Source organism: Mesorhizobium sp. YL-MeA3-2017 (assembly GCF_030814575.1).
GTDB lineage: Bacteria > Pseudomonadota > Alphaproteobacteria > Rhizobiales > Rhizobiaceae > Mesorhizobium > Mesorhizobium terrae.
Window position 1 is genome coordinate 405,600 of sequence record NZ_JAUSVH010000001.1, and the last position, 54,678, is coordinate 460,277.

General features: G+C 63.0%; 61 protein-coding genes and 1 pseudogene (2 of these 62 running past the window's edge). 15 read left to right on the forward strand and 47 right to left on the reverse strand.

The genetic code is table 11. From position 1 onward, the window contains the following. From QFZ88_RS01775 to QFZ88_RS01865, 19 genes are all read right to left on the reverse strand, one after another. Positions 1-810, reverse strand: partial view of an MrcB family domain-containing protein gene (locus QFZ88_RS01775; RefSeq protein WP_024922175.1) — the 5' portion only. It extends 135 nt beyond the left edge of the window; only the first 810 of its 945 coding nucleotides appear in the window; its start codon is at positions 808-810; its stop codon lies off the left edge, out of view. A gap of 119 nt (positions 811-929) precedes the next feature. Next, positions 930-1,736 carry a DNA adenine methylase gene (locus QFZ88_RS01780; RefSeq protein ID WP_024922174.1) on the reverse strand — a complete coding sequence of 269 codons (807 nt, stop codon included), beginning with the start codon at positions 1,734-1,736 and terminating at the stop codon, positions 930-932. Positions 1,737-1,879: 143 nt separating this feature from the next. After that, positions 1,880-2,602, reverse strand: a complete 723-nt coding sequence (locus tag QFZ88_RS01785; protein ID WP_024922173.1) for a DUF2793 domain-containing protein — start codon at positions 2,600-2,602, stop codon at positions 1,880-1,882. Positions 2,603-2,613: 11 nt separating this feature from the next. Then, a complete protein-coding gene (locus QFZ88_RS01790; protein ID WP_024922172.1) occupies positions 2,614-6,501 on the reverse strand; it encodes a baseplate multidomain protein megatron in 3,888 nt (1,295 codons plus the stop codon). Continuing rightward, positions 6,501-6,956: an NlpC/P60 family protein gene (locus tag QFZ88_RS01795; protein ID WP_024922171.1), complete on the reverse strand. Its 456-nt coding sequence runs from the start codon at positions 6,954-6,956 to the stop codon at positions 6,501-6,503. Before QFZ88_RS01795 ends, QFZ88_RS01790 begins: the two co-directional genes overlap by 1 nt. Continuing rightward, the gene (locus QFZ88_RS01800) at positions 6,934-7,812 is read right to left on the reverse strand and encodes a DUF2163 domain-containing protein (protein WP_024922170.1); all 879 of its coding nucleotides are present in this window, start codon (positions 7,810-7,812) and stop codon (positions 6,934-6,936) included. The genes QFZ88_RS01795 and QFZ88_RS01800 overlap by 23 nt, the downstream gene beginning before the upstream one ends. Further along, the gene (locus QFZ88_RS01805; protein WP_036254742.1) at positions 7,809-8,441 is read right to left on the reverse strand and encodes a DUF2460 domain-containing protein; all 633 of its coding nucleotides are present in this window, start codon (positions 8,439-8,441) and stop codon (positions 7,809-7,811) included. Before QFZ88_RS01805 ends, QFZ88_RS01800 begins: the two co-directional genes overlap by 4 nt. Next, entirely contained in the window at positions 8,441-10,405 is a 1,965-nt protein-coding gene (locus tag QFZ88_RS01810) for a hypothetical protein (RefSeq protein ID WP_024922168.1), read from the reverse strand. The genes QFZ88_RS01805 and QFZ88_RS01810 overlap by 1 nt, the downstream gene beginning before the upstream one ends. After that, positions 10,402-10,704, reverse strand: coding sequence for a DUF1799 domain-containing protein (locus QFZ88_RS01815; protein ID WP_024922167.1), 303 nt, complete (start codon positions 10,702-10,704; stop codon positions 10,402-10,404). Before QFZ88_RS01815 ends, QFZ88_RS01810 begins: the two co-directional genes overlap by 4 nt. A gap of 107 nt (positions 10,705-10,811) precedes the next feature. Then, positions 10,812-11,138, reverse strand: a complete 327-nt coding sequence (locus tag QFZ88_RS01820) for a hypothetical protein (protein WP_024922166.1) — start codon at positions 11,136-11,138, stop codon at positions 10,812-10,814. 12 nt (positions 11,139-11,150) lie between these two features. Beyond that, a complete protein-coding gene (locus QFZ88_RS01825) occupies positions 11,151-12,083 on the reverse strand; it encodes a hypothetical protein (RefSeq protein WP_024922165.1) in 933 nt (310 codons plus the stop codon). Between the two features lies 1 nt (position 12,084). Further along, entirely contained in the window at positions 12,085-12,234 is a 150-nt protein-coding gene (locus QFZ88_RS01830) for a hypothetical protein (protein ID WP_161773070.1), read from the reverse strand. Further along, positions 12,231-12,671, reverse strand: a complete 441-nt coding sequence (locus QFZ88_RS01835) for a phage tail terminator protein (protein WP_024922164.1) — start codon at positions 12,669-12,671, stop codon at positions 12,231-12,233. The genes QFZ88_RS01830 and QFZ88_RS01835 overlap by 4 nt, the downstream gene beginning before the upstream one ends. Further along, positions 12,658-13,128, reverse strand: a complete 471-nt coding sequence (locus QFZ88_RS01840) for a phage virion morphogenesis protein (RefSeq protein WP_024922163.1) — start codon at positions 13,126-13,128, stop codon at positions 12,658-12,660. The genes QFZ88_RS01835 and QFZ88_RS01840 overlap by 14 nt, the downstream gene beginning before the upstream one ends. A gap of 47 nt (positions 13,129-13,175) precedes the next feature. Further along, the gene (locus QFZ88_RS01845; RefSeq protein ID WP_024927270.1) at positions 13,176-13,607 is read right to left on the reverse strand and encodes a gp436 family protein; all 432 of its coding nucleotides are present in this window, start codon (positions 13,605-13,607) and stop codon (positions 13,176-13,178) included. Next, positions 13,607-13,993 carry a hypothetical protein gene (locus QFZ88_RS01850; RefSeq protein WP_024925162.1) on the reverse strand — a complete coding sequence of 129 codons (387 nt, stop codon included), beginning with the start codon at positions 13,991-13,993 and terminating at the stop codon, positions 13,607-13,609. The genes QFZ88_RS01845 and QFZ88_RS01850 overlap by 1 nt, the downstream gene beginning before the upstream one ends. Positions 13,994-14,017: 24 nt before the next feature. Beyond that, positions 14,018-14,911, reverse strand: a complete 894-nt coding sequence (locus tag QFZ88_RS01855) for a Mu-like prophage major head subunit gpT family protein (RefSeq protein ID WP_024925161.1) — start codon at positions 14,909-14,911, stop codon at positions 14,018-14,020. 46 nt (positions 14,912-14,957) lie between these two features. After that, positions 14,958-15,392, reverse strand: coding sequence for a hypothetical protein (locus QFZ88_RS01860; RefSeq protein WP_024925160.1), 435 nt, complete (start codon positions 15,390-15,392; stop codon positions 14,958-14,960). Positions 15,393-15,425: 33 nt separating this feature from the next. After that, positions 15,426-16,499, reverse strand: coding sequence for a phage protease (locus QFZ88_RS01865; protein WP_024925159.1), 1,074 nt, complete (start codon positions 16,497-16,499; stop codon positions 15,426-15,428). 213 nt (positions 16,500-16,712) lie between these two features. Between QFZ88_RS01865 and QFZ88_RS01870 the strand changes: the two genes are divergently transcribed. Continuing rightward, complete coding sequence (locus QFZ88_RS01870; RefSeq protein WP_024925158.1) at positions 16,713-20,660, forward strand: PIN domain-containing protein; 3,948 nt, start codon at positions 16,713-16,715, stop codon at positions 20,658-20,660. A gap of 464 nt (positions 20,661-21,124) precedes the next feature. On the opposite strand, the gene QFZ88_RS01875 is transcribed toward QFZ88_RS01870, so the two are convergent. From QFZ88_RS01875 to QFZ88_RS01925, 11 genes are all read right to left on the reverse strand, one after another. After that, positions 21,125-21,421 (reverse strand): hypothetical protein, encoded by a 297-nt coding sequence (locus tag QFZ88_RS01875; RefSeq protein WP_139116469.1) that lies wholly within the window; start codon positions 21,419-21,421, stop codon positions 21,125-21,127. A 373-nt stretch (positions 21,422-21,794) separates the two neighbouring features. Next, entirely contained in the window at positions 21,795-22,454 is a 660-nt protein-coding gene (locus tag QFZ88_RS01880; RefSeq protein WP_036257077.1) for a phage minor head protein, read from the reverse strand. Positions 22,455-22,458: 4 nt separating this feature from the next. Continuing rightward, positions 22,459-24,024, reverse strand: a complete 1,566-nt coding sequence (locus tag QFZ88_RS01885; RefSeq protein WP_024925156.1) for a DUF935 domain-containing protein — start codon at positions 24,022-24,024, stop codon at positions 22,459-22,461. After that, positions 24,024-25,406 carry a terminase large subunit domain-containing protein gene (locus tag QFZ88_RS01890; RefSeq protein ID WP_036253504.1) on the reverse strand — a complete coding sequence of 461 codons (1,383 nt, stop codon included), beginning with the start codon at positions 25,404-25,406 and terminating at the stop codon, positions 24,024-24,026. The genes QFZ88_RS01885 and QFZ88_RS01890 overlap by 1 nt, the downstream gene beginning before the upstream one ends. Then, positions 25,406-25,969 (reverse strand): phage protein Gp27 family protein, encoded by a 564-nt coding sequence (locus QFZ88_RS01895; protein WP_024925155.1) that lies wholly within the window; start codon positions 25,967-25,969, stop codon positions 25,406-25,408. Before QFZ88_RS01895 ends, QFZ88_RS01890 begins: the two co-directional genes overlap by 1 nt. A 1-nt stretch (position 25,970) precedes the next feature. Next, positions 25,971-26,273: a hypothetical protein gene (locus tag QFZ88_RS01900; RefSeq protein ID WP_024925154.1), complete on the reverse strand. Its 303-nt coding sequence runs from the start codon at positions 26,271-26,273 to the stop codon at positions 25,971-25,973. Further along, positions 26,270-26,659 carry a DUF2730 family protein gene (locus QFZ88_RS01905; protein WP_024925153.1) on the reverse strand — a complete coding sequence of 130 codons (390 nt, stop codon included), beginning with the start codon at positions 26,657-26,659 and terminating at the stop codon, positions 26,270-26,272. The genes QFZ88_RS01900 and QFZ88_RS01905 overlap by 4 nt, the downstream gene beginning before the upstream one ends. Further along, positions 26,659-27,180 (reverse strand): hypothetical protein, encoded by a 522-nt coding sequence (locus QFZ88_RS01910; RefSeq protein ID WP_024925152.1) that lies wholly within the window; start codon positions 27,178-27,180, stop codon positions 26,659-26,661. Before QFZ88_RS01910 ends, QFZ88_RS01905 begins: the two co-directional genes overlap by 1 nt. Further along, a complete protein-coding gene (locus tag QFZ88_RS01915) occupies positions 27,180-28,025 on the reverse strand; it encodes a glycoside hydrolase family 108 protein (RefSeq protein ID WP_051504832.1) in 846 nt (281 codons plus the stop codon). The genes QFZ88_RS01910 and QFZ88_RS01915 overlap by 1 nt, the downstream gene beginning before the upstream one ends. Continuing rightward, on the reverse strand, positions 28,022-28,390 hold the full coding sequence (locus QFZ88_RS01920; RefSeq protein WP_024925150.1) for a hypothetical protein: 369 nt from the start codon (positions 28,388-28,390) through the stop codon (positions 28,022-28,024). Before QFZ88_RS01920 ends, QFZ88_RS01915 begins: the two co-directional genes overlap by 4 nt. Continuing rightward, on the reverse strand, positions 28,387-28,602 hold the full coding sequence (locus QFZ88_RS01925; protein WP_024925149.1) for a hypothetical protein: 216 nt from the start codon (positions 28,600-28,602) through the stop codon (positions 28,387-28,389). Before QFZ88_RS01925 ends, QFZ88_RS01920 begins: the two co-directional genes overlap by 4 nt. Before the next feature lie 29 nt (positions 28,603-28,631). Here QFZ88_RS01925 and QFZ88_RS01930 point away from each other — a divergent pair, with 29 nt between their 5' ends. Continuing rightward, positions 28,632-28,922: a hypothetical protein gene (locus QFZ88_RS01930; RefSeq protein ID WP_024925148.1), complete on the forward strand. Its 291-nt coding sequence runs from the start codon at positions 28,632-28,634 to the stop codon at positions 28,920-28,922. A 5-nt stretch (positions 28,923-28,927) separates the two neighbouring features. Here QFZ88_RS01930 and QFZ88_RS01935 read toward each other — a convergent pair whose 3' ends face one another. Beyond that, positions 28,928-29,548 carry a regulatory protein GemA gene (locus QFZ88_RS01935; RefSeq protein ID WP_024925147.1) on the reverse strand — a complete coding sequence of 207 codons (621 nt, stop codon included), beginning with the start codon at positions 29,546-29,548 and terminating at the stop codon, positions 28,928-28,930. Between the two features lie 89 nt (positions 29,549-29,637). Between QFZ88_RS01935 and QFZ88_RS01940 the strand changes: the two genes are divergently transcribed. Further along, positions 29,638-30,081, forward strand: coding sequence for a hypothetical protein (locus QFZ88_RS01940; protein WP_024925146.1), 444 nt, complete (start codon positions 29,638-29,640; stop codon positions 30,079-30,081). Between the two features lie 36 nt (positions 30,082-30,117). Next, entirely contained in the window at positions 30,118-30,750 is a 633-nt protein-coding gene (locus tag QFZ88_RS01945; protein WP_024925145.1) for a hypothetical protein, read from the forward strand. 2 nt (positions 30,751-30,752) lie between these two features. On the opposite strand, the gene QFZ88_RS01950 is transcribed toward QFZ88_RS01945, so the two are convergent. From QFZ88_RS01950 to QFZ88_RS01995, 10 genes are all read right to left on the reverse strand, one after another. Continuing rightward, on the reverse strand, positions 30,753-31,400 hold the full coding sequence (locus tag QFZ88_RS01950; protein ID WP_065997801.1) for a DUF3164 family protein: 648 nt from the start codon (positions 31,398-31,400) through the stop codon (positions 30,753-30,755). 20 nt (positions 31,401-31,420) lie between these two features. Continuing rightward, the gene (locus tag QFZ88_RS01955) at positions 31,421-31,762 is read right to left on the reverse strand and encodes a hypothetical protein (RefSeq protein ID WP_024925143.1); all 342 of its coding nucleotides are present in this window, start codon (positions 31,760-31,762) and stop codon (positions 31,421-31,423) included. Next, the gene (locus QFZ88_RS01960) at positions 31,762-32,175 is read right to left on the reverse strand and encodes a hypothetical protein (protein WP_024925142.1); all 414 of its coding nucleotides are present in this window, start codon (positions 32,173-32,175) and stop codon (positions 31,762-31,764) included. Before QFZ88_RS01960 ends, QFZ88_RS01955 begins: the two co-directional genes overlap by 1 nt. Next, positions 32,172-32,810 (reverse strand): hypothetical protein, encoded by a 639-nt coding sequence (locus tag QFZ88_RS01965; RefSeq protein WP_024925141.1) that lies wholly within the window; start codon positions 32,808-32,810, stop codon positions 32,172-32,174. The genes QFZ88_RS01960 and QFZ88_RS01965 overlap by 4 nt, the downstream gene beginning before the upstream one ends. After that, positions 32,810-33,574 carry an AAA family ATPase gene (locus tag QFZ88_RS01970; protein ID WP_024925140.1) on the reverse strand — a complete coding sequence of 255 codons (765 nt, stop codon included), beginning with the start codon at positions 33,572-33,574 and terminating at the stop codon, positions 32,810-32,812. The genes QFZ88_RS01965 and QFZ88_RS01970 overlap by 1 nt, the downstream gene beginning before the upstream one ends. A 78-nt stretch (positions 33,575-33,652) precedes the next feature. Further along, on the reverse strand, positions 33,653-35,782 hold the full coding sequence (locus QFZ88_RS01975; RefSeq protein ID WP_024925139.1) for a DDE-type integrase/transposase/recombinase: 2,130 nt from the start codon (positions 35,780-35,782) through the stop codon (positions 33,653-33,655). Then, entirely contained in the window at positions 35,779-36,228 is a 450-nt protein-coding gene (locus QFZ88_RS01980; protein WP_024925138.1) for a hypothetical protein, read from the reverse strand. The genes QFZ88_RS01975 and QFZ88_RS01980 overlap by 4 nt, the downstream gene beginning before the upstream one ends. Then, positions 36,225-37,073, reverse strand: a complete 849-nt coding sequence (locus QFZ88_RS01985; RefSeq protein ID WP_024925137.1) for a ParB/RepB/Spo0J family partition protein — start codon at positions 37,071-37,073, stop codon at positions 36,225-36,227. The genes QFZ88_RS01980 and QFZ88_RS01985 overlap by 4 nt, the downstream gene beginning before the upstream one ends. A gap of 118 nt (positions 37,074-37,191) precedes the next feature. Beyond that, positions 37,192-37,443 (reverse strand): hypothetical protein, encoded by a 252-nt coding sequence (locus tag QFZ88_RS01990; protein WP_024925136.1) that lies wholly within the window; start codon positions 37,441-37,443, stop codon positions 37,192-37,194. Next, entirely contained in the window at positions 37,440-37,751 is a 312-nt protein-coding gene (locus tag QFZ88_RS01995) for a helix-turn-helix domain-containing protein (protein WP_024925135.1), read from the reverse strand. The genes QFZ88_RS01990 and QFZ88_RS01995 overlap by 4 nt, the downstream gene beginning before the upstream one ends. 114 nt (positions 37,752-37,865) lie before the next feature. On the opposite strand from QFZ88_RS01995, the gene QFZ88_RS02000 reads away from it, so the two are divergent. From QFZ88_RS02000 to QFZ88_RS02025, 6 genes are all read left to right on the forward strand, one after another. Then, entirely contained in the window at positions 37,866-38,513 is a 648-nt protein-coding gene (locus tag QFZ88_RS02000; protein WP_024925134.1) for a hypothetical protein, read from the forward strand. A 389-nt stretch (positions 38,514-38,902) separates the two neighbouring features. Beyond that, complete coding sequence (locus QFZ88_RS02005) at positions 38,903-39,982, forward strand: aromatic ring-hydroxylating oxygenase subunit alpha (RefSeq protein ID WP_024925133.1); 1,080 nt, start codon at positions 38,903-38,905, stop codon at positions 39,980-39,982. 6 nt (positions 39,983-39,988) lie between these two features. Further along, positions 39,989-40,894: a hypothetical protein gene (locus QFZ88_RS02010; protein ID WP_024925132.1), complete on the forward strand. Its 906-nt coding sequence runs from the start codon at positions 39,989-39,991 to the stop codon at positions 40,892-40,894. Then, the gene (locus tag QFZ88_RS02015) at positions 40,884-42,386 is read left to right on the forward strand and encodes a hypothetical protein (protein WP_139116467.1); all 1,503 of its coding nucleotides are present in this window, start codon (positions 40,884-40,886) and stop codon (positions 42,384-42,386) included. The genes QFZ88_RS02010 and QFZ88_RS02015 overlap by 11 nt, the downstream gene beginning before the upstream one ends. After that, the gene (locus QFZ88_RS02020) at positions 42,373-43,344 is read left to right on the forward strand and encodes an ABC transporter substrate-binding protein (RefSeq protein WP_161773068.1); all 972 of its coding nucleotides are present in this window, start codon (positions 42,373-42,375) and stop codon (positions 43,342-43,344) included. The genes QFZ88_RS02015 and QFZ88_RS02020 overlap by 14 nt, the downstream gene beginning before the upstream one ends. Before the next feature lie 18 nt (positions 43,345-43,362). Then, the gene (locus tag QFZ88_RS02025) at positions 43,363-44,025 is read left to right on the forward strand and encodes a flavin reductase family protein (RefSeq protein WP_081766925.1); all 663 of its coding nucleotides are present in this window, start codon (positions 43,363-43,365) and stop codon (positions 44,023-44,025) included. 922 nt (positions 44,026-44,947) lie between these two features. Here QFZ88_RS02025 and QFZ88_RS02030 read toward each other — a convergent pair. The 5 genes and pseudogenes from QFZ88_RS02030 to blh all read right to left on the reverse strand — a co-directional run bounded on the left by QFZ88_RS02030 (position 44,948) and on the right by blh (position 48,344). Beyond that, complete coding sequence (locus QFZ88_RS02030) at positions 44,948-45,730, reverse strand: sulfite exporter TauE/SafE family protein (RefSeq protein WP_024925129.1); 783 nt, start codon at positions 45,728-45,730, stop codon at positions 44,948-44,950. Between the two features lie 66 nt (positions 45,731-45,796). After that, positions 45,797-46,228, reverse strand: coding sequence for a DUF6691 family protein (locus QFZ88_RS02035; protein WP_024925128.1), 432 nt, complete (start codon positions 46,226-46,228; stop codon positions 45,797-45,799). Positions 46,229-46,230: 2 nt separating this feature from the next. After that, positions 46,231-46,659 (reverse strand): YeeE/YedE family protein, encoded by a 429-nt coding sequence (locus tag QFZ88_RS02040; RefSeq protein ID WP_024925127.1) that lies wholly within the window; start codon positions 46,657-46,659, stop codon positions 46,231-46,233. Between the two features lie 5 nt (positions 46,660-46,664). Next, positions 46,665-47,003: an ArsR/SmtB family transcription factor gene (locus QFZ88_RS02045; protein WP_024925126.1), complete on the reverse strand. Its 339-nt coding sequence runs from the start codon at positions 47,001-47,003 to the stop codon at positions 46,665-46,667. Between the two features lie 6 nt (positions 47,004-47,009). Then, positions 47,010-48,344: pseudogene (gene blh, locus QFZ88_RS02050) on the reverse strand (bifunctional sulfur transferase/dioxygenase Blh). A 223-nt stretch (positions 48,345-48,567) separates the two neighbouring features. Between blh and QFZ88_RS02055 the strand changes: the two are divergent. The 5 genes from QFZ88_RS02055 (at position 48,568) to QFZ88_RS02075 (ending at position 53,058) form a co-directional block, all read left to right on the forward strand. After that, complete coding sequence (locus QFZ88_RS02055; protein WP_139116466.1) at positions 48,568-48,993, forward strand: hypothetical protein; 426 nt, start codon at positions 48,568-48,570, stop codon at positions 48,991-48,993. Beyond that, the gene (locus QFZ88_RS02060) at positions 48,966-49,736 is read left to right on the forward strand and encodes a class I SAM-dependent methyltransferase (protein ID WP_024927539.1); all 771 of its coding nucleotides are present in this window, start codon (positions 48,966-48,968) and stop codon (positions 49,734-49,736) included. Before QFZ88_RS02055 ends, QFZ88_RS02060 begins: the two co-directional genes overlap by 28 nt. Positions 49,737-50,016: 280 nt before the next feature. Next, a complete protein-coding gene (locus QFZ88_RS02065; RefSeq protein ID WP_024925122.1) occupies positions 50,017-50,406 on the forward strand; it encodes a winged helix-turn-helix transcriptional regulator in 390 nt (129 codons plus the stop codon). A gap of 330 nt (positions 50,407-50,736) precedes the next feature. Beyond that, positions 50,737-51,891: a porin gene (locus tag QFZ88_RS02070; protein WP_024927268.1), complete on the forward strand. Its 1,155-nt coding sequence runs from the start codon at positions 50,737-50,739 to the stop codon at positions 51,889-51,891. Positions 51,892-52,353: 462 nt separating this feature from the next. Further along, positions 52,354-53,058, forward strand: a complete 705-nt coding sequence (locus QFZ88_RS02075; protein WP_024925120.1) for an MOSC domain-containing protein — start codon at positions 52,354-52,356, stop codon at positions 53,056-53,058. Between the two features lie 50 nt (positions 53,059-53,108). On the opposite strand, the gene QFZ88_RS02080 is transcribed toward QFZ88_RS02075, so the two are convergent. Further along, positions 53,109-54,678, reverse strand: partial view of a L,D-transpeptidase family protein gene (locus tag QFZ88_RS02080; protein ID WP_024925119.1) — the 3' portion only. The gene runs 353 nt beyond the window's last position; 1,570 of the gene's 1,923 nt are visible here — the last part of the coding sequence; its start codon lies off the right edge, out of view; the stop codon is at positions 53,109-53,111.

Below are 54,678 nucleotides of genomic sequence, written 5' to 3' on the forward strand. Positions count from 1 at the left end.
TTTCAATTGAGAGAACGGCACCAGATGATGGGCCTCGATAAAGTCCACCCCTAGCTCTCCGTAGCGTTCTGAGAAACTCATGTCGCATGCTTCACAACGACAGCCTTTGAGCTTCTTCACTCTGGCAACCAATTTTCGGTTCCGCTCAATCCTCAGATGTGTCCTTGCTCGACCATCTCCTTCGAAGAAAATTTCGAGCTCTTCCTGCCCGTTTTGTTCGTCACCAGCGCCCGCTTCAATCAAAATCCGGTAGAGGTCTAAGACTCTTACGAGATCCCTGACCAACGCAGATTCAGCAGGAATTTTGTCAGCAGGATAATAGACCGAGCAAATATTGCCGGCTTCGTAAAATGCCGTGTCATTGCTGACGCTACTGGGAGCGAGGTTGATCGCGTTTGCATCAAACGGCTGGATATTGGACCCAAGCATCGCACGGAAATTCTCGGCCCTAGCACGTAGTGCTGTCTTGGCATCAGCGCGATAGCGCTTCTTCGCCTCGGTCATAGCCTGGTTGAGGCTTAGGTAGACGCCTTTCATGTCCTCAGCGAACAGATAGACTGGATAGAAACCACGTTGCGCACTGTTAGTAACTAGGCGGTCGAAGATGGCAGCCCAAGGCCCTCGCGCCCAGGCTCCCTGTCCCGCACTGCCCTTGATCAAGAGCAACAAATCCTCGCCTGGCAATGCAGCACGAATTGATTTTGGCAATTCAACGCGAATTTTTTGCGCGAGGGCATGGCCCTCAAATGTCTCGTTCTTCGCCAACGCGTATCCGTTAAGGACATCGAGTAAGTGTCCGCCTATAGGCATCGTTCCCCCCTACAAATCGACACTCATCGCTGGCAGGTAAACTGTGTGAAATCAACATAATGTTGGAGTTTGGATCTCTCCATCGTTGGTAACTCGACCACGCGACACAGTGTCCTGCGCTATCTCGAGATAATCAGCTCCCGTGCCCGTTTGGTGCGTCGGCCACCGCCGACCGAATAGGCGAGTTCCACCCCTTCAAAAGCAAAGCCAGCGAAGGCAGTGCGGATCTCGGACACGTCGTTGATGGAGAGCAGGAAGCGACCTTTCAGGCGCGCCAGCCGCTCAGCCATCAACCCAAATTGCTCACGGTCGAACAGATCGCGGCCGTAGTCGCCTTCTGAGCCGAAATAGGGTGGATCAAGGTAAAACAGCGTCTCCGCTCGGTCGTAACGCTCGATGAATTCCAGCCAATCCAAGCATTCGATGACCACGCCGGCGAGGCGCTCATGCACGTCGGCCAGAAGCGGCTCCAGACGCGACAGGTTGAAGGCACCTCCCGAACCCGGATCGACACCAAAATTTCGGCCGGAAACCTTGCCGCCAAAGGCGATCCGCTGAAGGTAGAGAAAACGGCCGGCCCGCTCTAGATCGGTCAGCGTCGCCGGATCGGACACCTTCAGCCGCTCGAATTCCTTGCGGCCGGTGATCTGGAAGCGGAGCGTGTCCAAGAACTGCGGATAGTGCCGCTGCAGGATGCGGAACAGGTTCGCCACCTCGCCGCTGCGGTCGTTGATCACCTCGGACCGTGGCCGGTGGCGTCGACGAAAGAAGACGCCACCCATGCCGACAAAAACCTCGGCATAGGTACGATGTGGAATAGCGGCAATCCGTGCAGCGATGTGTGCCGCAAGGCGGCGCTTGCCGCCGATATAGGGCGCCGGCGGCTGCACCGTTTCGACCGCCATAAACTCATCTTCAAGGCTCATTTCAGTGCTTTCGAGAATCGGCCACTCTTGTCCTGCCCGGCCGGGCAGCGGGTGTGGCGGTTATCTCGGATCATCGTCAGGCGGGACTGGTTTGGCGATCGGCCCGCTGCCAGCGCCTCGGCGCTGGCCACCCGTTCATTCGGTCATGTCTGCGGCACCCTCGGCAGGATGTAGTGGATAGCGACGCGCACGGCGCCGCCGGTGAAATTGCCGCCATTGGCCGAAAGCCGGACCGGCGTGTCGGCATAAAACGCGGTCGGGCCGATGACACCGGCATTGTTCGAACCGGCGGCGATGCCCAGCGAGCCGCCGAATTTCGAACGCTCGCCGGCCAGCCCGCAATCGTAGGAGGCCGCACCGGTGATGGCGGTGACGGTGCGGGTCGAGACGCAAAAGACGATGGCGCGGTTCGGGATCGAAATCGCGGTGTCAGCAAAGGCCCCGGCCAGCCCCGAGACCAACGTCTCGGCGACCGCCAGTACGTTGCGGGCGCCATTCGGGCTTTCCGAGACGATGGTGGTGCCGACCGCCGCCGTTTCGCGCCAGGCGGTGCCGGAATGGACCAGCAGCAGCCCCTCGTCGGCGACGAAGCAGAGCCAGCCCTGGCGGGGAACGATCTTGGTCCAAGCGCCATCGGCGAAGAGCGCGATGTTGAGATCCCAGCCCAGCCATGCGCCGGAAGCGCTGGCGGCCGGAATGTAGCGGTCGCCTTCGGCGGGTGCCGCCGGCGGCACGGCGAGATCGCGGTCGAGCACGGCAAGCTGCACCAAAGCGTCCAGCCGGTGCAGCGCCTCGTTGACCGGGATATGTTTCTGCGCCTGGTCGGGCGCGATGGTCTGCAGCTTCAGTTTGAGCGTCTCGGGCATCGGTGCCTCCGTCAAATGGTGACCAGGGTTTCAAGGAAGATGCCCGGCCCGTAGCTGGTGCTGCGCTGCGCGACGCGGGCATGGAAGGCGGTGCGCTGCGCGCCGAAATCGGCAACCTGAGAAGCGGCCGTGTAGGTCTGCTCGGGCACGGTGGTCTCGAAGGTACGCAGAACCGTGCCGCCGGCACCGTCCAGGATCTCCAGTCGGTAGGCCTCACGTTCCTCGCCGAGCGGCACCTCGTCCCAGCTGTCGCCACCGATGCGGCTGCGCCTGATCCAGCTGAGCCGCCAATCGCCGGTCTCGCTACGGCGGCCGATCAGCCGCGCCGGGGAAAGCGGTCGCCGCCCGCGCCCGCGCAGCGTCATCGTGAAAGACGACACGCCGGGATCGGCGACGCCACGCTCGGCCGAGCCGGCGCGCCAATTGAGCGGCAGGCCGAGCAGCGAGGCCGGCAAGGTCGCCTGGGCGACGCTCGGATCGAGCATCAGGCAGCGCGCGCCTGCGGCCACCGGCGCGCGCATCGCGTGCTCCGAGCCGCGCTGGCCGCGCAGGAGACCGGCAAGCCGGAACGTGCGCGCGCCGGTCGACGTGACATTGGCGAATTGCAGCACCTCCCATTCGCCATCGGCATTCTCGACCAGCATGGCGTTGGCGCCATTGAGCACGGCAAGCTCCGGCACCGATGCCAGCGTGCCACGCAGCAACTCGACGTCGAGCCGGTTGACCCGGTCCCAGCGGCCCACCGGCCCGCTATGGAGCGGCGAAGCGGTGCGGCCGATCGCGCCCGGCACCGGCAGCAGCGTGTCGAGTTCGAAACCCGCATCGGAGGGCGAACGCCACAAGGCGATGCCGCTGCGGAACGGCGACATAACGCCGGCGACGTAAGGCGCGTGCGCAATATCACCGTCGCGCAGCAGCGGCGCGTCGGCGACAATCACCTGCGCCGGCACGATCGGCTGCCGTGGCGGCTGCTGGCCGCCGGTCGGGTCGGTGCCGAAACTGCCGCCGGCGAGCGGATCGACCTCAAAGGCCTCGATGCGGCGCGCCTCGCCAATCGCCGCGCGCTCGATGCGCACCGCCTGCCCGGCCGGCTGGAAGGCGACGACGTCGCCCGGCTCCAGCGCCAGCCGCGATGGTGCCAGCGCAAAGGCATAACGTTCGCGGCCGACCCAGGCGGCATTGAGCTCCAACTCCGCGATCTCGCGGGCACGGGTCTCGCCCATCACCACGGGCGGCGAGAAATCGACGACGCGACGCGACGAGCCGGCCGAGCGCCGCGCCTCGGCGGCGCCGGCCTGGTCGTCGCGCGACTGGTCGCCATAACGCAGCTTGACCGCGTCCGGCAGGTCGGTCTCCTGCGCCCGCGTCCGGCGAAAACGCGCCGGCGCATCGCTCGCCACCACCAGTTCGTCGGCCGTGATGGTGGCGACAGGTGCGCGGCCATGGCGGGCGAGGAACTTGACGATGCCGCCGCTTTCGACCGCGTCGAACTGGTAGGCAGGCCGCAACGCATCGAGCAAAGCGCGCGCCGAGGTCAGGTTGCCGACCGTCACGCCGTCGACGACGCCCGGGATGGGTTCGATGGCATAGTGGCTGAAACCGGCATCGTTGAGGATGGCGCGAATGGTTTCGGCCGCCGGCGCCGTGCCCAGTCGGCCGGACAGCCAGTGTCCGGTCTGCCAGTTGCGCCAATCGCCCCACAGGCCCGAACTCACCGGGAAGGACGGCCAGGGTCGCGTGTCCCAGCACCAGATGTTGGAATGACCAAGATCGACCATGCGGCCGCCATAGGCCGGCGAGACCGGATTGTTGGCGGCCAGCGCATAGTGACCGATCATCGCCTCCAGCCAGCTGCGTTGCATCTGGTCGTCGCGGGCACGGCTGGAAAACCACGGAAAGCCGCCCTCCGAGGAGCGGCGATCAGGGAAAAGGTTCGGCTGGTTGGAGCCCTTGTCGACGGCCGGGCAGCCCAATTCGGTGAAACGCAACAGCTTCGAACGCGGCACCCAGCTGGTCGAGCCGCCGCTCCGAACCCCGCCCGGCCGGTTGTGATGGGCATTCCGCCACCAGCCCAGAATGTCCTTGTTGCGGAAAACGAAGGGCTCGCCATGGGCGCCGTCGGTGATCGGCGTGCGTGCCTGCGCGTTACGCGCGGCCTCCGAGGCGTAGAACCAGTCGAAATATTCGCCGCCGGCGACGTTGCCGCGAAGATAGGCCTGGTCATAGATGGTCGACGGTCCGGCCGGGTCGAAATCCAGATGCGCCGAGCCGTCGCGCCAGTCCGACAGCGGCAGGTAATTGTCGATGCCGATAAAGTCGATATTGGCATCGGCCCAGAGCGGATCGAGGTTGAAGAAGACGTCGCCCGAACCGTCGCCCGGCCGGTGGCTGTGATATTCCGACCAGTCGGCGGCGTAGCCGAGCTTCACGCCAGCGCCCAGCATGACGCGCGCCTCGGCCGCCAGCGCCTTCAGCGCGTCGACGAACGGATAGGTCGAGCCGGACGAGCGCACCTGCGATAGCCCGACCAGCTCCGAGCCGATCAGGAAGGACTCCACACCGCCGGCCAGCGCCGCCAGCCTGGCATTGTGCAGGATAAAGCGGCGGAAGCTCCACTCGGCCGGGCCGGAATAGGTGACGGTGGTGCCGGAGCCGCCGAAATGCACGGCGCGCGCCGTGCCGACGAAGGAAGCGACCTGATCGGCGGCCGCGGTCGTCTTGTCGGGTGAACCGGCGAAACCCGGCGCCGGCGAGCAAGACATGCGGCCGCGCCACGGATAGGCCGGCTGGCCGGGAGACGACGCCCCCGCCGAATAGGGGTTGGGCAAGGCATTACCGTGCGGCACATCCATCATGATGAAGGGCAGCAGGCAGACATCGAGCCCCCTCGCCTTCAGCGCCTGGATGCAGCGGATGACCGAGGCGTCGTCCGGCGTGCCGCCATAGGCTGGCGCGCCCTCGATGGTGGAGACCAAGGTCGCGGTCTGCCTGGTCAGGCCGGCGACACGCCACGTCACCGGCTCGGTGGTCTTGACCGCCTCGATGCGCGGCTCGACGCGACAGGCGCCGCAGCGCAGATCGGTGCCGAACCAGGACACGACCAGCATCACGCTCTTCAGCGCCGGGCACAACATTTGCAGCCGGTCGATCGAGGCGGCGATATCGGTCGCGGCCAGAAGCGTGTGGCGGTTCTGGCTCTCGCCGTCCTTGACCCAGACATGGCGCGTGTCCAGCCCATGTTCGTTGCCGGGGATCAGCGCCACGGCCTCCACCTGTGTTTCCAGCGCGCCGACAAGGCGAAACACTTCTGCGTTGATCTGCGGGATGCGGTTGCCATAGGCGGTCAGGTCGAGCCGTTCGAAGACGATGTAGCAAAGCCCGCGATAGGCCGGCGCCGCACCCTCCTTGACCTCGATCAGCGGATCGGCGAGCTGGCTTTCCGAACCCGGATGGAAACGGAATTCGACCTCGTCCTGGTCGATCTCCTTGCCGTCCGCCCAGATGCGGCCGATGCCGGCGACCGGCCCCTCGCACAGGCCGACCGCGAAATTGGCGTGGTAGACGTAGGTCGTGGTCTCGACCTTCGGCCCGCCGAAACCCTTGCCGCCGGATTTCTCCTTGCGGATCTCCTCCTCGAACCGCGTCGCCCAGAACAAATGGCCGGCGGTGCGGGCGCGGCCGTAAAGCCGGTTGATCGGGCTGCCTTCGGTCGAGGTCTGCACGTCGGAGCTGGTGAGACGCGGGCCTTCGCGTTTCTGCGTCGGTGTCAGCGCCGAGACCAGAGCCTGGTCGGCCATCGAGCCGATCAGCGCGCCGATGGCGCGGCCGGCGATCAGTCCGATCGGTCCGAAGGCCGCCCCTAGCGACGCACCGGCAAGGCCGAGCAGGATGGTTGCCATCACGCCCTCCCCGGCAGGCAAAAGACACCGGCGATGCGGGCGCGCCATTGCGGCGCCAGCCAGCCCTCGGCGACGACGCCGGCCGACTGGTAGGCATGCAGGAGCCGTTCCGGCTCGACCAGGAAACCGCAATGCTTGGCCGGCAGCGAAGGCCGCCAGCGAAAGACCAAGACGTCGCCAGGCCGCATCGCCGCGACCGGCACGGCGGTGAAGTGGCGATGCGCGGCATCGAGCAAGGTTTCCTCGCCGGTCGTCTCCGCCCAGTCGCCGCTATAGGCCGGCAGCGGTTCGGGGTCCTCGCCATGGAAGGCGCGCCAGACGCCGCGCACCAGGCCGATGCAATCGGCGCCGATACCCTTCAGCGACGCCTGGTGGCGATAGGGCGTGCCGATCCAGCCGCGTGCCTCGGCAACGATTGCCGCGCGGAAAACCTCATCGGAAGAAGGACGAACCATCGTTCACCTCCGATTTCTTGGCGATGCCGAGCGCGAAATCATTGCCCGGAATGTGCGGGAAGCCCCGGAAATTGGCGCCGTTGCCGAAACGCGAACGGCACATATCGAAGGTGCGGGCGCAGCCGGCGGTGACAACGAAGGCATCGCCGGCAACGACCGGCCGGGCGGCACGACGCCACAGAACGAGCCTGTCGCCCGCATGGCCGCGCAGTTCGACGCGGGCGCCCTTGTTGGCGCCGGCGGTCCAGGCAAGCACGCCATGGGTGAACAGGTCGCTGGCGAAACCGGCGAGACCGGAGACCACAAGCAGCCGGTCGTCGCTCGCGCCGAGCACGGTGCCGGCGCCGCGACGGGCCGGATTGGTCAGGTCGACGCCGCAGCGGGCGTCGCCTAGCACCGCGTCGCACTGGCGCTGGTAGGTGCTGCCCTCGTCCTGGTTGAGGCGATGGACGAGGCCGCGGATCTCGGCCTCGTAGGCAAGGTCGCCACGCGTCACTTCGCCGAGCGAGCCCGCCCGCTCGAGCAAGCGGTTATCGACCTGCGTCCAGTCGACGATCCAGACCTCGACATCGGCGTCGTCCCAGAGACCGAGCGCGATGTCGGCATCGGCGATGGCATCGGCCGAGACCGCGCCGGAAACCTCGTCGGTATCGACGGCAAGGCCGAGCGAGCTTTCGGTCTCGGCGGCGGTGAAACCGGTTTCGGCCTGATAGGTGACACCGCCGAAGACAAGGTCGCGGTCATGGTCGGTGAAGCCCAGCACCAGCCCGTCGCGACGCTGGAAACGCCAGCAATGGCAAAGCGTGGTGACGCCGGACGCGACAAGCGCGGCGAGGCCTGCCGGCAGCGCCATCATGGCCGGATCTCCTTCAGGAGAATGGACGGAATGTCGCCGAGCGTCGCCGTGCGATGGCTTATCTGGTCGAGGCGGCAGTCGAAGCGCACCGGCACGTGGAATTCGCCGCCCCAGCTGAGCGCGGCACCGGCGGCCGGGGCAACGGCGAAGGTGACGATGCCGGTCGCGGCATCGAGCGTCCAACCGGTGGCCGCCGCACCGCCAATGCCGATCTGCACCGTGCCAGCCACCGGCTTGCCGATCGGCCGGAAGAATTCGTGCGGACCCCGCGCATAACGTTTGACCAGCTGGAAGGTCCTGCGCACGCCGTCGCCGGTGCCGAGATCCTGGTCGGTTCGGCTCACCGGCTGGTGCGGCCCGCGCGAACGGTAGTCGGACCAGTCCTTCAGCCGAAAGCCCTTCAGCCGGCCCATGGCGACGTAATAGAGCTCCAGCACCTGGTAGAGCTCATCCGGCGTGCGCACGCCGTAGCGGGCATCGTAGAAACGCAAGGGCTGCGCGATGCGGGTGTTGCGCTCCTCATGGCCGGAAGATTTTTCGATGATTTCGGCCGGCCAGTCCGGCCCGCCGGCGGAACCCGACGAGACATGGACCGGGAAGAGCTGCTCCTCGAGGAACGGGATCGCCATCACGAATACCTGCCGCTGCGCGCCGCCAATCGCCCGGCGGCGCGGGCGGCGAGCGCCCGGCTTTCGGCGAAGGCTTTCGGGTTCGGCGTCTCGACATGCCAATTGTTGACCACCGTCCGGCCGCCGCCATATTTGCGCTGCAGGTCTTCCGGCCAGCCGATCTCCTCGCCGTCCATGGCGATCACCGGTCGCTCGCCGGGTTTCAGCCAGCCGCCGCCATGCAGGCGCGGCGCGCCGACGAACAGCGACGGCGGCACCCGGCGCGTTGGTCCGGGCGCGGCACCGACGGGGCCGCCGCCATGGTAGAGACCGACGCCAAGCGCGCCCGGAGCGGCCGGGAACATGTTGAGCGCGTTGAGACCGAACAGGTCGCCGAGCATGCCAAGCCCGCCGCCTCGGCCGCCGAACAAGGCCTGGTCGAGCGCGCGCAGCGAAAAATCGAGGAAACGCTGCGAGACCATCTGGATGACGCCGCCAAGCGCTTCGCCGGCGCTGCCGGCCCGCCAGACCGTCATGCCGAACTGGTGCATGACGCCTTGCAGCGCGCCGAACTCGTCGGCGAGTTCCGCCGCACTGCCGCCGGCTCCGCCGCGCCGGGCATAGGCCGCACTATTACCGACAAAACCGCCGGAGGCGTAGCCGGAAATGCCGGTGCGCATCGCCTCCAGATTGGCGACGCCGATGCGGGCGGTTGAGGCCGCGTCGAAGACGAATTCCCGGCCGTGCACGAAGCCGGCGACGCGGTCGGCCGGCAGATGGCCGGTATAGCCGCCGGCGGCGAAACCGCCCGCCGGCAATCCGCCCGGCCCAGCCGGGAGCGTCGGTTGCACCGAAAGACCGGAAATCGAACGCAGCAGCCGCTCATATTCGGCAAGCTGCGCGTTGGCCGCGCCGGCGGCGGTGCCGGAGGCGGCGATCTCGCCGGAAACGCCCGATATCGGCGCGTTGGCCGCGGCGGCACTGCCGCCGATGTCGCGATATTTCTCGGCCGAGCCGCCCAGCGCTGTCGCGGCCGCCTCGGCATCGCCGGTCAGCCCCTTCAACAGATCCTTGGCGCGGGCGAGCTCGGCCTGCAATTTGGCCGCCTGCTCGGTGTCGGCGATCAGCCGCTCGGCGGTCTGGCGCAAGGGTGAGCCGACCGGCAGTTCCTCGGCCGCCTTGCCGATTTCGTTGCGGAAGGCGATGAGGTCGGCCTTGCCCTCGGCCAGCTGCCGGCGCAGCTTCAACACCGCCTCACCGACGGCGCCGAAATCCTCGAGGAAGGTTTCGAGCCCGTTCTGCAGCGCCAGCGGGCCGAACAGGTCGCGACCGTTGAAGTCGCCGATCGCCAGTTCGACGTCCTTTTCGAGGCGGCCGATGTCCTGCTGCGCCTGGAAGCGCAAAAGCGAGCTGCTCTCGAGACCGTAGGAGGAGGCCCCGCCCCTCGCCTCGTCATAGGCGCCCTTGATGCGACGGATGAGTTCGGTGTGTTCCTTGAGATCGCGGTTGATGCGCGGCGTGTTGTCGAACACCTCGCGGGCATAGGAGACGAAAGCTTCGGTGGCGAAACCGAGGCCGGCGGCGACGGCCGCACCGGCAACGCCGCCTGCGAGACCGGCGAGCAGCCCGACCGTTGCGCCCCGGAAGCGGCCAAGATGGTCGGCGGCGCCGCCGGCCGCCTTGCCGACATCGCCGAGACCGGTTGCTGCGCCCGGCGCCGCGCGCGCAGTGTCACCGAGCCCGGCGCCGACCTTGTCCAGCGCATCGGCCGCCGGCGGCGCCTTCCTGGCAAGCTTGTCCAGCTCTTCGTTGACCGGCGCCCATTCGATCGGCTTTTTGGTGTCGCGCGCCGTCACCTTGTCGAGATCGCCGGACGTCTTGGCCGCCTTCTTGCCGAGATCCTCGACGCCGCGCGCCGTCTCGTCGAGCGCCTGGCGGGCACCCTTGGCATCTCCGTCGATGACGAGCGCCAGCCTCAGCGTCATCTCAGCGCCCCGTTGAGCGCATCGCGCGCAGCGGCTTCGAGGGTCTGCAGATCGGCCAGCAGCTTTCGGTCGAGGTGGATGCCGGCCGCGCCAAAAGCGACGGCGGCACCGGCATAATCGAGGCCGATGAAGACGGCGCGCAGCCTCCCGTCCTCCAGGCCAAGCGTGGTGCGCCATTGGCTGGCGGCGGCAAGGAAGGCCTCGACCGCCGCTGCATTTTCCGGCCACACGCCGGCAAAACCGCCCGGCCGATGCCCGGCCAGCCGTTCGGCAAGGGCAAGCAGCTGATCCTGCGGCACGGCGAAGGCGCGCGCGTCATCGAGCGCGGCATGGGATAAATCCTCCAGATCGGTGCGGGCGCTTGTCTCGACGAGGCCGCCGGCCGCCCAGGCCCGCGCGGCCGCCTTCAGTTTCCCCGGCGGGCTCCGCCGATGGCGCCGAGAAAGGCGGTCAGCAGCGCCTGGCGGACATGGTTGATGTCGGCGAGGCGCGCGAAGCTCTGCGGGGTCAGCGCCAGCGGCGAACCGTCGTCGTCCTCGACCTCGTCGATGGCGGCAAGGGCTGCCTCCAAGAGCGCGCGTGCGCCGGCGCCGGTGGTTATGTCGAAACCCTCCAGCTCGGAGATGGTCAGCGCCCGGAACTCGGCGCGGAAGGAACCGAGCTCAGTCTCGCCATCCGGCGAGCGCACCGCAACCGTCGTCCAGAAACTCGGATTGGCATCGAGGCGAAACATCAAATCCTCCCGTCAGGTCAGCGTCAGCGTCCATTGATCGTTGCCGGCGGTCGTCAGCGGCACCATCGGCAGCACCCATTCCAGGATGTTCTGCTGGTTGGCGAAGCTCGGCCGCTGCAATTGCGCGCCGGCAACCGCAAGCGTCGCCTTGCGGCCGGCGCTGCGGCCATGCTGCAGGGAAAGCGCTGTCCGCGTCTGACCGGCGGCGGCGGCGAAGGGGTCGAATGTCGAAAGCGGCACCGCCTCGACCTGGCACGAGATCGCATCAGTGCGGTCGACGACCAGAATGCTCTCGGCGCCGATCAGGAAACGGCCCTGCACGTCGTTGCCGAGGTCGAGCGAGAAATTGCGCAAGACCAGCGGCACGGCGCCGAGCGTGAAAACAGGCGTATTGAGGCTGGTCGCGATATCGGGCGCCAGGAAGGCGGTCAGGTCGACGGTGGGCCGCACCCCGGGATCGCTGGGCAGCGAAAACAGGCCGCGGAAATCGAATTCGAAATAAGGAATGCCCTGCGCGTCGATCCGCATCACGGCGCTGCCACGGCTGCCCTTTAGCACGAAACGGGTCGGACCGATCCAGAAATGATGGGTGACACTTTCATGGCCGTCGCTGATCGGATTGTAGACGACGGATGTGGCGGCCGTGATCGTCTGGCCAACCGCGCAGGCCCTGAGCGAGGTTCCCCAGGCCGGCGGAACACCGACGGTTCCGGACGGCACCATCTCGACACGGTATTGCAGCCGCATCGCCAGCTGCGTCGGCACCGTGGCCTGCGGCCCAAGCCAGGGCAATTCATGCTCGCGGCTGATATCCTGCCCTTCCATCGGCGACAGCACGACATTGGTGGCCAGGATGCCGTCGACCGTACCGGTGGGCGCCGCATCGACGCCATAGACCGTCTCGCGCTTGCACAGCAGGATCTTCGATTTCCATTTGATCGGCATTTCAAGCCTCCTTCGACGGCGCCCCGGCTGGCGGCTCGGCCGTGAATTCGACGCGTTTCAGCGAACCGTCCGGCTGGCGCTCGAAACTGCCACCGGACGACGGCAACGGCGCCGGCAACGCCTTGTCTTCCACCACCGGTTTTTTGCTCATGGCAGCACCCTCAACTGGTTCTGGATGGCGAAATCGAGCTGGTAGATGACGGTTCCGGCTTCGGCCGACAGCAGCTGACCGCGCCGGAGCGAAAAAACGCCAACCGCCTCTTCCGGTCCCCAGCCGGCGAGTGCCGCGATCAGCTTCCAGATCAGTTGGTCGACGGTGGCGAGCGAACGGGCACCGGCGATATCGCCGGCCGCGTGGATGACCAGCATGACGGCGAACACCTCGTCGACCAGTTGCGTGAAAGCGCCGGCCGCTGCGTCGCCCTGATTGCGGGCAACAAGGCCGAGCGGCAGGACGAAGGCATGCCGCGGCGCCTGCGGCAGACCGCCCTTGCGCACCAGTTCCGACAGTTCGGCGGCGCCCTCGACCCGGCGGGCGAGCTCGGGCACGCGGCTGTCGATGCGGGCAACGAGCTCAGCGACCAGCATCGCCGCCCTCCTCCGCGCCGAGATAGGCGCCGGCGATCGCAGCGATCTCCTTGCCGTCCGCTTCGTCCAGACCGAGGAAAGCACGCCGCGGCATTGTCACTGCCTTGACGGCGATAAAACCATTGCCGCCCGGCAGCCGGAAACGCAGCGCGCGCGCCTTCTTCGCCTCGATGCGGCCGCCGGTCTGGTGGATGGCGGCGTAAAGTACATTGGTGCCGACGGCGACGCCGTCGTCGCTCGCCTCATGGGTGATCGACTGCACCAGGCTGGCGGTATCGGTCAGGGTACGGCCGCCGAAGAAACGGGCGCGCAGCGATTGCGGCCAGGGATTGCCTTGCGGGTCCTCTTCATCCTCGAAACGCTGCTGGGTCGAGACGACCAACGCGGCGCCGACCTCGTCCCACAATTCGCGCGGCCGCTCGGCCCGGACGGCAGCTTGTTTCAGGCTCGAAAGCACGACCTCGTAACCATCGAAGGCAAGCCGCGCGCCCCGCGCCGCCTCGCTCAGATGTAGCCCTTCAGCGTCGCAGCCGAGAGCGGCCGCTCCGGATCGTTGGTGATGACTTCGGCTGCAGCCGAGGCCGGCGGCTCGGCGCCGGCGACATCGAGGCGGATCAGCCCCGAGGCGATGTCGCGCAGCGTCCTCAACGCGGCATCGTGATCGGCCTTGATCTTTTCGGCGGCGACGCGGCCATGCGCGTAATAGATCGAGATGCGCAGGGCGAGATCGGTGACCAGGCGCGGCACCTCGGCCAGCGGCAGCGCGTAACGCAGCTTGAGATGGCCGTCGATCAGCGCGCCGGCGTCGGCGATCGCCCGGTTGAACAGCGCGACGTCGACAACGGTCGCCGGCACCTCGCCGCGATCGGACAACTCGATCAGCAACCGTTCCGAATAGCGGTCCTTCAGCTCGGTTAGCGTGCAATAGGCGGCCATCAGACAAACTCGACAGTGAGCATCGGCTCGGCGAGCAGCGCCTCGACCTGTTCCGGCAACCGGAAGGCAGACAGATCGTGCAAGACCGCAACGGCGCTATGCGCCATGCCGGCGCGGCGGAAGCCGTCGATGCGGGAAACAACGCGCAGGCAGGATGGCGGGGCGTCATGCGCCGCTCGCCAGGCCGCGAGCGCCGCCGCCAGGAGCGGGAAGCGCAGACGGAACGCCTCTTCGGCTGGTTGCGCATCGTCGGGCAAAGGGGTCCCCGCAGCGACGGCGGGCTGCGGGGCATCCGGGCCGGCAGGCTCCGGGGCCGGCGCGGATGTCTGGATAGGCTGAAGGGGTTCCGCAGCCGGCTGGGCCGCGGCTTTCGATTTCCTGGTCATGAGCGGTCTCCGGGTCGGGAACGGTCAGGCCAACCAGGGCACGACCAGCAATTCGGCCGTGCCTTTCCACTGGTTGGTCTCGCCGCCGGCGCCATAGTCGTTGTTGAGCAATTTGCGCGCCGTGCCTTCCAGCGCCGGCGGCACCACCATCAGGCTTGCCGTAAGGCCGAGCGGGCGGCCGTAGTCGCCCTTCATCGACGAGACGGCGACACGCGCGGTCTCGTAGCGGGCGGCGTCGAGTGGCTGCCGCGAGCCCCAGCAGAACTGCCAGAAGCCGAAGCCGACATTGGCGCGCGCGTCGGCGCCATAGACGAATTCCTTGTTCATGAAGACATTGTCGTCGGTGAGCTTGTCCTTGGCCTGGAAGTCGAAATCGCGGCGCTTCTGCAGGATGACCGGTTTCAGCGCGCGCGAAGCATCCATGAGGAACCAGGCGGTGCCAGCGCCGCCATCGGTGTTGGCGACCGAGACCGGCTGGCCTGCCTCGTCGAGCACCGGATGGTCGATGTCGAAATAATACTGGCCGTCATAACACTTCTCGGAGAAGCCGGATTTCAGCAGGCTGAAGACGAGCTGGTCCCATTTGGCGCCGGTCGACTGACCCATTTCGGTGAACATCGGCGCATAGATGCCGAGATTGTCGGTCTCGATGTCGTCGCGGTCGACGCCGATGGTCAGTTCCCACGGCTTTTCGGTGATCGAATAGTCATGCTGCTGCAGGTTCTGCACCGCGCGCGGCCCGATCCATTCGCGCACATTGGGGATCTTGCCGAGCCAGCCATATTTCTGCGTCTTGGTCGACGACGGCACGCCGGTCGAAATGCGCGAATGCAGGGTCGAGGCCTGGCCGAGGCCGGCCTGGAACGAGGTCTTGAAGCCGACGCGCAGGCTGTCGAGATTGGCGGCGTTGATGAGCATGGACGTTGATCCTGTTGAAGCGAAAGCCTTTTCGTAGCGCCAACGGTCAGGTGAGATAGGCCTTGGCGAGCGCCTCGTCGAAACGTACCCAGACGCCTAGCTCGTCGACCCCGTCGACGAAGCCGGCGATAGAGCGCGTGTTGGTGGCGCTGGTCTTGGCCACCGTCTGGTCGTCGACGGCATAGGCCGGTCCGCCGATATCGGCGGCGGAGATGAGGTCGGCGACGGCCGAATTGGCGAAGCGATAGATGCCCGGCCGGTATTTGACGTCGACCGCACCCGCCGCGCCCGCATTGACTTTCTGCTCCTCGGCGCGACCGACACCGATCAGGCCGAGCGCCGTCTGGCCCTTGGTGAGATGGCCGGTGACTGCCCGCATGACGATGGCGCCGGCGAAGATGGTGACGCCGGCCGCCATCGGGCCGGAACGGTCGTCGCCGATCATCCTCGGCGTGTTGCGGTCGGCGGTCAGGGCGGTCATGATTTTGTCTCCGGTGGCGGATGAATGAGGTGGCTAGGCCTGGCGTTCGGCCTTCAGCGTGGCGAGATAGTCCTTCTCGGCGATGCCGAGCAGGCGCGCGGCCTGGCGCTGTTCCGCCTGCAGCGCGATCTCGCCCGCCGGAGCCGGCGGCGGCACGATCTCGCCACCGCCGCCAAGCACTGGCAGGCCGGCGATCAGTTCGGCTGTGCCGGCGGGATCGGCCATGTGCATGGCGATGTAGCGGTCGCGCAGCGGCTTGACGCCGACGCGACCGGCCTTGATGGCGCCGTCGACATAGGCTTCGGCTTTCTCGCGTTTTGTCGTCTCCTGCAGGGAATTCAGGCTCTTGGTGACGGTGGCGAGCTCGCTCTGCAGCGCGGTAAGGGCTTGCTCGCTGTCCTTGCCGCCCTTGCCGGTGGCGAGCGCCTGGGCACCGGTCAGCACGGCGCCGGCATCGATGCCAGCCTGCAGGCCGAGCGCCACCGCAATCGGATCGAGGGCGGCCTGCAGCGCCGTCAAGGACTTCGCCTTTTCGGCATGCAGCGTGGTGACAGCGGCCAGTGCCGCGTCCTCGGCCGTAGTGGCAGGCAGGCCGAGCGCGGCGAGCAACTTTTCGAGCAGCGGGTTCATCTCTGTCTCCTGGTGAAGCGTGGTCAGTCCGCGCAGGTTCGGCCGGTTGACCAGCGAGGCGCGCAGGATGGCGGTGACGGTGCCGTCGGCGGCGTGCTGGATCGCCGGCGAAATGCCGCGATAGGCGCGGCTGGCGACCAGGTGGCGGCCGTCCTCGGTCCATTCCACCCTGCCCCAGACGCCGTCGGCGCGCGCCTGCAACTCGACGATCCAGCCGCGCGCCGGCGCAGGCTCCCCACGCGGGGCGGCGAGATCGGTGGCGTGGTTCTCGTCGATCGGCAGCCGCTCGCCGGCGCCAAGGCTCGCAGTCGCCAGGCGGGCGGCGTCAGGCACGCGGTACGGCCCCCGGCCATCGCCGGTGCGGATCTCGCCGGCTGGAAGAAGATGCACCCAATCAGGCGCGCCCTCAGGCAAGCCGACGGCGGCGCAGAGCGCCACGGCGGCGATTTCGGCGGAGTGAAGCGAGGAGCGAAGCATGGCGGCAGCTTGCCGCCATGGAAAAGCTCAAACCATGCCCGCCGGCGCGGGCGTGGCACCAATTCGCTATTGGTTCTGCAAAGCTTTGCTTCTACCGCTCTTTTTCTACCTGTTGACTATCAGATTCCAACTTTGAATGACGCAGCAACTGACGAAGGTATGTGATTGTATCAATGTGCACTCAAGTACAACGAATCACACTCTGCTTCTCTCATGTCACTTCTTGCCGCAACCCAGATCCCCAAGCCAGCTGACGAACAAGCTTTCGAGCGCGCTTCAGTTGTGCTGTGGCGCAGCTTGCTCAACGATCGATCGGTGCAGCGGAACGGTCGACGGGGGCAACGACAGAATGGCGTCGATCTCTTCGGAATTCGTGACAATGACACGGATTGGCTGGTTGGCATTCAATGCAAACTCAAAAGTGAAGGACATTTCCTCACAGAGGCAGAAGTTCGCAGTGAGGTCCGGAAGGCTCTGACATTCAAGCCTCTTCTTAGAGAATTCTACATAACGACAACTGCATCGGATGATGTCGCGATGCAGGAACTCGCGCGTGTCATCACGACGGAGCTAGCGAAATCAAATCACAAACTTCGCGTCTTCGTTTGGGGGTGGAATACGCTGGAAGAAAAAATCAACGAGGATGCCGACGCCCGCAACTCGTTCGATCCAACCTACGACCCGTTCAGTGGGAAACTTCTAGACGAAACGCGGGCGATGCTCGTTGCTCAGCATGAGACACGTGCGGACATGAGCGCTGGCTTCTCTCGTATAGAAGCAATGATCACCGAAGTAAGCGCGCTGAGGGTTGTGCCACCAGGTGACACAACAGTCGCAATGAGCTTGCTTGAGGAGCATCTCGATGCCGAGATCGACGAATATCGCGAACTGAACAACAACGGAAAAACGCTGACCGCATTACCGCTGCTGGAAAGGCTCCTGGATCGTGTCAAGACATCAGCTTCCGGTCGCATCCTCTTCCGCATAAAAGCGAACATCGGCCATTGCCTGGTGGCGCTCGGCAAGGACGATGACGCCGCCGCGATGTTGCTGGCATCCTACAGCCACGCGCCTGACGAGCCCAAAGCTGTTGCAAACAAGGCTTTCGGGCACTTGCTGAGGGAGGAATACGAGGAGGTTCTGGCATTCGGAAGCTCAATGCTGGAAGCCAATCCAACGAATGAATGGCTCGCAGGCTACGTCGTACAGGCCGCCAGGTTCGATACATCGATCAGCGATCCGCTCGGCATCGTTCCTGAACAACTGCACGCAACTGCTTCAGTTCAGATCGGAAGGATTGATTTCGTCAGACGCAATGGCAAGCCGGGTGATTGGTGGCCGATCGCTCGAAAGGTGTTTGAAGCACATCCCCTGGAGCCTTATGCGATGCAATTTGCAGCGGAGGCTGACCTCGAGGAAATATTAGCAAGTGAAGGCTTTCAAAACCGGCGCCTGCTCTCACCGACGGAACGAAGTAGGCTCGAAGCTGCAGCAACAATACTCATTTCACGATGGGATCATGCGAGGGTTGCTGACGGTGCAATACGGCCAGAGGATGCAGCTGTTTGCTGCAATATCTTGGTTACGCTTCATGCCCTCGGCAACCTGAATGCAGCGATCGACATCGCACATCAAGGGCTCTCGCTAGCGCCTAATGACGTCGAGATCATTACCCGCGCAGCCGTAGTCGCCATCGACGCCGATGACGAGCTCTTCGCTCGATCGCTCCTTGCTAAGCTACCGAGAAGTTCGGACGCAGCTGTCCTAAAGTTCCGATTTCACGCCGCACGTGGAGATTGGGAAGAAGTAGTGCGTATCGCTGAGGATGACGCTTTGTTGATCCCAGCGTCGGAAGCCCCGGCTATCTTAACGACCGGAAAGCTAGCAAAGATTAAGATCAGTCATGGTGATCAGGAAACGCTCAGGCAACAGATATCCTCTATTGCCTCCGAGGCCTCTGGCGATGCTCGCGCCAGCATTATCGTCGCTGACTTTGCGCGAAGAGAAGGAATTCAGGGCATTGCTGATGATACCTACAAAGTAGCCCTCACCCATATCAGTGATGAAAGTCACGTCGCGGACAGGTTGATGGTGGCACATCATGCGGCACGGCGCGGAGATTATTCGATCGTCGTGGACCTGTTGGACAATCATGTAGCGGAAGACCATGACAATGACGAATTGCGGACACTTGCACGCGCATTGGTCAATGATTACCCCATCCGGCAGCGTGCCTTGGCTTTCTTCGAACGATTGTCCGTCGAGTTAAGAGCACTCCCCTTCTTCCTGAATGCTGAAGGTTTGTTGCACTTCAACCGCGGCGCCCTCTCCGAAGCAGAAGCGGCACTCAGAAAGGCCGTCCAGGTACGACCGGACCTTGAAAACTACCTTGCGCTCATCTCGGTGCTCTACCGCTCAGATCGAAATGACGAATTGAAAGAGGTCGTTGAAGCAATCGATCTCAAGACGGTGGATGGAACACCTGGTCAGAAGATGTTCCTAGCCCAAATCGTGCGAAAGATCGGGGAGGGAGCCAAAGCACTCGAGTACGCCTATGAAGTACTCCGATCTGCTAGAAATGACCAGAACGCAGCTCTTCGCTATTTCGGTCTCATCATGATGAATCCGGCGGACGGTCTCATCCCGCCTGTTGAAACCGTAGCAGTTGGAACATGGGTCAGCCTAGAAAGCGATAAGCACGAGACGCATGCGTTCCTCATTGAAGAAGGCAGTGATCGACCTGCCGAGGATATCTTGAGCCCAGCTCATCCGACTGTTGCGGCGGCCCTTGGTCTGAAGATCAATGACGAATTCGAGATGCCGGCTGGTTTTGGCCGGGTTCGAAAGTGGCGTGTCGTAGAGATCAAGCACAAATATCTCCACGCTTTGCACGACGTCATGGAGAATTTCGAGAAAAGATTTCCGGATACCAAGGGCTTCTACAAAGTCACGATCGAGGATGACAATATCCAGCCAGCGCTGGATCAGGTTCGTCGCGTATCGGAGAGCAATCGAAAGCTCGCCGATCTCTATCTGGAGAACAACTATCCCATCAGCCTAGTTGTCTCGAGGGGCGACCGCGACGCCATCAGTTTTGTGGACTATATCCGCTTTCTCGACTTCGATATCCGCACGTGCGCAGGCACCGAAGCGGAGCGTGTAGCAGCGGAGAAAATACTAAGCGATTACAGACATACTGGCGCGGTCCTTGATACCTACACGGCATGGACAGTTGCCACGATGGATGCTTTCGCAGCACTGAAGTCGGTGGTTGGATCGGTGATAGTTCCTCAATCCGTTATTGATGAGTTAAGAACGCTAAGAGACGATCAGGAATTTGTTGGCCAAGAGGCGATGACAATCGCTTGGCATGATGGCGAATACATCAAGCAGGAATTCACTGCAGGCGATGTCGCAGTTCGTCGCAACTATATCATAGAGAAAATCGCCAGGATCGAGGCAGCTTGCGATATTCGGCCGGTCATTATTGAAAACAAGCCATCTGAGTTGGCGATCTTGACCCACCAATCCTTGGGTGCCCATGTGCTCGACGCGGCTAATCTCGCAGGAACGAAGCACATTCTCCTCTCCGAGGACATGAACTTCCGCCAGTTTGGTGAAGCAGCCTGTTCAACCAGAGGTGTATGGCTTCAGGCCGTGTTTGCATTCGCACGCGCACTCGGAACCATCGACCAGCGTGACTATGTTGATCTTGTTGTAAAACTCGCGTGGCATCGTCACGGCCACCTCTCGTTGGACGCCGCCACGTTGCTTGTCGCCTATGAGGACAGTCGAGAGAGAAATCTGGAAAACTTCAAGGCGCTCGCTCATTTTATGGGTACCAAAAATGCAGACATGCGATCGCATATCAATGTAGCAGTGGAGTTCCTCAATCAGCTTTGGCTCGTAAGCGACCAGTTCGATGTCGCCTGCCAGCAGGCCACAGGCGTCCTGCTAGAACAGATGATACGATATCACTCCACCCATTGGGCGCTTGTTCTTACTTTGATCAAAAGGGAGTGTGCTGCCCCCATCCAGCAGTATATCGGCCGCTGGCTTGTCGGCCATTTCCTTCCTACTGAGGATGTCAGCCGCGCAGAAATTCAAATTGAGGAGCGGATGAAGCAACTAAGCGTCAGCCAAGCAAATCGTGGCATTTAGTGAAAGACATAAGACGACGAAGGGAAAGGCACCGGCTGCGTCTTGCGCCGTTGAAAGACAGACACGCTCAAGCAATTCAAAACGCTTTCAGCCGTGATCCCGCGCTAAGCTTGGCAACCGGAGTCCGACCGCCTCGACATTCATGTCGACACCCGGATCGATGCCAGCCGACGACTCGATCAGACGGCCGCTCTGCCATTTGACGACAGTGCTTTGGGGCGTCGCGACTTCCACTAGCTTCCAGCCGTACCGGCGAGATAGCACTCAAATCCATGCTTGAAGCGAAGAAGAAGCGAAGAGCATCCTCCAATATCGAGACCATCAGTCGGCGTGCCGCATTTCGCTATCGACATGGCATCCAGTCGTCACGGAAGTGGATATCGCCAAAAAGGATGTGCCCCAACCAGCGCGCCGTTAGGCACGCTGGGGGCAGTCTCGACATTGGAAAGACGTTTGCCATTGCCTTACTTAGCTTTCGGCTTCTTCTTCGAGACGGCCGTGATTTTCCAGTCGCCCTTGTTCAATTTCGTGATGTCGTATTTTTTCTTGGCGTCCATTTTCGCCTTGTACGAAGCCATGGCGTAAGAGCAGCTCACCGAGCCATCCGGGTTCGAAGACATCCCGCCACCCACATGTCCGCACCAGGCATCGCAGACTGCTTCCGACCCCTGTGAACAGGTAAGTTTCCCCGCCATTGCATATGAAGCACTTGCTGCAAGAATAGCCACTGCAGCAGATGCACGAATTACGTATGTAAACATCGCGATTGCTCCAAAATCTGATCTAAGCTTGCGTCGGCTGCCCAAGATCGGAGCGCGATCAGCATAGCCTTTGTCGAATGCGATAATTGATCCCCACCGCCTCGAAATCTCGACTTAAATCCGGTGCCGATTGGATCGGTAGCTGCACGACGCGGGCAATATTCAACGCGGCCGATAGTTTGCAACCAGGCCCGAGGCGGCTGTAATTTCCACCTCTATTCCAATGATTGAGCCTATAGGTCATTTATTTGCGCTTTTATTATACCTCTATGATTTTGTTCACACATCGAAGCCTCGTGTTATGCCGAGGTTTCGTTTCCCGATTTCCCGCATGCTAAAGCGGTTTTGAACGCTTTCAGCCGCGTTTCGGCCTTCAACTGGGCAACCGGAGCCCGACGACCCCAACATTCACACCAAAGCCCGGATCGATGCCGGCCGGCATCTCGACCGGACGGCCGTGTTGCCACTTGATGATGGTGCGTTCGGGCGGCGCGTCCTCATCAACCGACCAGCCGTAGCGAGCGATATCCCGCGCCGACAGGGACTGCACGTAGCAGCGACAGTTCCAGCCGTTCGGCGGATAATGCGTTTGCCACCAGTCGTGGTCGACAGGAAGGATGACCCCATGCCAGGCGGCGTGTTCCTCGCGGCTGCCTGGTTGCGTGAGCGCCGGGTCGACATGGACGTAGCGAAGATAGGGCCTGATATGTTTCAGCCGCTGGATCTGCTGCCAGCGCCCCGCGGCATAGGCCTGCGCGGTGGCGATACGAAAGGCGAGCGCGGCGCGCCGGCCGTCGCTCTCCCAGCCGTGCCGCTCGACGATCCCGTCCCATTCGGCCAGGAACCCCGGCAGGCCCGTGCCCTCCTCCAGCGCGTCGAGCACGGCCTGCGTGATGTCATGCACCAGCGCATCGCTCATGCCGGCGGCGCGGTCGGTTGCCCCGGCGTCGACGGCGCGCAACAGTTCGAGCCAGCGTTCGGGCGGCAGCGCCAGCCGGCGTCGCAGGAAATCGATAGCCTCGTCGAAACGCACGCCGCTAGTCGCCACGGTCGACCTCCGCCGCCTCGCCGGCCAGCCAGGCCAGAAGCATCGCCTGCCGCAGCGCGGTCACCAGCTCGGCCGGCGTGCGCTCGACCGCGGCAACGCGAAACAGAACCGCCTCGGCCGCCTCCAGGCTGCCGGCGCGGCCAACCAACCCGCGCACGCGGTCGACTAACGCGGCTACAGCCGGCGCACCGAGATTCGCGCCCTGCTGCCCGATCAGCTCGTCCGGCAAGGCGGCGGCTGGCGTGTGCTGATGCTGCAGCGCAGGCTTCTCTCGGGGCTTTTCCGACCGCTCGGCCCTGCCCGGCTCTTTCGGCACCGCCGGCGCCAGCACCTCGTCCTGCGGGCCGGGTTCGGCCAGGCCGAACTTGTCGCGGATCTCCGAGGCCTGCACCCTGAGCCCGATCGGCACCAGCTGTGACAGCGCCGTCGACAATTGCGCCAGGTCCTCCTTTTCCGGCCGGGCGATGGTTAGCCGCGGATAGGCTTTCTGCGGCCCGTATTCGAGGTCGATCCACAGCCTGACCAGATCGCGGTTGAGGATCGCGGCCAGCGCGCGGGCGTCGGCGCGCTCGATGTCCTCCTGCACCTTGCGGTGTTCCTCCGACACGGCATGGCCGCCGGAGATGGCGTCTGTCGTCGTGGTCTGGCCGAGCACCGCCTTGGAGACCTGCCGGTCCAGCCAGTCGACGCGCTTTTCATAAAGGTCGATCGAGGCGCCGATCGATTTCGCCTCGACGAACTCGATCGCCATGCCGTCCGGCATGATCGCGGCGCAATCGCCAGCGATATTGGCCACCGCCCGATAGAGCTTGCGCTTGTCGTCGTCGGTGGCGTCGGCGCCATATTTGCCGATGCGGATCGGCTGCCCATAGGTCTGGGTGAAGATCGCCCAGTCGCGGTTGGCGAAGGCCTTGAACATCCAGGCCCAGGCGGCGACGCGCGCCAGGCCGGAACGCATCGGCAGGCCGGACTTCGCCTTCATCACCGCGAAGATGAATTCGCCGGGCGGCAGCGGCAGTTCGCGGCCGTCCTCGTCCAGCATCAGCGGCGTGGCGAGATCCTGCCTGGCGAAACGGAACCAGCGCTGGTCCCAGCGGTCGAGCCGCTTCGGCTGCCATTGCCCTTCCGATGTGTCCCATTGGATGCGGGTGAAGGAATAACCCTTGCCGACGCTGTCCAGCACGTCGAAGGTCTCGTCCTGCAATTCGTCGCGCTGCAGCCAGGCGCGGATCCGGTCCGCCTTCTCGACATCGGCGGCGGCATCGCTTGCGGCATCCACCGTCACCTCGAGCTGCGCCACCGACCGTTTGCGGGTGCCGATGACGCCGAGATAATGCAGGTCGCGTTCCTCGATCTGTTCGGCGAGCTCGAGATAGCGCACCGGGTCGCCCTGGTCGGCTTCGCGTAGGATGGCGGCGAGCCTGATCGGGTTCAGCCCGTCTGCCGGATAGCCTGACATTGGCGAGCGCACACCGGTCAGCGTCGGCCCCTCGCGTTCCTGCACCAGCGCTTTCCGGTCTATCGGCCTGCCATAGGCGTCGAGGATCTGCACCATCACCAGGTCCCTCCCCGGATCGAGGCGCCGAGCGGCCCGCGAAAGGCATCGTCGTCGCCGAAATCATCGTCGTCCGCACGCTCGAAGCCGCGCCTGTTCAATGCCGCTTCACGGCGGCTTGAAACCGGCTCGTAGCCATATTGGTAACGCGGGCCGGCGGCGGCATTGACCGCCAGGAAACAGGCCCAGGCGCGGTCGGCATGGTCGTCGTCGCGTTCGGCGACGAAGCGCGGCGCGCCGGTCGGACCGGCCACCTTGCGCAATTTGTGCAGGTCGGACCGCAAGGCCGGCCGCCCTTCGGGAATACGGATGGTGCGGTCCTCGAAACGTTCCTTGCCCGCCGTCGCCATCACCAGCTTGTTCGGCCCGGTAAACAGGACACCCTCGATGCGGTGTTCGCCATAACGGCGCTGCGCATCCTCGACAGGCTTTTCACCCATGCCAGTCTGGTCCATGCAGGCCCGGCCGACGCGGTAGCGCCGCATCACCTCGTCCAGCGCCTGGTCCTGCGCGGCGAAGGTGGCGCGCTTCATCTCGACGATCTCGCGCGTCCACAAAACGTCGCCGACCTGTTCCAGCACCCAGATGACGAAGAGGTCGTTGCGGCGGCCGATGTCGACGCCGACGAAGCAAACGCCGCCCTGATAGGCTTCCGGCTCGCCGGCCCGCGCATCCTCGACCGAACTGATCAGTTCGTAGGACAACCAGCTCGACGCCTCGTCGAGATATTTCAGCTCGTATTCCTGCGCCCAGGCATCCTCGTCGGCGAGGCCGGCGCGCAGTTCCTCGATGTCGCGCGGCAGTCCGTCGGCCACCGCCTGGTAGATATCGACGGCATGGCGCGACCAGGCGCTGTCGGTACCGGTGTCGAGCTCGTAGAACTTGCCCGACTTGCCGTTGGGCGTGGACGTGACACGCAGCTTCCAGCCGGCCGAGATCACCGGAAACAGCGCCTTCCAGATGGCGGCGCTGTCCTTGTGGAAGGCGAATTCGTCGAGGAAGACATTGGCCGAAAAACCGCGCGCCGTATCGGGATTGGCGGGCAGCGCCAGGATACGCGAGCCGTGCGGCAACGCCACTTCGAGCGCGGTGTATCGGACCGCGCCGATATCGTAGTCCTGCTCATACTCCTGGAAAGTCATGCCATAGGCCCTGGCATGCAGCTTGACGCCCTCGTCCATCGCCTCGCGCGCCTGGCGTTCGCCGCGCGACAGGATCACCCAGCGCGTGCGCGCCTGCCTGACTACATGTTCGAAACTGTCGTCGACGGTCTCCAGCGTCGTCGTGAAGGTCTTGCCGGTCTGTCGCGCGAACTTGCCCAGCTTGAAGCGGGAGCGGTCGTCGAACCAGCGGCGCTGGTAGCCATAGAGGATCGGCCGCATCAGGCGCCCTCCCGGTAGGCCTTGCGGATCAGTTCGAGCACCTGCCCGGCATCGACCGGCCGTCCGGTCCTGCAGACCTCCTCGGCCACTTTTTCCACCGTGCGGTCGAGTTTTTCGGCGGCGCGGCGGTTTTCCGTCGCACGGCGGTCGGCCGAGACCTGCTGGCCGGTGACGACATTCTTGTAGGCGGCGGCAAGTTCCTGCGCCTGCTTGGTGGTCTTGGCCTCGTCGAGCAGATCGTCGATCAGCGTCTTGATCAGTTCGCCCAGCACCACATCGGCATCGCCGACCTTGTCCGGCTGCAATTGCTCGGCGATCCCGGCATAGATGGCGCTGCGTTCCTCCAGCCGGTCGCGGCGGCGCTTCAGCCGCACATTGCGGCGCGAAAAAGCGGAGCGCGACAGCGGCCCCTGCCCCTTTTCGGCGAGACGGCGGTTCAGATCGGCAAGAATGTCGACCTGGGTGCGGCTGCGCTGGTTGAGCTGGCACAGCGCCCACGCCACATCGTCCTGGCACTCTTCCGGCAACAGGTCGAGTGAGGAGAGAACCCGGCGCTCGGCCATCTCAGCGCACAGGCCGGCTGGTGCGCTTGACGCCGGCCAGAAAACGCCGGTGCGAAAGATGCTCAGTGCCGGCCGGCTGAAGCGTGGCGATGATCACGGTTCCCGCCGGCGTCAGCCGCACCGCTTCCATCTCCTTCAGCCAGGCAAGCTCGCGCTCGACCCATTCGCGCTCGCGCACGATCATGAACATGTCGGCCAGATGTTCGCGCAGCGCGCTCGAGGTGGCGCTCTCGTTCGGTTCCTCGGCCAGCGCGCGCAGGATGATCAGGCGCGCCTCCTCGCGAATGATGCGCTCCAGGCTCATCGTTTCCTCTCGAGTTCCAGCTCCTGCAACCGCGACGCGATCGCCTGCACCGGCTGCAACCGTTCGCTCAACGCGTCGATGCGGCCGGACAGGCGTTCGTCCATCGCCGTCATCGAACCGGTCAGCTCGACCATGGCGAGCTCCAGTCGGTGCGCCTGCTCGCGGTCGGGCAGATGTTTCAGTTCGGTCTCCAGCGCCTGGATGCGGCGCTCATGCGCATCGAGCCCCGCGTCGATGGCGGTCAGCGCCTTGGCGCTTGTCTCCTTGTGGCCGTCGAGATCCCTGGCGATCGTCTTCTCGCCGGAGGTGAACCAGCCATAGACGATGACGGCGAGCGCGATGAAGGACAGCGCGAAGGACAGCCATTCGCTCACGGTCTCCGGCATCAGGCGCTCCCCGGCCTTGCGCCCCACAGGTCGCGCGCCTTGTCGGCCAGTCGCAGCACCGTGTTGCCGCCCATGTTGAGCACCTGGTAGCAGGTGGTGAGCCAGATCAGGTCGGCGATCGACGGCCGCTCGATGGCAGCGCCGGTGGCGGCATTGACGACCGGCACCAGCACCCAGCTGTAAGCCCACAGCGCCATGATGAACCATTGCCAGGCCGGCACCCATGCCGGCGTCGCCTTGTCCTGGACAAAGGCATGGCCGGCCTTCATGCGCGCCACCTCGGCGGCGATCAGTTCCGGCGTCTCGTCCTCGGTGGCGGCGACCGCCGCCTCGATCCTTTCGGGCGGCTGCGCCGGGATCTTGTCTGGCGGCACGCCGAGCTTTTCGGCGACGCTGTCGATGACGGCGGCGCCGATATCGGCGGCCTCGCCGCCAAGAAAACGCTCCAGCACCGATTTGACCAGCGGCGCGCCGACCTTGCGCGCTGCCTCGATGAGGACCGAGCCGACCAGCGGATCCATCAGGCATCCCCCATCGCTTCGATCTCGGCGCGATAGGCGGCGGCGCGCTGGCGATGCAGGACGGCGCGAACGGCGAAGACCAGCGCCACCAGCATGCCGGCCGCCAGAAGTGCTGCGATCGACCAGCCGGCGAGCTGCTCGGCATGACCGGGATTAAGCATGAGGTCGCCGCCTCCGCCGGCCGTCGCAGCACCGGTGCCGCCGCTACCGGCCGCGCGTGTCCTTGCCTTGGCCTGCGCCGCCCTGTGTTCGTCGGCGAGCGCCGCCTTGACCTCGTGACCGGGGAGCGAGGCGGCCAGCGCCCAGGCGACGCCCCTGGCCTCGATCGCCGCGATGCGTTTGCCCCAGCCGCCGCCGAAACTGCGCCAGATGGCGAGCGAACGCACGAAACCGAGGCGCTTGCCGCAAAGCATCTTCACCGTCTGGTGGTCGGCGCCGCCGAGCGAGGCGGCCAGCCATTTTTTCGCCCGCCCCGGCCCGCTCATCACGCCGGCATCGAAAGTAGCAAGATCGACGCCGGTGGCCAGCCGGTCGGCCCCGACCTTGTCCCAATAGTCGAGCCGGTAGATGCGCGCGACCATGGCCGGCGCGATGTTGCGCAGGGCGGTCTTGGTGGCGTTGGGCACGAAACGCCGATAGGTGGCGAGCGTGATGCCCTTCATGGTGGCGCCGCCGGGGTCGCGCGGATGGTCGGCCCATTCGCCCTCATGCTTCAGTGTAAGTTTGAGACTGGCCTCGAAATTCTGGCGCATGGCGGGCGGCTCCGGCGGCTGGAAACGGCCTGGAGCATGGGCGCCGCCGCGCGCGGCAGCCATGCCCGCCGAGGCGGGCATCGGTATCGTCATCTGGGGAAAAGATCGCCCTGGCGCGGATCGCCGGAACCCTTGGCCGGCTTGTTCGGCATGGCGTAGAACAGGCGATCGACGCCGCTTTCGCTCATGCCAAGCCTGAGCGCGATTTCCGCGTTGGAGCAGCCGGCGGCGCGATAGTGCCTGGCGCGCAATTCGCGCGCAAGCGGCACGCGGATGTAGAAACCGCCATAGCGGTCGGCGAGCCTGCCTGCGGCGGCGGCACCGATGTCGGCGGCAAGCTGGCCATTGCCTTCGGCCGGCACATAGAGCCGGGTGCCGCCGCGCCGTTCGGCGAGCCGCACCAGCCCCTCGGCGCCGAGCAGCGACAACAGCAGCGAGGAGAGCCGCGTTTCGCTCACAGCGTGCCCTTGAGCTGGCATTCCAGCCGCATTTGCCGGCAGCGCAGCTCACGCAGCCGCGCCTCCAGCTCGATGCGGTGATGGCAATGCGGGCGCAGCCTGGCGATGCGCCCGGCCAGCGCCTGGGCATCGCGCTCGAGCTGGTCGAGCGCCGAACGTTCGCGCCAGATCAAGAGCGGCGGCGGACCGGCCGGCAGGCGCACCCTTTGCATCAGCGCCGCACTCCGCTAGCAAGGACGGCATGGGCATCTTGTTCGCTTTCCTGATCATCGCCTCCGACGGCCACGACAACGAGGCGCGCGGCATCGGCGCCATGATGGCGGCCTCGGCCGAGTGCGGTTTCAAGCTCGACGAGGAAGTGCTCAGGCAAATTCTGCACGGCGCCGAAGACCGCTATCCCGGCTATGCCGAGGATGTCGCCTACGCTATGAGAAGGGCCGTCGAGCGCATCCGCCAGGCGCCGCCGAAATGGCGCGCCGCCCATTGCGCCGACATGCGCCAGGACGCCAAGGATAGCGACTTGGCGAAATAGGTCTCTCATCGCCGGGTAACCTTGCGCAGCCGCGTGCCGAGCGTCGCCATAACGCCGGCCCATTCCTTCGGGCTCATCCTGTCGATCGGGTTGAAGGCATGGTCCTGGACATAGGCCGCGAAGGCCCTGAAACCCGGCTCGACCAGGCCGGCTCTTTCCAGCGTCGACCATTGCGCGATGACGATCTTGGCGCCGGGCAGCCTTTGCCAGGCCGGCATCGAAGCGCCGAGCTTCCAGTCGACGCCGCCTTCGCGCGCCGTCCAGGCCTTCAGCGCGTCGATCGCCTTGGCCGCGTCCACCGGATCGACCAGGAAGCGTGTGTGGTCGATGCCGGTCTGGCGCCGGACGAAATCGAGCAGCGCTGCGTCTGTACGGTCGCGCACCAGGCCGAGATGCCAGGCCGAGATCCACAAGGCCTGCAGCTTGCGCGCGAACGGGCCTTCAAGCCCTCTTTTCGCGCCCTTGAAGCCGTGCCGGCGCAACGCCTCCAGAAGCCGTCCGCGCTCGGTGGCATTCATGGCGCCGGCCGAAGCTTTGCCGGTGACGCGCAGCGCGAGTGCACGATAAGTGTCCTCGTCGAGGCCCAGCTGCCTGCGGGCGACATGGATTGCGGCAAGGGTGTTCACAACCGTGGCCCCATCGCCGTCTCAGCCTTGTCGTATGCGCAAGCTGTGACTAATCTTCTGTTGGGATTGGGTTTTTCGGGGGGGCTACAATGCGCAAGATTCTTGTGGGCATTGCTTTGGTTGTATTGGCCGGCTGTGCGACAACCAGCGAAATGCCGCTGGCGCCTAATGTGGTGCGTCTCGACACACAGGCCAGCGGCGCCCTCTTTGTAGGTTCCGCTCCATCCATAACGATGAAGAAGGCAGCCGAGGCGACGCTTGCGCGCGGCTATTCGCATTTCCGGCTTGAGCAAGCCACGATGGCCTCCGGCAGCCGGCTGGTAGGCATGCAGACCCAGACCAGCGGGGTCGGTACGGCAACTGTCTACGGCAACAACGCTTACGGCACATACAACGGCACCAGCTTCTCGACACCCGTTTATGCACGCACGGCAAACATCGGCGTCACCGTCATCATGTTCCACGCCAATGAAGCCGGAGCACGCGGCGCTTTCGATGCACAGCAGGTGTTGAAGAAGGGCGGCAAGATCTAACTCATGGCACCCGACTGGAAGGCATGACGACAATCCATGCACCGTTTCGCAGAACTGATCACCACCCTGCTGATAGGCATTTGCGCGGGTCTTGCCTTGGGAGGCATGACCGAGTTGGAATTTCGGCTGTATGACTGGCAGACCCTCATAGCAGGCATCTTGGCAGTCGGCGCAGCAGCAATCACCCTTTTTGAGATGCGGAGGACGGAAGCAGCTCAGGGCAAGCGGCACAACGACCTTTTGCGTTTGTCTCTTCGGCAAGACCGAATGACTATCGAGCGCTGCTCTGCGCGAGCGGTTGGATGCCGAACGATGGTAGTGAGCTACAATGAATGGCTCGCTGCTGTAGCAGCGGATCCCACAAGCCTCAAACTTTGGCCCAATCTTCGAAATATCGTCGATCGGTTCGTCTCTCTCCAGACTTTCGATGACGCAAAGAGCCTGTTTCCACCAGAGATGCATCATCGATTCTTGAGCATCAATAGATTTCACGGAAAACTGACAGACATGGTCGCGGCATACACATCCGGCGGTTCCCCAATGAGTGTTTCTCGCCAGCTGCGGCGCGCGAAAATTGTCGTCGAGCGATTGACCGATCACCTCACTGTTTTCGCGAACGAGCTTGAGGCTCTCCGGAAAGAATTTGAGATTGCAGAAGTACGTCACTGATCTCAGGCTTTCGCCAGATCGATCGTTACAGCCCGCCATTCTGCGTCTAGACTGACCCGTTCATAACAGCGCACATAAGTCTTTGAACCCACTACCCGAATGGCGTCGCGGATCGCCGCCATTGCGCTCGCCCAACGCTCGTCGTCGATGTCGTGGCGCAACAGCGCAAAGATCTCGGCGCGGTTGATCTGTCCACTTTTGTCAACGTTGAAGGCGCGCGTGACGATGGTGCGGATCTCGAAGCGGCTGTCAGCCGTCCACTCGAGCAGGCAGTCGTCGATCAGCCTCTTGGCGATCTGTAGTTGCGGGCCGAAGTCGAGATGGTCCTGCACCTGAACCGAGATCTTCAGAAGTCCGTCGAAGGTCATGAAGGTCTTGTTGCCCTTCGCGCCGCCGACCTTGGCGTCATATTCTTGCGCCAGCAGTTGCTCGAAAGCCGATAGATCATCGAAGGTGTGCTGCTTGAAGCGCGCGATCCGAGCAGAAAGGTCGCGGGCATGTCCCATCACCTTACGCACGGTCTCGTCTTGAAGCTTGTCGGCGGGCTTGATGCTCTCCAGTGGCACCAGATTGCCTTTCGCGTCAGGCAGGTAGAACCGGCCTGCGACCTCAATGGTGCCATCCGGTATTTTGAGGGATGTGGGTTGCATGTCTTCCTCCTAGACCCTGTTCACCGGCTCGCATGCACGTCCTTGGCCTGGATGGCGCGGCGCAAGGTTTTCGCCGCCTGTTCCAGCCCACGTCTTGCCGCCGGCTCGGCGGCGGTGAAACGCGCCTGCTCCAGCCGGTCGACGGCGAGGCCGACGCCGCGGCAGGCCTCGAAAATGCGCTGTTCCTCGCGCTCGCGCGCTGCCCGCAACTGGCGCAACGTGTCGATCTCGGCAGCGATGGCTGCAGCAATGGCCGGTGCGATGTCGCTGGCGATCCTGGCCGCGCGGTCGCTTGCCAGCACGGCCGGCGGCAACAGGCCGGCCAACCCGGCGGCGGTCGCCAATTGACGCCCGGCGCGCATCAGCCACCCCCTTCCTGGCTCGGCTTCAATGCCGAATGCGGGCAGCCGGAACGGCAGGCGCGGTAGACCGCGACGCGAACCGACGAGGTGGCGGCAAAGGGTTTCTTCTGCCAGTCGAGGCAGACATTGCGGCCGATCTCGCCGAGCGCCGGGCAAAGCACCATCTGCCCCATCAGCGCGCCGCGTACTTTTTCCTCGACGCGGGCGATGTCGCCGGGATAGCGCCGCGAGATCACCGTCGACAGCGCCGAGGGCGAATAGCCGACGCGCTTTTCCGCACCGCGCAGTCCCTCGCGGTCGCAGAAGGCCGCAAGTTCGCCTACCCAGTCCGGCGCCGGCGCCCAGGCACCCTGCGCCTTGTCGGCGAAGCTGCGGCCGGGTGCGGCACCGCCGGCGCGAGGCCCGCGCTTCATGGCGCCACCTCCTCGGCCAAGACCTCGCCGGCGACGCGATGGCGGTTCTGGTCGAAGACCAGTTTCGCCCGCAGCACCATCGGCGGCAGCGGGCCGCTGTTCATGGAGGGGCGCAATCGCCACAGCGCCGGTCGTCCCGGTCCGCCCGGATCGAGCCGCAGCAGATAACCAGCCTTCGACAAGGCCCCGATGTAACTCCTCGCCGTCACGGCCGGCACGGTAAGGTCGTCGGTCGAGCCATAGGCGACGAGATCGGCGAAGGAGAAGCCGGCGCGCGCCAGCGGCCCGCGCATGACGTTCCACATCTGCTGCTGGGCGGTGGACGGACGGCGCCGGCGGCCGTCGCGCGACACGGTCGGCGCGGCTTTCGGCGCCTTGATCAGGCGCCATTCCTTCTCGAGCTTGCCGGCGGCGCTGCGGCGCTCGCCGCAAGCCTCGACGAAACCGTCGCGTTGAAGCCGTCGCAACAGCGTCGGGATGGTGCCGCGCTGCGGCTCATCGCAGGCGCCGCGCACCTCGGCGGCGGTGAAACGGCGTCCGTCGGCGCCAAGCGCCCGGATCACCCGCCAGAAATGGTCGCGACCGCGATAGAGCAGTTCGGCCTTGGCCACCGTCAGCTTGAGGGCGGGCGGCATCAGGCGGCCCTCCGCGCCGAAAAGCGTTTTGGCGTCTCGCCGGTGAAGACGCGGCCGCGATAATTGGCGATGGTGAGCTCGCCGACACCGGCGGTCAGCGCGAAGGAGGCGGCGGCGTTCAGCGTCGTGGCGATCTTTCGTGCCTTGCCGCCGGTCTGCTCGCGGATCAGGTCGAGCAGTTCGTCGCTGATGCCGAGACGCGGATAGAGGAAATCGGCCAGCGCGCGCGCATCGGCGAGGTCGCAGGGCTGCGCCAGCACCCATTCCAGCACGCGGTTGTGCACGCGCTCATGCTGCTCCAGTTTCTGCGGTAGCAATTCCTCGCCGACAAGCAAAACAGGTACTTGGGCCGCCTTGTTGATGTCGCGCACCAGTTCGATCATGCCCTTGTCGACCAGCTTGTCGGCCTCGTCGATGATGACGGGCCGCGCCGGGTCGTCGCCGAGGCGGGCGATGATCTCGTCCATCATGTCGCCGATGGTGCCGCGCGGCTGCGCCACGCCGAGCTCTGCCAGCAGCGCCTGACAGAACTTCTTGCGGGTCCAGAAATCGAACACCTCGACGAACAGCGCGCCGGTGCGGTTCCAGCAATATTGCGCCGCCATCGACTTGCCGTAGCCGGAGAAGCCGGAAAAGACGCCGATATTGGGCAGATGCGGCGCCCGGTGCACCAGCGTATCGACCAGCGCCAGGCACGATGCGACATTCTTGAGCGGCGCCACCGAACCCGGCCTCACCGCATGCGACACAGAATTTCCGTTCATTCCACACCACCCCTCGAAAGCCGATCCGCCGCATTCGCGGCCCGACGCCAACAACCCGCACGCAAGACAACTGGCCGGCTAAAGACTGAGCGCGGCGCGACCGAATTCATCCAGCATCTGCCGCATGGCCCGGTATTCGGAGCCCTGGCGGTAACCGCCGAGCCACACCAGATCCTGTGGCCGCGCCGGCTCGCCGCGACCGACACGCTCCTCGATGTCGAGCGCACGCCGAAAGCGCTGCTCGCGCGTTTCCGGCAAGGCGACGACCGCCGGGCTGGCATCGGCCAGAAGCCGCGCATGGATGTCAGCGGCCTCTTCGGAAAGCGCGGCGGGTTCGTTGCGCGCGCTCGCCCGCGCCGCGGCATCGAGCGCCGGCGTGACATGTGCCTGTGTCGGCCGCGGGAAGGCGACGAGATTGCCCGCCCGTTTCTCGCCGGCGCGGCGCATGGCGTCGGCCACGGCGCGCGGCCCGATGCGGCGCATCTCCTGGCGGATGTCCTTGATGCGGCCGTCGAGATGCGCCTTTTGCGCCGCCTTGACGCGGGCAATTGTCGAGACGGGGTCGAGGCCGGCGAGTTCCGGGCAGACCGCCTCGCCGAGGAAGCTGGTGCCGTCCGGTTCGAACAGGAGGATGCGACCCATATCGGCCGGGTCCATGCGGCAGAACACCGTGCGGCCGGGCATGACCGACCCCGACAAATAATGCGCGCCGTCGATGCGGATGCCGGTCTTGGCGACGGTGCGCAAACCGTCCTTGCCAGCGACCGGCGCCAACAGGATGTCGAGCGCCGCAAGATTGTCGATGCGCCGGATCGGTCCGGAAAAGCTCGCCGCGGCCTGGAACGGGGTGCGCCGGCCGAGCCCCTCATGCGGCGTCGAGGCATAGATTGTGTCCGCCCAGTCGTCGCACCAGGCCTGGAAGTCGGCGAGGTCCATGTCGACGCCGAACAGTTCGGACGGATCGGCGCCGAGCCGCTGCGCGAACGCCTTGCGGCCTTCCAGCTTCTTGCGATCGGCGACCGAATGGCCGACGAAACCCGGCAGGCCGGCGAGATCGCGCTGGAAGGTGCCGATGGCACGTTCGACCATGCCTTTCGAACGTGGCTGATAAGGCGGCGACAGTTCCGTCTCGATGCCGAGCAGCGCGAAAAGCCGCTCCGTCGCCTGTGCGGTAAAATCCGAACCGTTGTCGGTCTTGACCTTTTCCGGCACGCCCCAGGCGAGCAGGCATTTGCGCATCAACAGACCGACGCCGGCGGCGCGTGGTGTCGGTGTCGCCAGCACCTTGATGCGGCGGGAAAAGGCGTCGATCGCCAGATAGATCGAATGGCGGCCTTCCTTCAGCATGATGTCGGCCGGCGAGGCGTCGATTTGCCAGAGCTGGTTGAGCCGCTCGGCCCTGGTCGCGCCTACCGCCGCATATTCGATGCGGCTGCGGAACCCGTCGGGATCGGTGAGCAGCATCAGCTCGTGACTGTAGTCCCGGCGCCAGATGGCGAGCTGGCGCTGCAGCGTTCTGAGCGCCGGCGCCTCGAAGGTATCGCCGAAGCGATCACGGATCAGCTCCAGCGCCCGGCCGGCCGAAAGGAACGGCATCTTGGCGATCGCGGCCAGGAGCACACTGCGCACCTGGCCGTCCAGCGCCCGGTCGAGCTGGCTCGATCCCTTGCGCGCGACGGCCGGATCGTGGCCGAGCCGGTCGGCCTGGCCGGCGTCGCGGGCCGAGCGCCAGCGTGCCAGCGAACGACCGCTGGCACGCTTGACCTGCGTCTGCACCCAGGCCGGAAGCGCGATTGAACGACTGTTGAACAGGTTTGCCACAAGATCGTCGGCGGCGGCCAGCGATAGCCCCTGCTCGCGGCGGAAACGGTCGGCCACGGCGGTGAGCGCCAGCCTGGCGTCGCGCTCGCCGCGCGCCCGCATGGTCAAGCCATCGCCACCGGTCAGCACCGGCCGCACATCGTCCTGTTCGATGCGGCAATGGCGGCCGGCATGGGCAAGCCTGGCCGACAGCGGCAACAGGTCGAGATGGAACTCGGTGCCGCCGCCGCCTTCGCGGCCTTCGCGCCGGCGGCACAGGCTGGCGTGCCGGTCCCAGCCTTCCCGCGCGATCAGCATGTTCATGCCGCGTTTGGTCGTCGGCAGGCCGGGCAGTTCGCCGGCGGCGGCAAGGGCGGCGAATTCGGCGGCGGTGAACCAGACCTTCATCGGCCGGCCCTCCATTTCGCCTCGACCGTCTGCTTCATCCTGGCGAGGTCCTTTTCATGCTCCTCGATCAGATGCAGCTCGATCAGCGACTGGTAACGGCCGGGCACCACGACATGGTCGAACAGGCCGGCGACGAAACCGAGCAGGTCGAGGCAGCCTGTGGCGGTGACCAGCGCCACGAAACGTTCCAGCGTGATGCGGTGGCTTTCCTTGGCTTCGGAAGCATAGGCGTCGAGCATGTCGGCGCTGACCGGGTAGCCGAGTTCCGAACTCATCGCCTCGGCCACCTCGGCGCGGCTCTTGCCGCATTCCTTAAGAGCCAACGAGACGGCGCGGCTGATGCGCGAACCCAGCCGGTTGCCGGAAAGGTCCGCCTCGAACCCCACCGCCACTTTTGGCGGCTGCCAGTCGAACAGGTCGGCGGTGAAGCGGTCGCGGGATTTCATCGAAACCATCCGCGCGCCCTGGCATGCACCCTGATCGCCGCTTCATGCGTATCGAGGAAGGCGCTGCGCTGGCGTTCCGACAGCCGCGACCAGTTTCCGAGTGTCGAGGCGAACAGTTTTTCGGCCGTGGTCAAAAGGCGCCGCCCTTCGACCAGGGCAAGCGCATCGGCGACGCTGGCGGCCTCGGGCGGCGAAGCGAACAAAATGTCGAGGATGCGCGCCTGCACGGCCGGTTTCTGTTCCGACAAGAGTTTCAACCCGGCCTGGTGGTCTTCCAGCCAGTTGCCGCACAGGCGGACCTTGCTGTCTTCGGAGAGCGCCGAGACGATCTGCACCGCCACCTCGATGGCGCGACGTGACAGGCCGGTCATCTCGGCGGCTTCCTGGCTGAACGCAAAGATTTCGCTTTGGCGGACCATGCCGCCGCTGTGCTGGTTGCCGCGCCGGCCGCCGCGCCTGGCCTCTGGGAAACGCGCCTCATGCGCCGATTTCAGCGCCACCAGATGTTCGGCCCGCTCCAATTTGGTCAGGTCGTGGCGATCGAGGTTCTCGACGATCTCGATCAGCCGTCGTCCGGCCTCGTCCAGCGTTCCGGCGGCGATGACGCGGGCATCGATCTCGGCCTCGCCGGCCTTCATTAACGCCGCCAGGCGCTTGGCACCGGCGATCAGCCGGAAACGGCCATTCTTCAGAGCCTCGACATTGACCGGCTGCAGGAGACCGATGGCGCGCGATGTCTTGGCGATGGTCTCGACACGAGCGGCACGCACTGCCGACAAGCGGTCTTCCGGCACGTCGATCAGCGCGACCGCGATGCGCTGGAACGTTGCCCGCGCGCCGGCCATCAGCGCCCCTCCCCGGCAACTTGCCGATGCGAAAAAATGCGCCCGCCGCCTGGGGGTGGAGCGGCGGGCGCACCGACCGCGACCGATGGGGGGCAAACGGTCACGGATTGGAAGGCGGTCAAAGCGCTTTCCTCATCAGCCAGATGGCCAGCGACAGGCAGATCAGCCCGACGGTGCCGGCGACGAAATGGGCAAGCGTGGAGCCACCCATCATGAGGTCGATGGACAGCACGGCGGCGACGATGTTGGAGGCAATCAGCACCAGAGCGATTACTGTGATCGGCCAGTTGCGCCGCGGCGGCGGCTCCGGCGCGCCGAAGACGCGGTTCCTGTCGGTTTCGTCGCGATTTTCGGACCGCCGTCGCATCATCGAGCCCCCTCCTGGTCCGTACCACTTCGAGCCTTTTGACTCGCTTCCTTTACCGGCGCGGTGCTAGGGAAAAGACGCCGCCTGCCGTTCGGCCAATAGCGGTCGGGCCATAGGGTCTGCACCGGTATGCCGAGCGCCGCCGCGATCGCGTTCTCCGCCTTCGGGTAGGATGAGCCGAGCGCGGCCGAGATTTCCGAGGCGGAGACGGGCGTATGCCGGGCAAAGGCGCTTAAAGTGCCATACCGGCGCTTGATCTCCGCCAGGATCGCGTGTCGGTCGTATCGGGTCGTGTGCTTGCCCTTGTGCACGGCTCTACCCTGAAGTGACCGGGCGGCCCGCCGCCGAACCGGTCGAGAGCAGTTTCTGGTTTTCCAGATGGTCCAGAAATGGACTAAAGTCAACAGAATTGGACCATAGCGCCGGTGGATAACCAAGAAAACAACAATCACCAGTCCGAATGGCCAAGGGGCGACGAGCCGTGGCGGCGCTGGCTGAAGCGCGTGGTCGGCAGCCATGGCGGCCCGTCGGCCATCGCCCGGCTGGCCGAGATCCCGCTGCAGACACTGAAGAATTACATGAACGGCACCACGCTGAAGCCGAACCTCGATTATCTGCGCCGCATTGCCGATAGCTGCGCCGAACCGATGGACTGGCTGCCGGAACAGGGTCGCGCCGACGCCCTGCCCGCAGACTTCATGCCCGTGAATGGTGATGGCAGCGATGTCGCGCGCTACAGTGGCGGCACGCTCACTTTCGGGGCACGGCCACAGACCGGCCGCTCGCGCTGGCGGGTGATGAGCCGCGCCATCGAACTGGCCGGCTTTCTGCCCGGCGATATCCTGGAATTCAGCGCGACGAAGAAGCCGCGCGACGGCGAACCGGTCGTCGCCGAGATCCGCAATAGCGACGGCGATCTCGCAACCGTCCTGCGCATCTACAAGCCGCCCTTCCTGATGATGCACACCGCCGATCTCGCCGTCGATATGCGCCCGATCCCGATCGAGGCCGAGGACATCGTCGTGCGCCTGCTCGGCGGTTTCGTCATGATGCTGCGCTACGCGGTGGATTGAGGAATAAAGGAGGCCTTCCGCTTTGACTAGGGCGGCAAGCTAGCGGGCAGCTAGTCGGGGGTTAGCTGCGAACAAAAGTTCGCCGGACAAACGGAGCGAACTGAAATAGGTAGTGGCGAACGATGCGCCCAAAGCCAATTTGCGGGCGCGCCATTGTTCACTCTGCCATCCTGACCTACTTGCACCCACCCGTATTTCTATCGTCATACCACGCCCGCCGACTCTGTTCGGACGGCTTTTGACCAATTCAGGCAGAACTTGAAGACACGAAGTAATCTGCCTAATGTGCAAGATGTGGTACGAGCTCATATGGGCAGTGCCTAGCGGGCGAAGAGTTCAAAAGTGTCGAGCGCGCTTGCTCGTTTTCGTATTCGTTGATTGAAGCTCGAATGTTGCTGAGGTCAGGCTTCTTTGGAAATATCGAGAAGCCTGCTACCTTCTGTTTTGAACAACTTCCCGAGGGGGGTGAGGTGGTTCTTTCTTCGGATCGTCTCGTAAATTCAGATGAACGCCTATCTGCTTTCTGGCACCCGGTGGCTCGAGTTGCTGACATCGGAGTAGAGCCGCGACGTTTGACCCTATTGGGGCAGCATTACGTGGTTGCGAGGTTGGACGGCGAGTACTCTATATTTGAAGATCGATGTCCGCATCGAGGGGCCCCGTTAAGCAAGGGCAGAGCCGCCGGAAACCTCCTTTCTTGCCCATACCATGGGTTTGTCTTCAACAGTGAAGGGAATTGCGTTGCGGCGCCAAGCGCAACTACTAACCAACTCGCCCAATTTTGCTTGAGTAGCCCGCACGGCGTAGACGTCAAGTACGGCCTTCTTTGGGTCGCACCGCAGGCTTCGAGCACCTCGCTTCCAGCTCTTCCAGAGGGACTTTGGCCGATCGACGATCGAACTTTTTGCCTTGTCGATTCATGGTCAGCTACCGCATCCCAGATCATCGACAACTTCATCGATGTAACGCACTTCCCTTTTGTACATGCCGACACTTTTGGACAGAAGGGGCGGCTGGATGTCCGGCGACTGTCTGAGGTCGACGACGGCTTCGAATGTGAGGTGTCCGCCCGAGGCAAAAGGCTGATTGGCGGAGGAAATTCGGACGATGTCGAAGAAAGAATTCTTACCTACCGCTATTACTTTCCATTTTCGCTCGCTTTGACAATTGCCTACCCTCGCCGGGGAATTTTTGATCGCATTTTCTTAGCTCTTCAACCTGAGACCACACAATCCACGCTAGTTTACAAGCTCGTTCTGCGGGGCGAGGGAGCAAACCTGTCCGAAGAACAAGCGCGGGAAGAGGCGCTGCTGCAGAGACAGATTACCGCCGAAGACAAGAACATGGTTCAGCAACTGCCGTTGTCTGGAATAGATCTCCGTAGCTACGAGGAGAGGCATGTACTGCTCGACGAACCTACCCGGCTCTTACGAAAGGTGATGTTGTCAAAATTATCCGGAGGGGAGTGACCAAATATGGCATACGCGATCACAACACTGGTCATCATCAATTCGCCTGACGATTATCTGTCATGGACGCCGCGCCAAAAGGTTATGCGCTGGCGAGCCGTTATGAAATGGCACGAATACGTGGCTCAACTTCATGCCGCGGGCAAGCTTCCCTGGTCTTGGGGCTCCCATCAGCTAATTAGCAAATTCAGAGACTCGCAAATCGTATCAACCCATGTCGCCATTTATCACTGCGACGGAATGGAAGAGTTCACCACGCTCCTCGAGCGTGATCCGCTAAGGGAATACAGCAGCTATGTAACAGTGCCATTGCGGAGTCTCGAGCGAGATTATCTCGATGAAGTTCAAAACAGAGATTGGGCAAAACCGCTGCCGTCAGATCCTGCGTCGCGCATGGCGCAACAAAGCGCCCGCGCGCTTTTTGCCACAAGGCCGCCGGAGTTGGAGGAAACGACACAAGGTTTTATAGCGCCTGCAAATTTGCCAGCGCCTCCTGACGCCCGCGCAAGCGATAGATATCGGATCTCGTATTTGCTTGTGGGTCACGCCCCCCAAGCCGGCATGACTATTTCGGATTTGCAGCGAAATGTCGAAACCGAGAAGGTAAGATGGTGGCACACCTACAATAGCAAACTTGTAGAAAGCGGCTCTGTAACACATGGCTGGGCCAGCGGTGTCCTTTGTCATCCTGGCAATCCGGTTTCAAACCAAAAGGGTGCGGCGGTTGTTATCGACGCTGAAACACCGGAAGAATTGGATGAATTGGTCAATCTGAACCCACTCGGTGAACAGAGTGAACTTCTTTCAGTCGTCTTGCGCCCGCTGGGAGATCAAAAGGAAGCAGACGGGCGGCGGCTACAGATGGCTGAGGCGGAGCTGCAAGTTGAGTTAGAGCTGCAAAATGGCAAATAACCCGACAGAAGAACCGGTAATCGATCTGACCGACATACAAGGAAATGCCTGTCCTGGCTTTCGAAAAGCTACGCAGATCACCGCTGGATTTACAATCCTTGATAGAATCGCTTTCGGGGCCTTTCTAGCAAATCTGCGTCCGCATGTTACGTCTTCGGCCGAAGTCTTGGCTTACCGAAGCGCCCTACGCAAAAGCGGTTCAGCTGAGAACGCCATATGGGTAAACATAGCTTTTACAGCAGCCGGTCTGCGCAAGCTCGTGCTTCACCACGAAAGGTCAGATCAAGGAGCATTTGGCCAAGGCTACCACGCTTCCGCGCAAAAACTGGGGATCTTCAACGAGCGTTCAAACGCCAACTCCTCCGCAAACTGGCTTATCCACGACGGAACTACAGGCGAAAACGCTTGTGACGGCATATTCATAATTGCGGGAGACGATCGAAACTCAACACAAGATTGGATGCGAGATCTTTTTGGACGCATCTCTGGAGCAAAACCGGCAGGATGGGACAAGTTTCTCATGCCAGGTTATGAGGTTGGGTCTGCGCTCGAACACCGGTGGGGCGAGCAAACCGCGATGGCTGAGCATTTCGGTTTTCGTGACGGTCTGGCTACGCCCGTAATAAGAGGCCGGGCGAACCTAGGCGCGGATTCTTGGATAGTCCAACGCGACCCAGACGATCCCAACCGCCCCACCAAACACGGTCAAGAGTTGGTTTGGCCTGGGCATCTAATTGTCGGCCAAGCGAAGGCAGCAGAAGAGGTGAACGGCACGCCCTCTAAGCTCCCGGAATTTTTCACGGGTGGCTCGTTTCTTGTCTTTTTGAGGTTGAGACAAGACGTCGCTGGTTTCCACCGATGGGTTGACACGATGTCTCGACGCTCGGTTGAGCAATTTGGAGGATCTATCGACGCGGCGAGGTCCAGTATTGCAGCAGGTGTCATGGGGCGATGGCCTTCAGGGGCATCGCTATTTTCCTCGCCAGAACGAGACCCCAACGCGGTTACTGATCAGAACATTATCTTCCCAAGGGATGGTGACGATCCACCGGGAAGTCGGTGCCCTTTGTCGGCTCACGCAAGAAAATGCAGACCAAGTTTAGACTATCCAAACCCAACACCGCCACTGTTCCGACGTGGCATTCCGTACGGCAGACCATCGACTTCGACATTGGCAGCACCCGTTGTCGATCCAGTGGATCGGGGGTTGCATTTCCTTGCCTATATGTCGTCTATCGAAGACCAGTACGAACGCCTTGTCTCAGACTTTCTCACATTCAGCTCCGCCGAGAACGGTGCCGTTCGAGATGCGCTATTGGGGCGCCTCGACGACAGGGACCAAATTGAAGTGCGCCACCCTCTCGGTCACTGCGAAGTCGTGAGTACTCCCAGACTGCAAACCACCTGGGTTCATGGGACCGGCGGCCTTTATCTATTTTCTCCAGCATTATCTCGTATCGAAACGCTGTACGAAAGGAATGGCAGTGTTTAGAGCGGCACTAAAATTGGTATTTTCATTGATAGCAATACTTCTCCAGGTATATTCTGCAAATGCGGAAGAGCGTATCACCGTGCAGCTCTCCTGGTCTCCCGCGCCAGAATTTGGATGCTTCTATCAAGCTCAAGCCGAAAACCTTTATCAGCAAGCCGGCCTCACTGTAGAATTGCGACCGGGAGGTCCAAAACTTAACGTAGAACAGACCCTGCTCACTGGCAAAGCGGATGTGGGTGTGGCTTCTTTCGCTCAAAAGGTCTTCATTTACGAACAAGAAAAGCTACCATTGGTGGCCATTGGAGCCCTATTTCAGCGTTCACCGTTAGCACTGATTTCCCGAACCGATCGCGACCTTTCGACTCTTGAGGAGTTTTCTGGAGTTCCAATCTTCATGTCAGCCCACAGCAGGCTGGCGGTGTGGCCAATGCTCAAGAAGCTATTTAATTGGAATGATGAGCAGGCAAGGGACTACATGGGAACCTTGGAGCTACCGCTCAGTTTGCCGAAAGCAGCAATCCTAGGGTTCGTCTCCAGCGAGCCTGCGCGCTTCCGTGCTGCTGGGGTGGAGCCGAAGGTGCTCCTTCTGGCAGATCACGGGTTCGACGATTACGCTTATCTCCTCGCCGTCGGAAAGGCGACACTTGATACTCGACGTAGCGCTCTACGTGCATTCGTAAAGGCGACTTTTGAGGGGTGCCGCCGCTACCTTGGCAGCAACTATCTGAAAGCTCATGAACTTATTGGGAAGGAAAACCAAGACTTAACAGCACCTATGATGGATGAAGCGCGGCTACAACTTCTCAACAACCGTATCCTTGGCTCAGCTGATCAGAAAGATTTGGCGCGGATGCTCCCCGAGCGTTGGAAGAAAATGATGGAAGCGGCTAGAACAACCGGGGCATATGGTGAGCTTGCGCACTGGCAGGATCATGTTGACTTCAATTTGGCAGACTGATTTCGAGAAATTAGACAGATGCTGTTTCGTTGCGATGAGGACAAATTCCTCACCTTTAAGATTCTATCATCCGTGATAGTGCCACGCCCGATCGCTTGGGTTGTTACGCTGGATACGATCGGACAAGTGAACGCAGCTCCATTCTCATACTTCAATCTATTTTCAACTGACCCCGCAACGATTTGTATTGGAGTTAATGGCCGCGACGATGGCGGGCAAAAGGACACAGCGCGAAACCTTGTATGCAGCGGGGAAATGGTCGTTAATCTCGTCACGGCAGCTCTTGTGTCAGATATGAATCTGACAGCTGCCGACTTCCCTTCATCTGTGTCCGAAGTGGAAATAGCAGGTATTGGTCTCGAAGCATCCACGGACGTTGCGCCTCCGCGCATATCTCAGAGTCCTGTCGCATTGGAATGCCGGGTGACGCATACTCTGCAGATAGGGCGAGCCGATCAAATCTTCGTTGGAGAGGTGATAGCTGTACATATTTGTGATGATCTGATCGAGCCCGGTGGGGGCATCGATTTTGCGCGTTTAGATTTAGTGGGTAGAGTTAATGGAAGCGGCCGATATGTGCGCTTAAGAGACGTGTTCGAAGTGCCTCGAGTGGATGCCGTAAAGGCTACCGAACTCGCAATTGGACAGCGCCAAGGGCGCAGGGAACCGGAGGATAGTTAATCGAAACGGGGAAAGTTGAAGCGCTGCTGAAGTCCGTTTCGGCCCAATCGTATCAATCCATATATAGGCGACACGCATCGATTCCCAGCGTAGAGCTGTCAACTACGGCGTAGTAGAAAGTGGTCGCCGTTCATCTTGCTGAAAGGCCCTGCACACCAAAAGGCAAGGCCAAACTCGTCGCAGGTAATTCTACGATCCCTCCGGGCAATACCGCAACCGGATGAGGTGATATCCGGCTACTTGACCTACCACGCCGCCCCGGAAGCCGCTTTCACACACCTGTGCTAAAATGCGGAAAGTACCTCACAAAGCCGACCGGAACCCACCTCTCTTCCACGCCGAAGTGGAAACTCTGTCCGAAGACAACGGGTTGCCGCAGCAATATCCTTTGACTGTCGGGCTGCGACCGAATTTCACAGTTCCCACCTCGAAGGCGCGAAGTACAGACGACCGGTTCAGATCCCTTATCGATTAAGATAATCACAAGGTGGGAACTGATCGGCTGAAAACCATCACAGTTCCCACCTCAACCCCAACTTGACCGCCTTTTTCCGAATTTGAACCGCCGCGCCATCCTCTAGACGCTTGCCAGCGCAACATCACTTGGCAGATGACAGAGATATGCAGCCCTCCGACACTCCACCGCTTCCCCGCGCAATACGTTGATTTCCATAAATTCTCGGCGGTTCCCGGCAAATCCCGCCTATTCCCACCGCTCCTCGGTCACATGCCAACTGTCTTTGCGCGTTACACGTTCACGGGCCGGGCACCAATGTTCCTCGTGGCCTCGCCAAGCCAGCCGCTATCAGGGTCTATCGAGACTTATGCCGTCGACTTCACGATCAACAGCCGCGCCCATGGCGGTCGAACCGGTCTGTGGACGCAAGGGCTGAACGGCACAGGCAGCGCTCTGCCAGCGCTATTAGCCACCGATCATATTGCGCCAGGCCATGTAGATGGCGACGACGACGATCATCAGCGCAAACAGCATGTTGAGCGCGCCCTTGCGCGTCTCAAGCAGCATGGCGGCCCTTGAGCCGCCGAGGCCGCCCGCTATGCCGCCAGCGATGAAAACGAAGGCAAGAGACCAGTCGACCATGCCCGACAGGGCATAGGAAATGGCGGTGGTCATGCCAAAAGCAGCAACGGCGACCAGCGATGAGCCGATGGCGTTGATCATCGGCATGCCGGTCGACGCGACCAGGCCCGGCACGATCAGAAAGCCGCCACCGATGCCGAAGAAGCCGGACAGCAAGCCCGTGCCGCTACCGAAACCCATTACTCGGGGCGCGTTCTCGCGACTGCAGACGGCAGTCGGATCGCCGGCAACGCCCCGGCGCCGGAACATCAACGCCCCGACGACCAGCATCAGGCCGGCAAACAAGAAGAGCAGATGGCGACCGTCAATGGCCTTGCCGAGCGACGAGCCGAAGAAGGCGCCCAGCACGCCGGCAGCGCTGTAGACGGCGGCGCAGCGCCAGTTCACGGTGCCGTTGCGAGCATGGCTGGCGAGCCCGGTCATGGCGTTGGCAGCGACCGAGACGGCACTGGTGCCGATGGCGAGATGCGCGTTGGGAACGCCGACGAGATAGACCATCAGCGGCACGGCCAGGATAGAGCCTCCGCCGCCGAACAGACCGAGGCTGAGGCCGACAACGCCACCGGAGAGTGCGCCCAAAGCATATTGAACGGGTTCCAGAAACATGGCCCGGCCCTTTCCGATCTGAAATGTCTGTGTTGCCGGACGGTCAGTTGCGGTCCGGCGATGTCGTCACGCCGCTGCGGCGGCGAGCTTTCTGTTGGCCACGATGCGGGCCAGCCACATGCCGAGGAACATCGTCGGCAGAAAGACGTAGGCACCGGTGGCGCCCAAGGTTGCCGCGGTCAGCGCCGGCCCCGGACAGAAGCCGCCAAGGCCCCAGCCGATGCCGAAGATGGCCGGTCCGACCAGCACCTTGCTGTCGATGTCGGTCTTCGCCGGCAGGTGGAACGCGCTGGCGGCAACAGGCTTGGGGCGGCGGAGCACGATGCGGTAGCCGATGAAGGCCGTGACAACGGCGCCGCCCATGACGAAGGCAAGCGACGGGTCCCAGGTGCCGAGCAGGTCGAGGAAGTTGAGCACCTTGGCCGGGTCCGACATGCCCGACACGACGAGCCCGATGCCGAACAAAAGGCCGAGCGCGAGATTGACGAGAAACGACATGGTCATGCTCCCACGATGTGACGGACGACGAGGACGGTCGCGAAGGCTGTCGCTATGAAGGTCAGCGTGGCGACAAGCGAGCGCGGCGACAGCCTGGAGAGGCCGCAGACGCCGTGGCCACTGGTGCAGCCATTGCCATAGACCGAACCGAAGCCGACCAGCAGCCCGGCCACGGCGATCAGCGGCAGATTGGACGAGACCGACTGCAGCACCGCCTGCCCCGTCGCCACGGAATAGATCACGGGCGCGACGACCAGCCCCAGAACAAAACCAAGGCGCGACAGGAAAGCGCCGTCGAGATAGGGCGGCAGCAAGCGGCCAGCGATGCCGCTGATGCCGGCGATGCGCCCTTCCCAGGCCATCAGCAGAACCGCGGAGAAGCCAATGAGGACGCCGCCAAGGGTGGAGGCGATCGGTGTGAATTCGGTCATTTCTCTCAGCTCTCGTTTCTGGCGTCAGCGCCGGGGGCACAGAACATCTGGTAGAGCAGGGTGACGACCGCCCTCACCCGTTCATCGGCGAGCCGGTAGAAGACGGACTTCGATTCCTTGCGTCCGACGATCAGGCCCGCATCGCGCAGCTCGGCGATCTGCTGCGACAGTCCCGGCTGCCTGATGCCGAGACTGTCTTCCAGTTCGCGCACCGAGTGCTCGCCGTCGACAAGCGCGCAGGCGATCATCAGCCGGTTGGGATTGGCGAGCTTCTTGAGGAATTCGGATGCCTCTCCTGCCCGTTCGAGCAGATCGGCAACCGGCATGTTCGGTTGCTGGACCATGGTTCTCTACCCCCAGTTCGCGCCCTGCAGCGCGTCGAGCGGGAATTTCAGGTAGCGCTTGCCGTTGGCCTCGGGCTCCGGCAAGCGGCCGCCATTGATGTTGATCTGCAGCGCATGCAGGATCAGCTTTGGCATCGGCAGCGTGCGGTCACGCGCCTCGCGCACAGCGACGAACTCCGCCTCGGTCAAGAGCTTCGAGATGTGTGAATTGCCCGCCTTCTGCTCGGCAACCGTGCTTTCCCATTTCGGCTCGCGGCCGCCCGGCTGGTAGTCGTGGCCGGTGAACAGCCTCGTTTCCGCCGGCAGCGACAGGATCTCCTGGATCGACTGCCAGAGCCGCCCGGCGCTGCCACCGGGAAAGTCGGCGCGCGCGGTGCCGCTGTCGGGCATGAACAGCGTATCGTGGATGAAGGCCGTGTCGCCGACGACATAGGTGATCGAGGCCAGCGTGTGCCCCGGCGAGAAGAGCACCTTTCCCTCGAGTTCACCGACGGAGAAGGTCTCGCCCTCTGCGAACAGCTTGTCCCACTGCGAGCCGTCCGCGTTCAGCTCCGGCCAGTTGTAGATGCCCTTCCACAGTTTCTGGACGTCGACGACACGTTCGCCAATGGCGGTCGGCGCACCCGTCTTCGACTTGAGATAACGGGCCGCGGAGAAGTGGTCTGCATGCGGGTGGGTATCGAGGATCCATTCGACCGCCAGCCCCCGTTCCTCGATGAAGTCGAGGATGTGGTCGGCATTGACGGTCGCCGTAGTGCCCGACTTCTCATCGAAATCGAGCACGGGATCGACGATCGCACACTTCTTCGTTGCCGGATCGGCGACGACATACTGCACCGAAAAGGTCCGGGGATCGAAGAATGCGGTCACTTCGGCTTTCAGGTTCATGGCAAGCCTCACGATCGGTTCAGGTTCAAATCGTCAGTTGTTGTTGCGCAGCCAGTCCTTGGCACCGGCGAAATTGATGCCGAGCCGCTGACCGACCGCGTCGAGTTCGTCGGCCGACATCCTACCGTCGAGAACCTCGCCGATCGCCCACAGCGTGGCGGAGCGTGTGCCACCCTTGCAATGCGCAAGCACGGGCCCGTCGGCCTCGACTACCGCCTTCTGGAAGGCACGCACCGTCTCAAGCGTATAGCGCCCCGGCGCCACGGGGATGTTGACGAAATCCATGCCCGCCTGCCCCGCAAGCGCGGCGGCATCCGCCATGCTGGGCTGGCTCGGCTCTTCATTCTCGGGGCGGTTGTTGACGATCCTGCGGACGCCGGCCTCGCCGGCGGCAGCCACATCGGCATCGGTCGGCTGTCCGGAAACCCAGAGCTTATCGGTCACCTTGATCATCGCACATCCTCTCGAAATCGCTTCAAGCCGCCGCACTCACATGGCGCGGCATCATTTTCGATATCTAGATATTAACGATTACATTTTTTTGCAATAGATATTTTGCAATTAACAACCCGCAGGCCTTACCGCCCGAAGCCACGGTTTTGGTCAAACAGGAAGCGGACTGGAGACCTCGCCTCGGATTCGAACCGGGGTTAACGGAACTTGCAGGTTTCGTGCGTTGCCATCCCGCCCCGAGGTCACGAAGGATTTATATCGCACGACGACACACTGGAAAACCGGCAAGCCGATGAAGCACTCACTTTTGGCGCATCTGAACCTCAACCTTGCGGCGGACTTCATCCGGCTTTCGGCGGAAATGTCTGCGCTTGTCGGGCCGGTTGAAACCCCGCGCGCCATCGCTGTCACGCAATCAGGCGGAAGGCCAATCGCTCATAGAGACGTTGGATTGACGCTCAACGATCGAGATCACCACCGCCTGCCCTGCCTCGGTTACAACCGCCATCCGCCCCCCGCTTCAGGCACCGGCGACGGCCTCGCAGAACACTGGCCACCGAAACGGGAAAACGATATAATTGCAATTCGTTGTGCCGTCTTTCTTCAGAAAGCGATCCGCGGATGGGGTTTGCTCAACCACATCAACTGAAGTTGGCTTTCGACCGGCTTCGCTTCAGGCTGCATCGCGACGGGTTTGCCGCGCTTGTGCGGCTTGGCCTGGCAAGGTTGCGAGGTCGGCGGCATCAAAATGCCGAAGGCAGCGCGTTCGATCGTGAATTCGGTACCGACACCGAAGGCAATGTTCCTTTATGGCAGTTGGAGATCGATAGTCCCCATCAGCTTGAAGGAGCGCACTATCAGACATTGGCGCCCTTTCTGATCCGCAGATCGATCGAGGCTTTGCCGGCAGATCTGGAAGATTTTTCCTTTTGCGACCTGGGCTCCGGGAAAGGTCGCATCCTCATGATCGCGTCCGAATACCCCTTCAAACGGGTGATCGGCGTGGAATTTTCGCACGAGCTGAACGCGGTCGCCGCCGAAAACATTCTGAAGTACCCCGCATCGAGGCGCGTCTGCCAGGATGTTTCGACACTTCAAATGGACGCGATCGACTACCAGTTCCCCTCCGGGAATCTGCTGGTTTTCCTGTTCAATCCATTCGGCGAAACCGTCCTGCGGGGTGTTCTTGCCAATCTGGAAAGCGCGCTCCTGCGCGAGGAAAGAAGCGTCTGGATCGTCTATTTCAACGCCGTTTGCGCGCGATTGATCGACGAAAGCGGCTTGTTCAGCAGGGTCGAGATTTCAGACACATTCGTTGCCTTCAAGCATGAGCCGGGGATAGGGACCGCCATGCCCGCGATCTCGGAATCCACCCCACAGGACGAGCCCTGATCGTCCGGGCAACGTCCACATTGGCACTGCAATTCTTCCCGCCAAGGGCCTGTTTCACCGCCATGGCGGACTGACGAAGTCTCCGCTAACGCGATTTTGATCTGGCACCGGCTCCCTGAAACCGGCGCGCGGGTGCATCCTGTCGCACCGATTCTGGCCGCCGTCTCTTCGCCAACCTTGCGAGAGACATCCGCAGAAAATCTGCTGGAACTTAAGCGCCGCCAAGACCGTTAGAGGCCATTCGTCCCATTTCCAACCGGGGGTCCTTCAGGAGTGCATTATGATCAATAGTACCTCGGATCGTAGCGAGGACGAGGACCGCGTCGTACACGAACTTTTCGCCGACAAATGGACCATACTGGTTTTGCAGGCCATCTACCGCGCCGAAAGCGCTTTACGCTTCAATGTCTTGAAGCGCCAACTGGTGGGCATCACCCAGAAAACGCTGACACAGAGTTTGCGGCGGCTCGAACGCAACGGCCTGATCAGCCGGCGACTGGTCGACACCGCGCCTCCTGGCGTCGAATACAGCGTGACAGACCTCGGGCGTTCGGTGCGGACATTGCTCAACGCTATCCACCATTGGACGCACGACAACGCCGACCAGATTACGCGGGCGCAGCATCTTTTCGATCAGAAACAGCCCAAGCCGTCTAACGGCGCCTGGTGAGCTGCGATCCGTGACGTTATTGCAACACCGTGACAATCATGTCGGCGCTGAACAGCGCCGAACACTCCGTCACTCCGCCGGGCCATCCATCAATGTAAAATTATAAATTTCTCAATTACACAATGGAATCAATGACTTTTCAATTATGCGATATCCAATGATATACTTAGTAAATATTCCGAATGTTACAGACCAGTCACTTTTTTGTTACTAACGATAGCGGCCATGATCTAGGCATAGTTCGCCTTGTTTGGATCGGGAACTTCCGGCGAGGATTGCAATCGCGACAGGGGGAACTTGACGATCCCAAGGCACGGACAGGGGATTTCAGTGAAAATCCATACTTTACTTCTCAGCACCGGTGCGGCTCTGCTCGCAGTCTCGGGTGCACGCGCCGCCGACGCTGTCGTCGTCGCCGAGCCGGAACCGGCCGAATACGTCAAGATCTGTGACGTTTACGGCGCCGGCTACTTCTACATCCCGGGCACTGAAACCTGCCTGCGCATTGGCGGTTACATCCGTTACGATGCCGGTCTTGGCGACCGGGGTACCTTCGACGGCGCGCGTACCAACGACGTGCTCACCGGCAAGCAACAGAACACCTGGAACAAGAACACCCGCTTCACGCTGAAGACCTGGACCGGTCAGGAGACCGAGCTCGGCACCCTGAAGACCTACACCGAAACCCGCTTCAACTTCGGCAACGACAACAGCAATGCCGATGCTCGCAACCGTGGCATTTCGCTGAATTTCGCCTGGATCCAGCTCGGTGGCCTGCGTGTCGGTAAGGACGAATCGGCCTACGACACCTTCTCGGGTTACGCCGGCAACGTCATCCAGGATACGCTGGTTCCTTACGGTGAATTCGACACCAATCTGATCAGCTACACTTTCGACGCAGGCAACGGCTTCTCGGCGATCGTGTCGCTCGAACAGGGTTCGGGTAGCTACAATACCTTCGTGAAGGATGGCACCGGCGCCTGGGTTCCCGGCATTGTCGACAACACCATCGACAGCTACGCCCCGAACGTCGTGGTCGGCGCCAAGTACACCCAGGGCTGGGGCGGCATCACCGGTGTCGTTGCCTACAATCCGAGTTGGGAAGAGTGGGCCGGCAAGGTTCGCTTGGACGTGAACGCCACCGACCAGATCTCGCTCTTCATCATGGGCGGTTACGGCACGGACGACCACGCGGCTCGCAGCTTCTACAAGCCGTGGGGCGGCAACTGGGCATTCTGGGGCGGTGGCTCGTACAAGTTCAACGAGAAGACCACCTTCAACACCCAGGTGTCTTATGACGAGCAGAAGAACCTCGGCGTAGCCGCGAACGTGGCTTACCAGATGGTTCCGGGCTTCACCGTGACGGCCGAAGTTGACTACCTCAACGAAGGCAAGCGCGGCGACGCCGACTGGCTCGGCAGCTGGACCACCACCGACAAGAAGAGCAGCGTCGGCGGCATCCTCCGCTTCCAGCGCGACTTCTAAGGCTGAGGCTCTTTTGGTTTAGCGGGTGAAAGGTTTGACCTCCAGTCATTCGCTCTTTTTATCCAAGTGAAGACGTCATCAGACATCGACCCGGCCCCCATGGCCGGGTCGTTTTTTTGATGGAAAGCCAGGCGGAAACCGCCGCATCTACGTTGGCTGGCGGCACGACCATCGTCGCGGCCCGCTCTATCGCCGCTTTGGCCAAACCGCTAACAGGTAGCGATGCGCTATGAGTGGCTGCTTCACCTTGCCGGCATCCTGATCGCCATCGCCGTGGCAGGCCACGAGATGGGCTGGTGGTGAAGGCTGGACATCGCTCGATACGATTTGACCGCCCCCGGCCACCCAAGCCATGGGTCAGTCCTTTGCATCGCCTGGCGCCTTGATGGCCGCTGACGACAAACCCCAGATAAGGGCGGATATCGCAGCGACCTGCTCATTTTGCCGAGGACACTGCCCAGCATGACCACCTTCCATGTGACCGAACTGCGCATCGGGCAAGCGGTGCCGTTTGGCCCGGATGGCGCGCTGAGTGCCATCGACAAGCACAAGGTCGACGGGCCGGTTCGGGCGGAAAAACTCGGACTTGACGGCGACCAACAGGGCGACCGCAAACGTCACGGCGGCCCCGACAAGGCGATCCACGCCTATGCGGTTTCGCACATGCCGGACTGGGCAGCCGAACTGCCGCATCGCGCCGCGCGCTTCAGCCCCGGCGCCTTTGGCGAGAACCTGGTCTTGGACGGGATAACCGAAGCCGATCTCTGCCTCGGAGACCTCTGGCGCGTCGGTGGCGCGCTGCTGGAGGTCAGCCAGGGCCGCCAGCCCTGCTGGAAGCTCAACCTGCGCTTCGATCTGCCTGACATGGCACGCCGCGTGCAGGATACGGGGCGCAGCGGCTGGTATTTCCGGGTGTCAGAACCAGGCATCATCGCCGCCGGCGACCACGGCCGGCTGATTAAGAGGCGACATCCCGACTGGTCGGTGGCCAGGGTATCGCACCTTCTCTACCACGACCGCATGAACCGGGCAGCACTCGCCGGTCTCGCCGCCCTGCCCGGCCTGCCGGACAATTGGCGCCGCCTCGCCGCCGCCCGGCTGTCGTCGGGCCAGACCGAAGACTGGTCCCGCCGCATCGACACCCCGCAGCCGCTGAAGGCGGACTAGCGTCATCACGCTGGCCGGAGTGATGGGCAAGCGCCTGTTGGGCGCTTGCGTCAGCTCGACGGGCTGCGCACCGCGGCGACTGCTTCCAGCGCCTGCCGCAAGCGGTCGTCGCGACCGTAGACGTCGTCGAAATATTCGACCTTGCCGGACATGTCGGGCCAGGCGGTGAAATAGGCGACATAGACCGGAATCTTGCGCGTCACCTGCTGCGAGGAATGGCCCTGCGCCAGCTTGTCGGCAATGTAGTCGACCGAGGTGTCGAGCACCGCGGCGGCCATGCCGCGCGGGTCCTGGAGGCGCACGCAGCCATGGCTCAGTGCCCGCATGTCGCGCTGGAAAAATGCCTTTTGCGGCGTGTCGTGCATGTAGATGGCGTGCTTGTTGGGGAACAGGATCTTCAGTTCGCCCAGCGCATTGGCCTCGCTCGGCTGCTGGCGCACATTGTAGGGGATCTTCGAACCGTATGCGCCCCAGTCGACCGCGTTGGAGGGAATGCGTTTGCCGCGCGCGTCCGTTACCTCATAGCCGGCCCGGTCGAGATAGCCCGGATCGCGCCTCAGCCTCGGCAGCATCTCGTTGACCAGGATCGACTGCGGCACGCCCCAATAGGGATTGTAGTCGACCTGCTTGATCTCATCGAAGAAGAAGCTGGTCTGGTTGGTGACCTTGCCGATGACGGTGCGCGTCTTCAGCTTCTCCACGCCGCCATCGATATAGCTGGCCGTGTAGGCAGGCTGATTGATGAACACGCGCGGGCTGCCCAGATCGGATGGATGCCAGCGCAATTCCTCCAGCGCGTATTGCACCTTGGCGATGCGGTCGGCCTTGGACGAACCGGCGAGAGCCGCCACTGTGCGCGGCCCGATGACGCCGTCGCCCTTCTGGCCTGCCTTCTTCTGCGCCGCCTTGATGACAGGCACGAGTTCCTGGCCATAGGTCTCGCTGGTGCCGAGCCTCGCCAGCACCTCGCCATATGCGCCGCCCATCTCGTCATCGAGGTCGCGGGCGATCAGCGACAACAGCTTGGGTAGCTCCGGGCTGGTCTCGCCAGGCTTGAGCTTCAGCTTGGGATCGACGACGATCTGGTTCTCTTCGCTGGCCTTCAGCGTTTCGAGTTCGACACGCAGCGCCTGGTATTCGGGATTCTGCGGATGGCGCGATTCCAGATAGGTGGCCGTCTCCTGGGTATGGGCAAGCGCCTTCAACGCGGCCTCGCGGTCGAACGGCTTCGCCGGGAAATCATAGTAGCCGGAGATTTTGTTGGGATCGATGCGGCCGTCCTGGGCATCGTCGATGTAGCGCAGCACGCGCGCCGACAGTGCCATTTCGAAGCGGATCATCTCCTTCGTGCGGGCTGCCGGATCGGTGACGGTCGCAACCGGCACCTCGACCGTGTAGTCCGACGGGGCAAGCCCGTAGCTCGCCGCTTCGCCCAGCACGCGCAGCGCCTGCTTGGCGCGCTCGTTGACCTCGGTTCCGGTCACCCAGATGAAGCCCGGATTGGCGGCGTAATAGGCGACAAGCGCCTTGGCATTGGCCGATTCGGCAAGAAGGTCGTAGCCCACCAGCCCGGCAAGAGCATCGCGGAACGCGCCGTCGGTCTGTCCCGGCTCGAACGCC

Excerpts from the sequence above, each read along its gene's own strand:
- QFZ88_RS01780 (WP_024922174.1), bottom strand. The coding sequence starts at position 1,736 with ATGAGCCTTGAAGATGAGTTTATGGCGGTCGAAACGGTGCAGCCGCCG.
- QFZ88_RS01785 (WP_024922173.1), bottom strand. The coding sequence starts at position 2,602 with ATGCCCGAGACGCTCAAACTGAAGCTGCAGACCATCGCGCCCGACCAG.
- QFZ88_RS01790 (WP_024922172.1), bottom strand. The coding sequence starts at position 6,501 with ATGGCAACCATCCTGCTCGGCCTTGCCGGTGCGTCGCTAGGGGCGGCC.
- QFZ88_RS01795 (WP_024922171.1), bottom strand. The coding sequence starts at position 6,956 with ATGGTTCGTCCTTCTTCCGATGAGGTTTTCCGCGCGGCAATCGTTGCC.
- QFZ88_RS01800 (WP_024922170.1), bottom strand. The coding sequence starts at position 7,812 with ATGATGGCGCTGCCGGCAGGCCTCGCCGCGCTTGTCGCGTCCGGCGTC.
- QFZ88_RS01805 (WP_036254742.1), bottom strand. The coding sequence starts at position 8,441 with ATGGCGATCCCGTTCCTCGAGGAGCAGCTCTTCCCGGTCCATGTCTCG.
- QFZ88_RS01810 (WP_024922168.1), bottom strand. The coding sequence starts at position 10,405 with ATGACGCTGAGGCTGGCGCTCGTCATCGACGGAGATGCCAAGGGTGCC.
- QFZ88_RS01820 (WP_024922166.1), bottom strand. The coding sequence starts at position 11,138 with ATGTTTCGCCTCGATGCCAATCCGAGTTTCTGGACGACGGTTGCGGTG.
- QFZ88_RS01825 (WP_024922165.1), bottom strand. The coding sequence starts at position 12,083 with ATGCCGATCAAATGGAAATCGAAGATCCTGCTGTGCAAGCGCGAGACG.
- QFZ88_RS01830 (WP_161773070.1), bottom strand. The coding sequence starts at position 12,234 with ATGAGCAAAAAACCGGTGGTGGAAGACAAGGCGTTGCCGGCGCCGTTG.
- QFZ88_RS01835 (WP_024922164.1), bottom strand. The coding sequence starts at position 12,671 with ATGCTGGTCGCTGAGCTCGTTGCCCGCATCGACAGCCGCGTGCCCGAG.
- QFZ88_RS01845 (WP_024927270.1), bottom strand. The coding sequence starts at position 13,607 with ATGGCCGCCTATTGCACGCTAACCGAGCTGAAGGACCGCTATTCGGAA.
- QFZ88_RS01850 (WP_024925162.1), bottom strand. The coding sequence starts at position 13,993 with ATGACCAGGAAATCGAAAGCCGCGGCCCAGCCGGCTGCGGAACCCCTT.
- QFZ88_RS01855 (WP_024925161.1), bottom strand. The coding sequence starts at position 14,911 with ATGCTCATCAACGCCGCCAATCTCGACAGCCTGCGCGTCGGCTTCAAG.
- QFZ88_RS01860 (WP_024925160.1), bottom strand. The coding sequence starts at position 15,392 with ATGACCGCCCTGACCGCCGACCGCAACACGCCGAGGATGATCGGCGAC.
- QFZ88_RS01865 (WP_024925159.1), bottom strand. The coding sequence starts at position 16,499 with ATGCTTCGCTCCTCGCTTCACTCCGCCGAAATCGCCGCCGTGGCGCTC.
- QFZ88_RS01870 (WP_024925158.1), top strand. The coding sequence starts at position 16,713 with ATGTCACTTCTTGCCGCAACCCAGATCCCCAAGCCAGCTGACGAACAA.
- QFZ88_RS01875 (WP_139116469.1), bottom strand. The coding sequence starts at position 21,421 with ATGTTTACATACGTAATTCGTGCATCTGCTGCAGTGGCTATTCTTGCA.
- QFZ88_RS01885 (WP_024925156.1), bottom strand. The coding sequence starts at position 24,024 with ATGGTGCAGATCCTCGACGCCTATGGCAGGCCGATAGACCGGAAAGCG.
- QFZ88_RS01890 (WP_036253504.1), bottom strand. The coding sequence starts at position 25,406 with ATGCGGCCGATCCTCTATGGCTACCAGCGCCGCTGGTTCGACGACCGC.
- QFZ88_RS01895 (WP_024925155.1), bottom strand. The coding sequence starts at position 25,969 with ATGGCCGAGCGCCGGGTTCTCTCCTCACTCGACCTGTTGCCGGAAGAG.
- QFZ88_RS01900 (WP_024925154.1), bottom strand. The coding sequence starts at position 26,273 with ATGAGCCTGGAGCGCATCATTCGCGAGGAGGCGCGCCTGATCATCCTG.
- QFZ88_RS01905 (WP_024925153.1), bottom strand. The coding sequence starts at position 26,659 with ATGCCGGAGACCGTGAGCGAATGGCTGTCCTTCGCGCTGTCCTTCATC.
- QFZ88_RS01910 (WP_024925152.1), bottom strand. The coding sequence starts at position 27,180 with ATGGATCCGCTGGTCGGCTCGGTCCTCATCGAGGCAGCGCGCAAGGTC.
- QFZ88_RS01915 (WP_051504832.1), bottom strand. The coding sequence starts at position 28,025 with ATGACGATACCGATGCCCGCCTCGGCGGGCATGGCTGCCGCGCGCGGC.
- QFZ88_RS01925 (WP_024925149.1), bottom strand. The coding sequence starts at position 28,602 with ATGCAAAGGGTGCGCCTGCCGGCCGGTCCGCCGCCGCTCTTGATCTGG.
- QFZ88_RS01930 (WP_024925148.1), top strand. The coding sequence starts at position 28,632 with ATGGGCATCTTGTTCGCTTTCCTGATCATCGCCTCCGACGGCCACGAC.
- QFZ88_RS01940 (WP_024925146.1), top strand. The coding sequence starts at position 29,638 with ATGCGCAAGATTCTTGTGGGCATTGCTTTGGTTGTATTGGCCGGCTGT.
- QFZ88_RS01945 (WP_024925145.1), top strand. The coding sequence starts at position 30,118 with ATGCACCGTTTCGCAGAACTGATCACCACCCTGCTGATAGGCATTTGC.
- QFZ88_RS01950 (WP_065997801.1), bottom strand. The coding sequence starts at position 31,400 with ATGCAACCCACATCCCTCAAAATACCGGATGGCACCATTGAGGTCGCA.
- QFZ88_RS01955 (WP_024925143.1), bottom strand. The coding sequence starts at position 31,762 with ATGCGCGCCGGGCGTCAATTGGCGACCGCCGCCGGGTTGGCCGGCCTG.
- QFZ88_RS01960 (WP_024925142.1), bottom strand. The coding sequence starts at position 32,175 with ATGAAGCGCGGGCCTCGCGCCGGCGGTGCCGCACCCGGCCGCAGCTTC.
- QFZ88_RS01965 (WP_024925141.1), bottom strand. The coding sequence starts at position 32,810 with ATGCCGCCCGCCCTCAAGCTGACGGTGGCCAAGGCCGAACTGCTCTAT.
- QFZ88_RS01970 (WP_024925140.1), bottom strand. The coding sequence starts at position 33,574 with ATGAACGGAAATTCTGTGTCGCATGCGGTGAGGCCGGGTTCGGTGGCG.
- QFZ88_RS01975 (WP_024925139.1), bottom strand. The coding sequence starts at position 35,782 with ATGAAGGTCTGGTTCACCGCCGCCGAATTCGCCGCCCTTGCCGCCGCC.
- QFZ88_RS01980 (WP_024925138.1), bottom strand. The coding sequence starts at position 36,228 with ATGAAATCCCGCGACCGCTTCACCGCCGACCTGTTCGACTGGCAGCCG.
- QFZ88_RS01985 (WP_024925137.1), bottom strand. The coding sequence starts at position 37,073 with ATGGCCGGCGCGCGGGCAACGTTCCAGCGCATCGCGGTCGCGCTGATC.
- QFZ88_RS01990 (WP_024925136.1), bottom strand. The coding sequence starts at position 37,443 with ATGATGCGACGGCGGTCCGAAAATCGCGACGAAACCGACAGGAACCGC.
- QFZ88_RS02005 (WP_024925133.1), top strand. The coding sequence starts at position 38,903 with ATGTTGCTGAGGTCAGGCTTCTTTGGAAATATCGAGAAGCCTGCTACC.
- QFZ88_RS02010 (WP_024925132.1), top strand. The coding sequence starts at position 39,989 with ATGGCATACGCGATCACAACACTGGTCATCATCAATTCGCCTGACGAT.
- QFZ88_RS02015 (WP_139116467.1), top strand. The coding sequence starts at position 40,884 with ATGGCAAATAACCCGACAGAAGAACCGGTAATCGATCTGACCGACATA.
- QFZ88_RS02020 (WP_161773068.1), top strand. The coding sequence starts at position 42,373 with ATGGCAGTGTTTAGAGCGGCACTAAAATTGGTATTTTCATTGATAGCA.
- QFZ88_RS02025 (WP_081766925.1), top strand. The coding sequence starts at position 43,363 with ATGCTGTTTCGTTGCGATGAGGACAAATTCCTCACCTTTAAGATTCTA.
- QFZ88_RS02030 (WP_024925129.1), bottom strand. The coding sequence starts at position 45,730 with ATGTTTCTGGAACCCGTTCAATATGCTTTGGGCGCACTCTCCGGTGGC.
- QFZ88_RS02035 (WP_024925128.1), bottom strand. The coding sequence starts at position 46,228 with ATGTCGTTTCTCGTCAATCTCGCGCTCGGCCTTTTGTTCGGCATCGGG.
- QFZ88_RS02040 (WP_024925127.1), bottom strand. The coding sequence starts at position 46,659 with ATGACCGAATTCACACCGATCGCCTCCACCCTTGGCGGCGTCCTCATT.
- QFZ88_RS02045 (WP_024925126.1), bottom strand. The coding sequence starts at position 47,003 with ATGGTCCAGCAACCGAACATGCCGGTTGCCGATCTGCTCGAACGGGCA.
- QFZ88_RS02060 (WP_024927539.1), top strand. The coding sequence starts at position 48,966 with ATGGGGTTTGCTCAACCACATCAACTGAAGTTGGCTTTCGACCGGCTT.
- QFZ88_RS02065 (WP_024925122.1), top strand. The coding sequence starts at position 50,017 with ATGATCAATAGTACCTCGGATCGTAGCGAGGACGAGGACCGCGTCGTA.
- QFZ88_RS02075 (WP_024925120.1), top strand. The coding sequence starts at position 52,354 with ATGACCACCTTCCATGTGACCGAACTGCGCATCGGGCAAGCGGTGCCG.